Annotated in this window: 61 protein-coding genes (2 of these 61 cut by a window edge); 38 read left to right on the top strand and 23 right to left on the bottom strand. The window is 61.7% G+C overall.

What is annotated here, in order from left to right:
• From MESAU_RS26600 to MESAU_RS26625, 6 genes are all read right to left on the bottom strand, one after another.
• Window positions 1-766, bottom strand: partial view of an NRAMP family divalent metal transporter gene (locus tag MESAU_RS26600; protein ID WP_015319131.1) — the 5' portion only. Its footprint begins 455 nt before the window's first position; the window shows 766 of its 1,221 coding nt (coding positions 1-766); it begins with the start codon at window positions 764-766; the stop codon falls past the left edge of the window.
• Window positions 763-1,167, bottom strand: a complete 405-nt coding sequence (locus tag MESAU_RS26605; protein WP_015319132.1) for a hypothetical protein — start codon at window positions 1,165-1,167, stop codon at window positions 763-765. Before MESAU_RS26605 ends, MESAU_RS26600 begins: the two co-directional genes overlap by 4 nt.
• Window positions 1,168-1,613: 446 nt before the next feature.
• Window positions 1,614-1,841 carry a hypothetical protein gene (locus MESAU_RS26610; RefSeq protein WP_015319133.1) on the bottom strand — a complete coding sequence of 76 codons (228 nt, stop codon included), beginning with the start codon at window positions 1,839-1,841 and terminating at the stop codon, window positions 1,614-1,616.
• 254 nt (window positions 1,842-2,095) lie between these two features.
• A complete protein-coding gene (locus MESAU_RS26615; RefSeq protein WP_015319134.1) occupies window positions 2,096-2,314 on the bottom strand; it encodes a hypothetical protein in 219 nt (72 codons plus the stop codon).
• 253 nt (window positions 2,315-2,567) lie between these two features.
• Window positions 2,568-2,792 (bottom strand): hypothetical protein, encoded by a 225-nt coding sequence (locus tag MESAU_RS26620; RefSeq protein WP_015319135.1) that lies wholly within the window; start codon window positions 2,790-2,792, stop codon window positions 2,568-2,570.
• Entirely contained in the window at window positions 2,789-3,055 is a 267-nt protein-coding gene (locus tag MESAU_RS26625; protein WP_015319136.1) for a hypothetical protein, read from the bottom strand. Before MESAU_RS26625 ends, MESAU_RS26620 begins: the two co-directional genes overlap by 4 nt.
• Before the next feature lie 355 nt (window positions 3,056-3,410).
• Here MESAU_RS26625 and MESAU_RS26630 point away from each other — a divergent pair, with 355 nt between their 5' ends.
• From MESAU_RS26630 to MESAU_RS26640, 3 genes are all read left to right on the top strand, one after another.
• Entirely contained in the window at window positions 3,411-4,196 is a 786-nt protein-coding gene (locus MESAU_RS26630; RefSeq protein WP_015319137.1) for an SDR family NAD(P)-dependent oxidoreductase, read from the top strand.
• A 126-nt stretch (window positions 4,197-4,322) separates the two neighbouring features.
• Window positions 4,323-5,501 carry a zinc-dependent alcohol dehydrogenase gene (locus MESAU_RS26635; protein WP_015319138.1) on the top strand — a complete coding sequence of 393 codons (1,179 nt, stop codon included), beginning with the start codon at window positions 4,323-4,325 and terminating at the stop codon, window positions 5,499-5,501.
• 126 nt (window positions 5,502-5,627) lie between these two features.
• Window positions 5,628-5,867, top strand: a complete 240-nt coding sequence (locus MESAU_RS26640) for a hypothetical protein (RefSeq protein WP_015319139.1) — start codon at window positions 5,628-5,630, stop codon at window positions 5,865-5,867.
• A gap of 23 nt (window positions 5,868-5,890) precedes the next feature.
• Here MESAU_RS26640 and MESAU_RS26645 read toward each other — a convergent pair whose 3' ends face one another.
• On the bottom strand, window positions 5,891-6,238 hold the full coding sequence (locus MESAU_RS26645; protein ID WP_245262903.1) for a response regulator: 348 nt from the start codon (window positions 6,236-6,238) through the stop codon (window positions 5,891-5,893).
• 20 nt (window positions 6,239-6,258) lie between these two features.
• Complete coding sequence (locus tag MESAU_RS26650) at window positions 6,259-9,399, bottom strand: CheR family methyltransferase (RefSeq protein ID WP_015319141.1); 3,141 nt, start codon at window positions 9,397-9,399, stop codon at window positions 6,259-6,261.
• Between the two features lie 69 nt (window positions 9,400-9,468).
• Between MESAU_RS26650 and MESAU_RS31340 the strand changes: the two genes are divergently transcribed.
• Both MESAU_RS31340 and MESAU_RS26655 read left to right on the top strand, forming a co-directional pair.
• Entirely contained in the window at window positions 9,469-9,696 is a 228-nt protein-coding gene (locus MESAU_RS31340) for a hypothetical protein (protein WP_157163671.1), read from the top strand.
• A gap of 4 nt (window positions 9,697-9,700) precedes the next feature.
• Window positions 9,701-10,297, top strand: a complete 597-nt coding sequence (locus tag MESAU_RS26655) for a response regulator (RefSeq protein ID WP_015319142.1) — start codon at window positions 9,701-9,703, stop codon at window positions 10,295-10,297.
• 136 nt (window positions 10,298-10,433) lie between these two features.
• Here the strand turns inward: MESAU_RS26655 and MESAU_RS26660 are convergent, their stop codons facing one another.
• Window positions 10,434-10,706: a hypothetical protein gene (locus MESAU_RS26660; RefSeq protein WP_015319143.1), complete on the bottom strand. Its 273-nt coding sequence runs from the start codon at window positions 10,704-10,706 to the stop codon at window positions 10,434-10,436.
• Between the two features lie 215 nt (window positions 10,707-10,921).
• Here MESAU_RS26660 and MESAU_RS26665 point away from each other — a divergent pair, with 215 nt between their 5' ends.
• The 9 genes from MESAU_RS26665 (at window position 10,922) to MESAU_RS26705 (ending at window position 20,153) form a co-directional block, all read left to right on the top strand.
• Entirely contained in the window at window positions 10,922-12,028 is a 1,107-nt protein-coding gene (locus MESAU_RS26665) for an NAD-dependent epimerase/dehydratase family protein (protein WP_015319144.1), read from the top strand.
• A complete protein-coding gene (locus tag MESAU_RS26670; RefSeq protein WP_015319145.1) occupies window positions 12,025-13,104 on the top strand; it encodes an NAD-dependent epimerase/dehydratase family protein in 1,080 nt (359 codons plus the stop codon). The genes MESAU_RS26665 and MESAU_RS26670 overlap by 4 nt, the downstream gene beginning before the upstream one ends.
• Window positions 13,101-14,393 carry a TIGR04295 family B12-binding domain-containing radical SAM protein gene (locus tag MESAU_RS26675; protein WP_015319146.1) on the top strand — a complete coding sequence of 431 codons (1,293 nt, stop codon included), beginning with the start codon at window positions 13,101-13,103 and terminating at the stop codon, window positions 14,391-14,393. Before MESAU_RS26670 ends, MESAU_RS26675 begins: the two co-directional genes overlap by 4 nt.
• On the top strand, window positions 14,378-15,478 hold the full coding sequence (locus tag MESAU_RS26680) for a glycosyltransferase family 4 protein (RefSeq protein WP_015319147.1): 1,101 nt from the start codon (window positions 14,378-14,380) through the stop codon (window positions 15,476-15,478). The genes MESAU_RS26675 and MESAU_RS26680 overlap by 16 nt, the downstream gene beginning before the upstream one ends.
• Window positions 15,479-15,480: 2 nt before the next feature.
• A complete protein-coding gene (locus MESAU_RS26685; RefSeq protein ID WP_015319148.1) occupies window positions 15,481-16,611 on the top strand; it encodes a CgeB family protein in 1,131 nt (376 codons plus the stop codon).
• Window positions 16,608-17,702, top strand: a complete 1,095-nt coding sequence (locus MESAU_RS26690; RefSeq protein WP_015319149.1) for a CgeB family protein — start codon at window positions 16,608-16,610, stop codon at window positions 17,700-17,702. Before MESAU_RS26685 ends, MESAU_RS26690 begins: the two co-directional genes overlap by 4 nt.
• Window positions 17,699-18,802 (top strand): CgeB family protein, encoded by a 1,104-nt coding sequence (locus MESAU_RS26695; protein WP_015319150.1) that lies wholly within the window; start codon window positions 17,699-17,701, stop codon window positions 18,800-18,802. Before MESAU_RS26690 ends, MESAU_RS26695 begins: the two co-directional genes overlap by 4 nt.
• Window positions 18,803-18,825: 23 nt before the next feature.
• The gene (locus tag MESAU_RS26700) at window positions 18,826-19,872 is read left to right on the top strand and encodes a UDP-glucuronic acid decarboxylase family protein (RefSeq protein ID WP_015319151.1); all 1,047 of its coding nucleotides are present in this window, start codon (window positions 18,826-18,828) and stop codon (window positions 19,870-19,872) included.
• Between the two features lie 80 nt (window positions 19,873-19,952).
• Entirely contained in the window at window positions 19,953-20,153 is a 201-nt protein-coding gene (locus MESAU_RS26705) for a hypothetical protein (protein WP_015319152.1), read from the top strand.
• 6 nt (window positions 20,154-20,159) lie between these two features.
• On the opposite strand, the gene MESAU_RS26710 is transcribed toward MESAU_RS26705, so the two are convergent.
• Entirely contained in the window at window positions 20,160-21,473 is a 1,314-nt protein-coding gene (locus MESAU_RS26710; RefSeq protein ID WP_245262904.1) for a hypothetical protein, read from the bottom strand.
• A 600-nt stretch (window positions 21,474-22,073) separates the two neighbouring features.
• On the opposite strand from MESAU_RS26710, the gene MESAU_RS26715 reads away from it, so the two are divergent.
• The 10 genes from MESAU_RS26715 to MESAU_RS30515 all read left to right on the top strand — a co-directional run bounded on the left by MESAU_RS26715 (window position 22,074) and on the right by MESAU_RS30515 (window position 31,018).
• Complete coding sequence (locus tag MESAU_RS26715) at window positions 22,074-23,177, top strand: inositol-3-phosphate synthase (RefSeq protein ID WP_015319154.1); 1,104 nt, start codon at window positions 22,074-22,076, stop codon at window positions 23,175-23,177.
• Window positions 23,174-23,770: a histidine phosphatase family protein gene (locus tag MESAU_RS26720; protein ID WP_015319155.1), complete on the top strand. Its 597-nt coding sequence runs from the start codon at window positions 23,174-23,176 to the stop codon at window positions 23,768-23,770. The genes MESAU_RS26715 and MESAU_RS26720 overlap by 4 nt, the downstream gene beginning before the upstream one ends.
• A 14-nt stretch (window positions 23,771-23,784) precedes the next feature.
• Window positions 23,785-24,885, top strand: a complete 1,101-nt coding sequence (locus MESAU_RS26725) for a CgeB family protein (protein ID WP_015319156.1) — start codon at window positions 23,785-23,787, stop codon at window positions 24,883-24,885.
• Window positions 24,885-25,688 (top strand): sugar phosphate nucleotidyltransferase, encoded by an 804-nt coding sequence (locus MESAU_RS26730; protein ID WP_015319157.1) that lies wholly within the window; start codon window positions 24,885-24,887, stop codon window positions 25,686-25,688. The genes MESAU_RS26725 and MESAU_RS26730 overlap by 1 nt, the downstream gene beginning before the upstream one ends.
• Before the next feature lie 2 nt (window positions 25,689-25,690).
• A complete protein-coding gene (locus MESAU_RS26735) occupies window positions 25,691-26,452 on the top strand; it encodes a TIGR04290 family methyltransferase (RefSeq protein WP_015319158.1) in 762 nt (253 codons plus the stop codon).
• Window positions 26,445-27,377 (top strand): glycoside hydrolase 5 family protein, encoded by a 933-nt coding sequence (locus MESAU_RS26740; protein WP_015319159.1) that lies wholly within the window; start codon window positions 26,445-26,447, stop codon window positions 27,375-27,377. The genes MESAU_RS26735 and MESAU_RS26740 overlap by 8 nt, the downstream gene beginning before the upstream one ends.
• Window positions 27,378-27,506: 129 nt before the next feature.
• Entirely contained in the window at window positions 27,507-28,571 is a 1,065-nt protein-coding gene (locus tag MESAU_RS26745; protein ID WP_015319160.1) for a glycosyltransferase, read from the top strand.
• A gap of 8 nt (window positions 28,572-28,579) precedes the next feature.
• Complete coding sequence (locus MESAU_RS26750; protein WP_015319161.1) at window positions 28,580-29,560, top strand: GNAT family N-acetyltransferase; 981 nt, start codon at window positions 28,580-28,582, stop codon at window positions 29,558-29,560.
• A gap of 70 nt (window positions 29,561-29,630) precedes the next feature.
• A complete protein-coding gene (locus MESAU_RS26755) occupies window positions 29,631-30,611 on the top strand; it encodes a class I SAM-dependent methyltransferase (RefSeq protein WP_224683415.1) in 981 nt (326 codons plus the stop codon).
• 230 nt (window positions 30,612-30,841) lie between these two features.
• Window positions 30,842-31,018, top strand: coding sequence for a hypothetical protein (locus MESAU_RS30515; protein WP_015319163.1), 177 nt, complete (start codon window positions 30,842-30,844; stop codon window positions 31,016-31,018).
• Here the strand turns inward: MESAU_RS30515 and MESAU_RS26760 are convergent, their stop codons facing one another.
• On the bottom strand, window positions 31,019-31,582 hold the full coding sequence (locus tag MESAU_RS26760; RefSeq protein ID WP_015319164.1) for a sigma-70 family RNA polymerase sigma factor: 564 nt from the start codon (window positions 31,580-31,582) through the stop codon (window positions 31,019-31,021). It lies immediately after the preceding gene.
• Between the two features lie 292 nt (window positions 31,583-31,874).
• Here MESAU_RS26760 and katE point away from each other — a divergent pair, with 292 nt between their 5' ends.
• Window positions 31,875-33,986, top strand: a complete 2,112-nt coding sequence (gene katE, locus MESAU_RS26765; RefSeq protein ID WP_015319165.1) for a catalase — start codon at window positions 31,875-31,877, stop codon at window positions 33,984-33,986.
• A gap of 68 nt (window positions 33,987-34,054) precedes the next feature.
• Here katE and MESAU_RS26770 read toward each other — a convergent pair whose 3' ends face one another.
• From MESAU_RS26770 to MESAU_RS26800, 8 genes are all read right to left on the bottom strand, one after another.
• Window positions 34,055-34,549 (bottom strand): hypothetical protein, encoded by a 495-nt coding sequence (locus tag MESAU_RS26770; protein WP_015319166.1) that lies wholly within the window; start codon window positions 34,547-34,549, stop codon window positions 34,055-34,057.
• A gap of 15 nt (window positions 34,550-34,564) precedes the next feature.
• Window positions 34,565-34,738: a hypothetical protein gene (locus tag MESAU_RS31345; protein WP_157163672.1), complete on the bottom strand. Its 174-nt coding sequence runs from the start codon at window positions 34,736-34,738 to the stop codon at window positions 34,565-34,567.
• A gap of 174 nt (window positions 34,739-34,912) precedes the next feature.
• Window positions 34,913-35,242, bottom strand: coding sequence for a hypothetical protein (locus tag MESAU_RS26775; RefSeq protein ID WP_015319167.1), 330 nt, complete (start codon window positions 35,240-35,242; stop codon window positions 34,913-34,915).
• A gap of 245 nt (window positions 35,243-35,487) precedes the next feature.
• The gene (locus MESAU_RS26780; protein WP_015319168.1) at window positions 35,488-36,027 is read right to left on the bottom strand and encodes a prepilin peptidase; all 540 of its coding nucleotides are present in this window, start codon (window positions 36,025-36,027) and stop codon (window positions 35,488-35,490) included.
• Between the two features lie 2 nt (window positions 36,028-36,029).
• On the bottom strand, window positions 36,030-36,590 hold the full coding sequence (locus tag MESAU_RS26785) for a tetratricopeptide repeat protein (RefSeq protein WP_015319169.1): 561 nt from the start codon (window positions 36,588-36,590) through the stop codon (window positions 36,030-36,032).
• A 54-nt stretch (window positions 36,591-36,644) separates the two neighbouring features.
• Window positions 36,645-37,595 (bottom strand): type II secretion system F family protein, encoded by a 951-nt coding sequence (locus tag MESAU_RS26790; protein WP_015319170.1) that lies wholly within the window; start codon window positions 37,593-37,595, stop codon window positions 36,645-36,647.
• 19 nt (window positions 37,596-37,614) lie between these two features.
• Window positions 37,615-38,583, bottom strand: a complete 969-nt coding sequence (locus tag MESAU_RS26795; RefSeq protein WP_015319171.1) for a type II secretion system F family protein — start codon at window positions 38,581-38,583, stop codon at window positions 37,615-37,617.
• Entirely contained in the window at window positions 38,583-39,968 is a 1,386-nt protein-coding gene (locus tag MESAU_RS26800; protein ID WP_015319172.1) for a TadA family conjugal transfer-associated ATPase, read from the bottom strand. Before MESAU_RS26800 ends, MESAU_RS26795 begins: the two co-directional genes overlap by 1 nt.
• Window positions 39,969-40,511: 543 nt before the next feature.
• Here MESAU_RS26800 and MESAU_RS26805 point away from each other — a divergent pair.
• The 10 genes from MESAU_RS26805 (at window position 40,512) to MESAU_RS26850 (ending at window position 48,734) form a co-directional block, all read left to right on the top strand.
• Entirely contained in the window at window positions 40,512-40,727 is a 216-nt protein-coding gene (locus tag MESAU_RS26805) for a Flp family type IVb pilin (RefSeq protein ID WP_015319173.1), read from the top strand.
• A gap of 90 nt (window positions 40,728-40,817) precedes the next feature.
• Complete coding sequence (cpaB, locus tag MESAU_RS26810) at window positions 40,818-41,858, top strand: Flp pilus assembly protein CpaB (protein ID WP_015319174.1); 1,041 nt, start codon at window positions 40,818-40,820, stop codon at window positions 41,856-41,858.
• A 53-nt stretch (window positions 41,859-41,911) separates the two neighbouring features.
• Window positions 41,912-43,348 (top strand): type II and III secretion system protein family protein, encoded by a 1,437-nt coding sequence (locus MESAU_RS26815; protein ID WP_015319175.1) that lies wholly within the window; start codon window positions 41,912-41,914, stop codon window positions 43,346-43,348.
• The gene (locus MESAU_RS26820) at window positions 43,335-43,625 is read left to right on the top strand and encodes a hypothetical protein (RefSeq protein ID WP_015319176.1); all 291 of its coding nucleotides are present in this window, start codon (window positions 43,335-43,337) and stop codon (window positions 43,623-43,625) included. The genes MESAU_RS26815 and MESAU_RS26820 overlap by 14 nt, the downstream gene beginning before the upstream one ends.
• Window positions 43,626-43,696: 71 nt before the next feature.
• Window positions 43,697-45,283 (top strand): pilus assembly protein TadG-related protein, encoded by a 1,587-nt coding sequence (locus MESAU_RS26825; RefSeq protein WP_015319177.1) that lies wholly within the window; start codon window positions 43,697-43,699, stop codon window positions 45,281-45,283.
• Window positions 45,284-45,287: 4 nt separating this feature from the next.
• A complete protein-coding gene (locus MESAU_RS26830; protein ID WP_015319178.1) occupies window positions 45,288-45,812 on the top strand; it encodes a TadE/TadG family type IV pilus assembly protein in 525 nt (174 codons plus the stop codon).
• 46 nt (window positions 45,813-45,858) lie between these two features.
• Entirely contained in the window at window positions 45,859-46,455 is a 597-nt protein-coding gene (locus MESAU_RS26835) for a TadE family protein (RefSeq protein ID WP_245262905.1), read from the top strand.
• The gene (locus MESAU_RS26840) at window positions 46,452-47,615 is read left to right on the top strand and encodes a CpaE/TadZ family protein (RefSeq protein ID WP_015319180.1); all 1,164 of its coding nucleotides are present in this window, start codon (window positions 46,452-46,454) and stop codon (window positions 47,613-47,615) included. Before MESAU_RS26835 ends, MESAU_RS26840 begins: the two co-directional genes overlap by 4 nt.
• The gene (locus MESAU_RS26845) at window positions 47,602-48,174 is read left to right on the top strand and encodes a L,D-transpeptidase (RefSeq protein ID WP_015319181.1); all 573 of its coding nucleotides are present in this window, start codon (window positions 47,602-47,604) and stop codon (window positions 48,172-48,174) included. The genes MESAU_RS26840 and MESAU_RS26845 overlap by 14 nt, the downstream gene beginning before the upstream one ends.
• Window positions 48,171-48,734: a hypothetical protein gene (locus tag MESAU_RS26850; RefSeq protein WP_015319182.1), complete on the top strand. Its 564-nt coding sequence runs from the start codon at window positions 48,171-48,173 to the stop codon at window positions 48,732-48,734. The genes MESAU_RS26845 and MESAU_RS26850 overlap by 4 nt, the downstream gene beginning before the upstream one ends.
• A gap of 37 nt (window positions 48,735-48,771) precedes the next feature.
• On the opposite strand, the gene MESAU_RS26855 is transcribed toward MESAU_RS26850, so the two are convergent.
• From MESAU_RS26855 to MESAU_RS26870, 4 genes are all read right to left on the bottom strand, one after another.
• A complete protein-coding gene (locus tag MESAU_RS26855) occupies window positions 48,772-49,239 on the bottom strand; it encodes a hypothetical protein (RefSeq protein WP_245262906.1) in 468 nt (155 codons plus the stop codon).
• A gap of 153 nt (window positions 49,240-49,392) precedes the next feature.
• Window positions 49,393-50,208 (bottom strand): alpha/beta hydrolase, encoded by an 816-nt coding sequence (locus MESAU_RS26860; RefSeq protein WP_015319184.1) that lies wholly within the window; start codon window positions 50,206-50,208, stop codon window positions 49,393-49,395.
• A 9-nt stretch (window positions 50,209-50,217) separates the two neighbouring features.
• Window positions 50,218-51,705 carry an NAD-dependent succinate-semialdehyde dehydrogenase gene (locus MESAU_RS26865; protein WP_015319185.1) on the bottom strand — a complete coding sequence of 496 codons (1,488 nt, stop codon included), beginning with the start codon at window positions 51,703-51,705 and terminating at the stop codon, window positions 50,218-50,220.
• Window positions 51,706-51,722: 17 nt separating this feature from the next.
• Window positions 51,723-52,949: an iron-containing alcohol dehydrogenase gene (locus MESAU_RS26870; RefSeq protein WP_015319186.1), complete on the bottom strand. Its 1,227-nt coding sequence runs from the start codon at window positions 52,947-52,949 to the stop codon at window positions 51,723-51,725.
• Between the two features lie 154 nt (window positions 52,950-53,103).
• Here MESAU_RS26870 and MESAU_RS26875 point away from each other — a divergent pair, with 154 nt between their 5' ends.
• The 3 genes in view from MESAU_RS26875 to MESAU_RS26885 are tightly spaced (at most 11 nt apart) and all read left to right on the top strand, a layout consistent with a single transcriptional unit that may run on beyond the window.
• On the top strand, window positions 53,104-53,805 hold the full coding sequence (locus MESAU_RS26875; protein ID WP_015319187.1) for a GntR family transcriptional regulator: 702 nt from the start codon (window positions 53,104-53,106) through the stop codon (window positions 53,803-53,805).
• Between the two features lie 11 nt (window positions 53,806-53,816).
• On the top strand, window positions 53,817-55,409 hold the full coding sequence (locus MESAU_RS26880) for a sugar ABC transporter ATP-binding protein (protein ID WP_015319188.1): 1,593 nt from the start codon (window positions 53,817-53,819) through the stop codon (window positions 55,407-55,409).
• Window positions 55,397-55,500, top strand: the 5' portion of a protein-coding gene (locus MESAU_RS26885) for an ABC transporter permease (RefSeq protein WP_015319189.1). It continues 895 nt past the right edge of the window; the window shows 104 of its 999 coding nt (coding positions 1-104); it begins with the start codon at window positions 55,397-55,399; the stop codon falls past the right edge of the window. The genes MESAU_RS26880 and MESAU_RS26885 overlap by 13 nt, the downstream gene beginning before the upstream one ends.

Below are 55,500 nucleotides of genomic sequence, written 5' to 3' on the forward strand. Positions count from 1 at the left end.
GATAGTCGTCGACCTGGTTGATGCCGTGCGTGGCCAGCACGAGAGCGGCCACGATCAACACGCCGATCGAAATGGTGCCGCCGAAGGTCATCCCCAGTCCCGCTATGGCCCGGTTGGCGCCGAGGTAGCTCTTGTCCCACTGGTCCTCGATAGCCCCCGAGGAATAGAACATGAACAGGTAGGGCGATATCGAGGCGCCGAGAATGCTGACCGCCATGAACCAGTAATTGGCGGTATCGTGGGCTGGCAGCGAAGGCACCGCGCCAGCCGCGACCGCCGTCCAATCGGGTTTCAGCATCACGGCCGCGACGACGAAACACAACGTCACCAGGCCCAGCATCGACACGCCTTTCTCGATGAAACCGAACGTGCCTTTCCAGAGCAGCAGCCATGCCAGAAAAGCCACCGGCAGAGCCCACCACTGGAAGCCTATGCCCGTGGCAAGTTCGAGTGCGATGGCAACGCCGCCGATCTCGGCGGAGAGCACCATGAGACTGAGCAGCAAGGTGGCAAGCAACGGCCACACAAAGACGTTGAAACCAAATCTCTCGCGGATGCCGTCGCAGATCGTGTGATGGCTCACCGCGGCGAACCGGCCGGCCATTTCCACCAGAAAGATGATGCAGATGGTGCCGAGGACCACGGCCCAGATCAACTGGAAACCGAAGGTTGCGCCCGCCTGCGCCGCCGTCGCCATCGATCCGACTTCGAGGAAGCCGCCAACGCTGGTAACCACGCCGAGCGATATTTCCACGAGCTTCTTCATGGCTTCGGCGCGAAATATCTGGCATAGGCGGTCGCCAGCGTGCGCGAGCCCCGTCGAAGATCCTGCTTTGCGTTTTGGACCTCCGCTCGATTGTCCGCCTGCAATCCCGCGTCGGCGCGAGCCACCGCGGCTGACAGATCCTTGACCGCTGCCGCCAAAGCAGATTGCTCGGCGGGTTCAGCCGTTCCGGCCGATCGGATTTGTGCCTCGGCGTCGGCCAGAGTCTTGCCGGACGACCGCAGCGTGCCGGCTGTGTATGCGAACGGCGCCGCCCCATCCATCCAGGCATCCAGCACCACCGATACGGTCTGTGCCGCGGAGGCCGCCGTTTGTGATTGCTGCTCGATCTGATCGGAGGACGAGCATCCCGCCAAGACGCCCGTGAGCAACAGCACGCACATACAACTCAGCCTGGGATATGGGCCACTAAAGGTCAAAGCCGGCGTTTGGTGCGCCACGAGAATGATCTCCCCGAGCCGATGGAAGTCGCGGTCGGCGTGAATTGATCTAGAGCGCCCGGTGTGCCCGTCAATCAAACGCCACCGCTCGGACAGGCGCCGACCGCGAGACATAAGGACCAACGACAGAGGCCCGCCGGCCACGAGACCCAATTCAAGCGGAACAAAGCATCGATTGTGGGATTGGAACACGGGAAGGTGGCGACCCGTCCTGATCATCGACGTGATGGACTGCTGCACAGAGGATTCGGCAATGCCTCGTCTCATAGTCTGGATAGCCATCGTGGCAGCCGTCATCATTGCGGCTTGGTTGTGGCTCGGCAGCCATAGAACGAGCAACGATAGCGGCAGCCAGCCCGCGCCCCACGCGATCGACCAGAACGGCTAATTCACTCCTGCTCTGTTGGATCTGCAGGATTCTCGATCCTGTATTCGTGGACCAGGCCGAGAACCTGATTTCTCACTGTCTCGCGCGCTTCGGGCTGAATGAAAAGCATCAGCCGGTCGACGGTTTCAACGACCGGCCGCGGCAGGTCCGCTACCGCGTCGGTGAGCTCACTGCCATGTTCATACATGTTGTCCGTCAGCTTCTTGTCCAGATCGGAAAGGATACCCATCACCAAGCTCCATAGCTTTGCTCTCCATCCTGATAATGGTCAGTCCAGCGGAGATGTTCCGAGAAGCACGCAAGCGCCCGGCGCCGTTTCGATATTCGAAGCGCGATGGCAGAGCCAGTCGGGAAACCAGCGACCAACCAGGCCGGGAGCAGAAGGAACGTCAGAACAACACGGTGGATGACAGACAACGCCCTCGGCTGAAATTAAAGACGGCGCCACTGGTGACCAAGTTGCGGCTGTTGGCGAGCCGAGAATCACTGCTGCCCCGGCATCTCGGTATTTTCCTTGGGATCTTTCTTGACCCCTGCAGCCGGTGAGGTGTCCGCCGGAGCGTTGCCGCCCTGGTTCTGCTCAGGCGCTCGTTTCAGGGGCGAGGTGCGCCACCCCACATCGACGTAGAGAAAGCCGATCAGGAAACCGACGATGATGACAGCGGCTATCACCAGCGAGAGTAGTGCGTTGCGTCGTTCCATCCTGCGGCTCCCTTCGCCTGCCGAACAGCCACTGACGAAAATAGTTCCACAGCCAGGTGGCACCGAGGCCGGGCGCCGGCCGTCACCGCAGCCGCGAAGCAACGCAACGGGATCGAGCTCGGCCGGGTCGCGCCAGCGACGTGCGCCCTTGCTGTTGCGATCATATCGAAACCAGACGCGGCGTCACTTTGCAACTCATGCGCGTCTCACGATTCTCGCCGGCGTCACTACCCGGGCAAGCAACGGCAAAACCCTAACCACCAGATGGCTTCGGTGATGCCGGCTGTGTCGGCTGCGTGCCTTGCTGGTCCCCGCCGGTGCTGGACTGCGGTGTCGGATTGGTATCCGTCGTTGGATTCTTGTTCACCGGCTGGCTGTTCATCGTATCCGTCTTGGATTTGACGGGGTCGGCATTGTTGTTGCACGCCGCCAGGGCGAGCAACGCCGATGCCGACCAAATCAACCACATCGCTTTCATACTGACTTTTCCTGGATGAGTTCGGGTGAAGCAACCTGCAAGGGACCTATTCGATCGAACCGGATGGAAAGCCCTTGTTTGACGGCACTTTTAGCCAGCAAATGATCCAGCTCGCTATCGTCGATGGGGCTGCGAACCAGCTGACGAATGGCCTTGCACGCCAACTCGGTCGAGACGAAGTCATATCTCCTGCTTCTGGCGGATACATATTGTTCGACCAGCATCTTCACGCGCCTGAGCGCGATTTCATCGGCATATTGCATTTTCGTTTCTCCTGCGCGCCGAACTGCCGAGTGTGTGGGTTGTTCCCAGCTGAACTCGAAACACGACCGCCAAGCTCATGAGAAAGCCCGCGCCTCCCGGCCGGGGAACGCGCGGGCTGATCAGGCTGAGGGGAACCCGATCGCGCGGCGCCAAACAAGGGGAGCGACGACGCCGCACGACACCGAACCTGGATCGGCCTCAGTTGTTCCACGTCGTCATCTTCGCGTTGTTTGCGCTTGAACGCGCCCAGGGTTTCGACTGGCATGGCCCTTCGGCAGCCCGGCATTCGATCCGGTCCACGCGGAACAATCAGGGACCCCGCTGGTTCGGCCGGAACGAACTTCGGAGGACATGATGACCAATGCAAAGCTGGCCGTGGTGACGGGCGCATCGAGCGGCATCGGGAGGGAACTTGCCAAACTATGCGCCAAGGACGGCTATAATCTGGTCATAGCCGCCGACGAGCCCGCGGTCCAACAGGCGGCCGAGGCTCTGGCTTCGCATGATGTGACCGTTGAAGCCGTCGAGGCAGATCTGGCATCCGTCGAAGGCGTCGATCAACTCATTGCGCGGGTCGGCGATCGCGACATCGACCTTCTGTTCCTGAACGCCGGACGCGGCCTCGGCGACGGCTTTCTCGACCAGGACTGGCAGAAGGTTCGCCGGGTCATCGACACCAACATCACCGGCACGGTCTACCTTGCGCATGAGCTCGGCGCCAGGATGGCACGCCGCGGCCGTGGCCGAATTCTGTTCACCGGATCGATTGCCGGCTTCATGCCCGGCACTTTCCAGGCCGTCTACAACGGCACCAAGGCGTTCATCGATTCCTTCTCGATCGCGCTGCGCCATGAGATGCGGGACACCGGCGTCACAGTCACGGTGCTGATGCCCGGGGCGACGCAAACGCGGTTCTTCGAACGCGCCGAAATGATGGATACCAAGGTCGGCACCGACGAGAAGGACAATCCGGCAGATGTCGCCAGAACCGGTTATGAGGCGATGATGGCGGGAGAGGAACAAGTGATCAGCGGCTGGAAGAACAAGCTGCAGGTCGCCGCCGCGCATATCACTCCGGCAGGTACGCTGGCCGAACAGCACCGCAAAATGGCCGAGCCGGGTTCAGCGTCCAGAGACTGATCTCTACCTGTCTGCGGACGCAGACCCTTTGCGAGTATCGCAAGGTAATCGTCGGTGGCGCCCACTTCGGCTGAATGAAAGCTGCATTTGCCGATACCTCAAAATAGTCAACGCAGGAGCAACAGGATGAAAGCCCTCACATGGCACGGCAAAGGCGATATACGCTGCGATCAGGTGCAGGATCCGGCCATCGAGGATGACCGTGACGTCATCATCAAGGTCACCTGCTGCGCCATTTGCGGCTCGGACCTGCATCTGATGGACGGCTACATGCCGACCATGGAATCGGGCGACGTGCTTGGACACGAGACCATGGGAGAGGTCGTGGAGGTCGGCCGCGGTCATTCCAAGTTCAAGAAGGGCGACCGCATCGTGGTGCCGTTCAACATTTCATGCGGCGAATGCTGGTTTTGCCAGAAGGGGCTGTTCTCGCTTTGCGACCGGTCCAATCCCAATGCCAAGCAAGCGGCCGAGGTGATGGGACAATCGCCGGCCGGCCTGTTCGGCTATTCGCATCTGGTTGGCGGCTATTGGGGCGGCCAGGCCGAATATCTGCGCGTACCATTCGCCGATGTCGGCCCGATCAAGGTGCCGGAAGGCATGGATGACGAGCAGGTGCTGTTTCTTTCCGACATCTTTCCGACCGGCTACATGGCAGCGGAAAACGCCGGCATCGAGCCCGGCGACACGGTCGCGATCTGGGGCTGCGGTCCGGTCGGCCAGTTCGCCATCCAGAGCGCATGGATGCTCGGCGCCGGTCGCGTCATCGCGATCGACAAGGTTCCGGAACGACTGGCCATGGCTCGCGAACATGGCAAGGCCGAGACACTCGATTTCAGCAATTCAAAGATCTACGACGCCCTGATGGCGATGACCGATGGCCGAGGGCCGGATCGCTGCATCGATTGCGTGGGTACCGAAGCCGATGCCGGCGCCAGTGCAGACTCCATGCTCGACAAGGTCAAGGCGGCTGCCTTCCTCGGCACCGACAGGCCACATGTGCTGCGCGAAGCAATCTACTGTTGCCGCAAGGGCGGCACCATTTCGATCCCCGGCGTGTATATCGGCCTCGTCGATCATATCCCCTTTGGCGCCGCGATGAACAAGGGCCTGACGTTCCGTATGGGCCAGACCCACACGCAGCGGTATCTCGAACCGCTTTTGGCCAAGGTCCAGACCGGCGAGATCGACCCGTCCTTCGTGATCACGCACAGGGCCGGCCTTGAAGCCGGGCCCGATCTCTACAAGACGTTTCGCGACAAGCAGGACGGCTGCATCAAGGTGGTCATGCGGCCGCATGGGTGAGCCGTTCATCGGCACGAGAACCGTTTCGTCTTCGCTCGTGCCTTCCCCTTCATGGCGCCGTCGCGGTCGCGGAACTTTCAATCGTGCCGATGATTGAAATCGTTTCGTGCAAGGAAAGGAACCATCATGGCCAAGGAAGATTCTGCCTCGAAACCCGCCGTCCGGTCACCCAACGCCGAGGGCCTGCCGCACCCAAGGAGGGATGCCAGCGACACGGATGCCGGTGCAAAACCGCTGACGCCAAAGACCGCGGGCGCGTCGCGCCCGTCAAGCGTTCCATTGGACAATCCGGTCGCCAACCGAAATGCCGGTCGGCCGCGCCAGGCGAGCACCACGCCCCGGCCCACCGACAAGCCGCTGGATTGATCGCGACAGGCTAGCTCCTTGGATCACGGTTTCTTGGCGCGAAGCGATGCCAGGTCGGCCACGGCAGTGAGGATGGCCGCTTCGCTTGCGGGTTTTGCCACGAATTTGCAGTTTCGGAACCGGGCGGGAAGATCGCCCCGCCCATATCCCGTTACGAACGCGAAAGGAGTGCCGCGAGTCAGCAATATCTCCGCGATCGGCAGGCTCGTTTCGGCGTTCAGTTGAACGTCCAGCAACGCCATGTCGACCTTATCGGCCTCGACCAGCCGAAGTGCTGCGGCAACGGACGAAACAGGCCCGACCACGGGATAGCCCGCCGCACGCAGATCAGACGCGACGTCCTCCGCGATCAGCCACTCGTCCTCAACCACCAGAACGCGCGGTCTGTCGCTCACGGCGCGTCCTTGTGGTTTGCCGAAAAAGCGATCTGGACCTCAAGACCTTCCTTGTGGAAGGAGGTGTCGACCTGGCCCCCGAGCCTGTAGCCGATTTCCCCCTTCAACAGGTTCAGGCCAAAGCCGTTGTTCAACGGCTCCTTGACCGGAGGGCCGTCCTTTTCGCGCCAGCCAAGCGTGAAATTATCGCCGTCCATCGCCCATCTGACACCAATCCTGCCTCGAGGCTTGGACAGGGCGCCATACTTGGCCGCGTTGGTTGCCAGTTCATGGATGGCCATACTGAGGGAAAGCCCCTGTTGCGGGCCGAGTCTAACATCGTCGCCATCGAGTTCGATCCGTTCGATGCCGAACGGCTCGAGTTCCTGGTGGAGCAGTTCCTTGACCGAAGCTTCTTTCCACCTCTCGCGGGTCAGCAATCCGTAGGCCCGGGACATGGCATGCAGCCGGCCGATCAAGGCCTCCGCGAACTCTTCTTTCGTATCCGAACTGTCCCGCGTCCGGTTGGCGATGCTGGCGATCACCGCCAGCATGTTCTTGACGCGATGGTTGAGCTCCGAGATGAGCACCTGCTGATGCTCTTCCGCCCGCGCCAGGGTGGTGACGTCGACCAGTGTCACCACGACGCCCTGTATCCTGTTGCCCTTGTCCCGATAGGGATTGATGCGGACCATGTGAAACAGGCCCCTGGAATCGCGCGCAAGATGGTGGTTCAGGGTCTCGCCTGTCTCGAACACCTTGTCGATGTGCTGCTTCAACTCGGGATAATCGAGTTGGCTCGACAGATCCGTCAGCGGTCGGCCGACGTCGGAGGGGCGCAGACTGAAGAAGGACGAGGCCGCCGGCGTGAAGGTCCGCACCACAAGACTGCGGTCGAGAAAAATGGTCGCGATGTCGGTGCTTTCGAACAGATTGCGCAGATCGCTGTTGGCGTGATCGAGCTCTTCTATCTTGCTGGTCAACTCCGCGTTGATCGTGTTGAGCTCTTCGTTGAGCGACTGCATCTCTTCCTTGGACGCTTCAAGTTCCTCGTTGGTGGATTGCGCCTCTTCGTTGACGGAGACGAGTTCCTCGTTCGACGATTTCACCTCTTCGAGGGCCGTCTCGTATTCCTCTATGGTGGATTGAAGGCGCTCTCTTGTGTCGCGCAGTTCCCGCTCAAGATCGGCGGTGCTGTCGCTGTCACGGCCGCCCCCGGCCTCATCGGATCGGGCCTGGGTCGGGCCCGACGGCTCGAAGAGGACAAGGTAAAGCGGCTCACCATTGCCCCTCTCGGCCAGGGGTTCGATGGTCAGCCTGATCGGTTGGACGCGTTCGTCGTCTTCCTCGACGGCGAGATTGTCCCGCACAACAGTGCGGCGTGTCGTCGTCGCCTCCCTCAATGCGGCGCGCAGGTCCAGGCGAAGCCCGCGGCGCGCCATCGTCAGCAACTGCCGGCTGGGGATGCCTTGCGGCGCTTCGAGGTATCTTCCGGTCCTCGCCGAATAGTAGACGACGTCGCCTTCGGCGTTGACGAGGACATGCGGCGGCGCGAACCGCTCCAGCACCTGCGCCTCGACAGCCTGGCGCAGCGGATAGCCGACCGTGCCCTTCTTCAAGCCGGCGGTTTCGGCGGGAAAGACGCCGGAATGGACATCCCCGATCAGCGCCGGCAGCCTGATATGTGGCGAGGCATGCTCCCGTGCTTGGAAGAGGCGATGCTTCTTGTCGACGGTGGCGAACAGATTTTCGTGCTGCCCAACGCTTTCGGACGTGCCGAGGAAAAGATAGCCACCCGGCTTCAGCGAATAGTGGAAGACAGGAAGAACGCGACTTTGAATGGCTGGGCCGAAATAGATCAGCAGATTGCGGCACGAAACCAGATCCATGCGCGAGAAGGGCGGATCGCGGATGACGCTGTGCGGCGAGAAGATGCACAGTTCCCGGATCTCGTTGCTGATGACGTAGCTTTCGCCATCGCCGTTGAAAAACCGCTGTTTGCGCTCCGGGGAAAGACCCTGCATCAAGGCCTCGGGATAGCGTGCGGCGCGCGCCACGGCCAGGGCCGGCTCGTCTATGTCGGTGGCGAATATCTGGACGCGCGGAACGGCTGAAAGCGTTTCCATGTGTTCACGCAGCAGGATGCCGATGGAGAACACCTCCTCGCCGGTGGCGCAGCCGGGAACCCAGACCCTGACCGTATCGGTCGCGGTCTTGCCCTCGAACAGCCGCGGGATGATCTTTTGCTCCAGCAATTCGAAGGCATCGGGATCGCGGAAGAAGTTGGTGACATTGATCAGCAGATCGCGAAACAGGTTCATCACCTCGCGAGGGTCCTTCTTCAGCCAGTCGATATAGCCATTGATGGACTGTATCTGGGCGATCTGCATGCGCCGCTTGATGCGGCGCAGGAATGTCTTGGTTTTATAGCCTGAAAAGTCGTGGCCGGAGTGGCTGCGCAAAATGCCGTATATCTGTTCGCGGACCTTATCTATGTCGGCCGCATGGTCGTCCTCTTCGTTCGTCAGCCCGTCCAGCATGTCGAAGCCCCTGGCGTAAGCCTCGAGCTTCGCCCCAATCTCCTCGGCGGGCACGGCAACATCGATGAGCCCGCTGGCAATGGCGCTCTGCGGCATGTCGGGATTGCGCGGACCATAGCCGTCCGGCGCTTGCGCGACGGTGAGCCCGCCCCGCTCCTTGATCGCCTTCACGCCCAGGGTGCCATCGGAATCACCGCCCGACAGAATCACGCCGACCGAGTATTCGCCCTGGTCGTCGGCCAGTGCGCTGAAGAAGATATCGACAGGTTTGCGCTCTTGGGTAAGCCCATTGGGGCGCCGCAGGTGCAGCACGCCATTCTCGATGACCAGAGTGACGTTTTCCGGCATCACATAGACGTGGTCGGGTTCGACGGCCACGCCGTCCTCGACCACCACGACAGGCATCTCGGTGTAGCGGTCGATGACCTCGTGAAGCAGGCTGTTGCGCTTGGGACTGAGGTGCGTGATGATCACGAACGCCATGCCGGGCCGGTCGGTGATGCCCTTGAAAAGCCCTTCCATTGCGGGAATGCCACCAGCGGACGCACCGATGCCGACGATGGGGAACTTGATTGATCGGGCTGTCACGGCATGTCCCCCCTTTCGCCCGACCGACATGAAGTCTCTCAACGTCGGATCGGACAGGACACAACCATATAGCGCGCAGGGAGGATGGAACAAGTCAGCATGGATGACGTTGAACCCGATATCCATGGTGGTTCAATGACAAAACGCTCTGCTGGCCTGAAAGTCCTGGCGCCAATGGTGCCGGGGGCGCCTGAATTAATCGAAGGTCTCGATGGGCCCATCCCGGATCGCATGCTGGTGCTTGCGAAACGGTTGCAGGCGGCGCTGGATGACAGGAAAGTGGAAGTGCCTTCTTTGCATCCTAAACTCCGTTCGAAGAAAGGATGACGACGTGCGCGATCTGCGGGGGTTGCATCTTCTGATTGTCGAAGACGAATGGTCGATGGCTGGAGATCTTGCGAGGTTTTTCAGCAACATGGGTGCTATCATTCTCGGGCCCGCCGCTACCGTCGAGCAGGCGTCTGAACATACCGATCAAGCCGAAGCTGCAATCCTGGACGTCAATCTCAACGGCCGACGTGTGTTTCCGATCGCCGACAAGTTGATGCGCCGCGGTATCCCCTTCGTATTCTTCAGCGGCGACAACGACATCGCCATCCCCGAGCATCTCCGTTACGCCAGCAATTTGCGGAAATCCTCGGGCAGCAAGGCTGTGTTCAATGCCCTTTTTCCGCCGCAGGCATCCGAACAAGCGGACATCTCCGTGCCCTCCCCGCCAGACGACGTTTTCACCCTTTTGCCCAAACTGCGCCTCGCGGCGCGTCTTCTGCTGGGAGACGTCAACGCATCGGACCGGCTGGTCGAGAGGACACTCGAGCAAGCGATCCGGGACGTCGACCACCGGCAGCTTGGCCAGTCCACCGAAAACTGGCTCAACGACGTCATGCGAGAAGTGGCCAAAGCCCGCGGCGCAAAGCTGATGCATTGAATTCTCCTGGGCCGAGGCCAAGACGCTTCGCTGGATCACCTTTCTGGATCAGCGCCCGAAGCAATAGGGCAGTCGATTGTTCCAGCGACTTTCGGGATTTTCTGGGGCCCGCTGCATCGGCCGCCAGCCAGCCCTCTCAACCCTTGCGATCGCGCTCGACGAATTTATTAAAACGGCTGGATTTTCCGTCGCTGGTCTTGGCCTGATAAAGGAAGGCGAGATCGTTCTCGTCGAATATCCGGAAGAACTCGTCCCAATCGATGGGGTCGAATGCTTCCTCGGGCTCGCCAAAGTCGATCCGCAGGATGCCGCCCTCGCCCTTGGTGCGGACCACCGCCGGCCGGCCCTGCCGCTCCTCGGCCCATTTGCGAATTTCGTCGTGATTGGTGGTTGTCTGGGACTGCGACATTGAAATCTCCCTTGATCATCGGCTTCGCTTTTCGGCGTCACGGCGGCTGTCGAGCGCCCTAACAGCATACCGGCGGCAATGTTCCCGCATCGCGGGCCGATGGTGTTGCGCTTGCTTTCAGGCGAAGCCCGCGAAGGGAACTTTGTTGAAGCACAGGGAACAAACCTTTTGCCGAAAAGTTCGGGGCGCCGAGGTCACTTGTCCGAGGAGTCGTCGTGAAACGCATATTGGTTACAGGAGGCTGCGGCTTCATCGGCCGCCACGTCACACAAGAACTCATCGCTCAGGATTATTCAGTTCGCATTCTCGACGCCCTGCTGGAGCAGGTGCATGCGGGTGAAGCGGTCGCGCTTCCCGCAGGTGCCGAACTGATCAAGGGCGACATTCGCGACCGCGAAGCCGTTGCCGAGGCGCTGGAAGGCGTCGACGCCGTCATTCATCTGGCATCGGAAGTCGGCGTCGGACAATCAATGTACGAGATCGCGCGCTATGTCGGCACCAACGATCTCGGCACGGCAACATTGCTTGAAGCGCTGATCAAGCATCCGGTCGAACGGATCGTCGTCGCCTCCTCGATGAGCGTCTATGGCGAGGGCCTCTATGCCACGCCCGACGGCCGGCGCATCGACAATGCAAGGCGCAAGTCAAGCGACATCAAAAGCGGACAGTGGAATCCGCTGTCGCCGGAAGGTGAACCCCTTTCGCCGCTGCCGACGGATGAAGAAAAGCCGGTCGACCTCGCCTCGATCTACGCGCTGACGAAATACGCCCAGGAACGCGCCGTGCTGATCTTTGGCGAAGCGTACAACATCGATGCGGTCGCGTTGCGCCTGTTCAATGTCTTCGGTGCCGGCCAGGCGCTATCAAATCCCTATACCGGCGTGCTGGCCAATTTCGCTTCACGTCTCGCCAATGGCCAACGGCCGATGATCTTCGAGGATGGCGAACAGAAGCGCGATTTCGTTCATGTGCATGACGTCGCCCGCGCCTTTCGCCTTGCGCTGCAGCAACGTCAGGCAAAGGGCCACGTCATCAACATCGGCAGCGGCCGCGCCTATGCGATCAGCGAAGTCGCGCGATTGCTGGCCGAAGCCATGGGAACCCCGAACCGTTCGCCCGAGCTGCTCGGCAAGGCGCGCTCCGGCGACATTCGCAACTGCTTCGCCGATATCTCCAAGGCTCGTGAGCTGCTCGGTTTCGAACCCGCCCTGCAATTGGAGAACTCTCTCGGGGATTTCGTTTCCTGGGTGCGCAACACGGCCGCCGTCGATCGCGGCGCCGAAATGAAGCGCGAACTCGAAGAGCGCGGGTTGGTGTCATGAGCCCGGGCGCACGCAACCGACGCGAAGCGCCGGTCGCCATCGTCGGCGGCAGCGGCTTCATAGGATCAAACCTGGCCGACAGCCTGTTGTCGGATGGCGAGCCAGTGCTGGTGGTCGACAATCTCAGCCGTCCCGGCGTCGAACAGAACCTGCAATGGCTCGCACAGAAACACGGTGGCCGCCTAACGGTCGAGACCATCGATGTGCGGGACGCCAATGCCCTGGCCCCGATTCTCATGAGATCCAAGGCGATTTTCCATCTGGCCGCGCAGACGGCCGTCACCACGAGCCTGGTCCGGCCGGACGAGGATTTCGACATCAATCTTCGCGGAACGTTCAACGTGCTGGAAGCGGCGCGGCTGAGCAGCGAGCGCATCCCGGTGATTTTCGCCAGCACCAACAAGGTTTACGGCAGCCTCCCCGACGTCGCGGTTCGCGCGGACGACGACCGCTACATACCTTGCGATAGCGCGATCCAGGCCGGCGGGATCGACGAGGCTCGCGGCCTCGATTTCTGCACACCCTATGGCTGCTCCAAGGGCGCGGCGGACCAATATGTGCTCGACTACGCCAAATCCTACGGCATGCCCACGGCGGTGCTGCGGATGAGCTGCATCTACGGACCGCGCCAGTTTGGAACCGAGGACCAGGGTTGGGTAGCGCACTTCCTGCTCAGCGCCCTGACGGGACGGGAAATCACCATCTACGGCGATGGCAGGCAGGTGCGTGACATCCTGCACGTTTCCGACGCGGTCGCCGCCTACAGGGCCGTGCTGGACGGCATCGAGATCACCAAGGGCCAGGCATTCAATCTTGGCGGCGGACCAGAAAATGCGCTCAGCCTGCGTATGCTGTTGAGTGAGATCCGCAGCCTGACCGGTCGCGAGCTCTCGGTCCGCCACGATGGGGAACGGACCGGCGACCAGCCCTTCTTCGTCGCCGATACCCGCAAGATCGAAACCGCGCTTGGCTGGAAGGCGCAGGTTGCGTGGCGCGAGGGCATTCGCGATCTCGCCGACTGGCTGCAGCGCCACCGGCTTGAGCCCCGCCCCGAAGCCGTGAGGTACGTCGCATGAGAATAGCCCTGGTCAACCCGTCCTGGACATATGACGACAGCATCTATTTCGGCTGCCGCCAACCGCATCTGCCCCTGGAACTCGGCTATTCGAAAGCCCTGCTCGAGGCGGCCGGCCATGAGGTGCTGATGCTGGACGGACAATTGCAGAAGCTCGATAATTCCGGGCTCTGCAAACGCGTGGTTGATTTCGCGCCGGCAATGACGGTTGTCAGCACCGCGCCGACCTATCTGTTCTGGCGCTGCGCACCGCCGGAATTGCGGGTGCCGGCCGATTTCCTCAATCGCCTGGCCGGGCGTGGCGGACGCACGGTCGCGGTCGGGCCACATGGTTCGGCGACGCCGGCGCCGACCTTGCGCAAGCTGGGCGTCGACATTGTCGTGCGCGGCGAATGCGAGGAAGTCGTCGCGGAACTTGCACGACGCGACGATTGGAGCGCGGTACCCTCAACCGCCTATCTGCGGGACTCCAAGCTGGTGTCGAACGGCGACGTCCATTCCAGTTCGTTTGTCGATCACCCGCCGCTGGAATGGCCATCCGACTGGATTGCCGCCCATTCGCATCACCATCACCGGTTCGATGACCAACAGCTTGGATTCGGCGCCGAGGTCGAGGCGTCGCGCGGCTGTCCCTACAATTGCAGCTTCTGCGCCAAGATCGATTTCCGCGATGCCTATCGCCGCCGCAACCACGAAGCGGTGGTGACTGAAATCGATAGGCTGATCGCCCAGGGTGTCGGCTACATCTACTTCATCGACGAAATCTTCCTGCCCCAAAAAGCGTTGCTGGAGGCGTTGGTCGGCCGCGATGTGAAATTCGGCGTCCAGACCCGCATCGATCTGTGGAAACCCGAGCTGCTGGAACTGCTGGGCGCGGCAGGCTGCGTGTCCATCGAAGCCGGCCTCGAAAGCCTGACGGTGGAAGGGCGGGCCATGCTGGCGAAGCGCTGCCGGCTGGGCACCGAGGAGCTTGCCGCGCTGCTGGTCAAGGCCAGACGCCACGTTCCCTTCGTCCAGGCCAATCTGATCGGCGTCGTCGAGGACGATCCTGCCCTTGTCGATCACTGGCGCACCCACCTGATCGACAATGGCGTGTGGGCCAATGAACCCGTGCCGCTTTATCCATATCCGAGTTCGCCCAGCTATCGCGAGCTTTGGGGCGAACCCGACGACCTCGCCTGGGAGCGCGCCCATGATCATTACCTCGCATCGTTCCAGAAGTTCAGCGACATCCAGGAAAAGCGCCCGCGCCCGCTGGCGGAACTGGAGGCGGCATGTTGCGGACACTGACGCCACGCAAGCGCCGCATCCTGATGACCGTCGACGCCATGGGCGGAGTATGGCGCTATGCGCTTGATCTCGGCCGGGAACTGGTCAATGGCGGCGACAGCGTTGTGTTCGCCGGGCTGGGGCCGCAACCATCCAGGCAACAGGCCGAAGAGGCACGGTCCTTCGCGACGCTCATCTGGTTGAATACGCCACTGGACTGGATGACCCGCAGCGCCGGCGACCTCGACCGTCTGCCGCTGGAATTGCGTGCGCCGATACGCGACTACGCCATCGACCTTGTCCATCTCAACGGACCGACGCAGGCCGTGGGGTTGGACGCGCCTTGCCCAGTCATAGTCGTCTCGCATTCATGCGTGACGACATGGTTCCATTCCGTCAAGGGACAGGCGTTGGATAGCGCATGGAGCTGGCAGAAAGAGCGCAACAGGCGCGGCTTCGACAGGGCCGACGCAGTCATCGCCCCAAGCCGCAGCCATGCCGAGATGCTCGAGACCTGCTATGGCCCGATCGCACGCCTTCACGTCGTCGGAAATGCCGCACGCCCCGTCCCGACAGCAGAAACCCGCCAGCCGCTCGTCTTCGCCGCCGCCCGCTGGTGGGACGAGGGAAAGAATGTGGTGGTGGTCGACCAGGCCGCCTCGTTGACGCAATGGCCTCTCTTTACAGCCGGTTCGCTTCACGGCCCGAACGGCGAGCGCGCCACCGTCAACCATGCCGTTCCTCTCGGAGCACTGCCGCATGGCGAGGTGCGCTCCCTGATGGCCCGCGCCGGTATTTTCGTGTCTCCGTCGCTCTACGAACCGTTCGGTCTGGCGGCTCTGGAAGCGGCCATGTCGGCAACGCCCCTGGTGCTCTCGGACATCCCGACCTATCGCGAGTTATGGGACGGGGCCGCGATGTTCTTTGACGGTCGCGACCCGCATGATCTTGCAGCCTGCATCAATCGTCTTTCCAGCGATGCGGGGCATAGGCGGGAGCTCGGCCACGCCGCCCTCCGCCGAAGCCGCAGGTTCACTCTGGCGAGACAGGCAGCGGCCATGCGCGATGTCTACGAAAAGGCGGCGCTGGCCGTGGCGGAGCGCTGATCATGCGCTTCTTGTTCTACACCCACTCGCTCGTCTCCGACTGGAACCACGGCAATGCCCATTTCCTTCGCGGCGTCATGCGCGAACTGGTGGCGCGCCGGCATCAGGCCATCGCTCTGGAGCCGGCGGACGGCTGGAGCCGATCGAACCTGCTGGCCGAGAGGGGATCCTTCGCGATCGAACGTTTTCGCAAGGATTTCCCCGAATTGATGCCGGTGACCTACGATGCCGGGTTCGACCATGAAGCCTGGATCGCCGAGGCCGACGTGGTGATCGTCCACGAATGGACCGACCCGGAGCTTGTCGCTCGCATCGGCCGTGCCCGGGCCGATGGCGGCAAATTCACCTTGCTGTTTCACGACACCCATCACCGCGCCGTGTCGGCCACCGAGGCAATCTCGGCGCTCCGCCTGGAACATTATGATGGCGTTCTCGCCTTTGGCGAAGCGCTGCGCGAGAGCTATCTGCGCGCCGGCTGGGGCAAGCGCGTCTTCACCTGGCATGAAGCGGCGGACGATCGGCTGTTCAAACCGCACCCAGAAATCCACGCGACGTCCGACCTGGTCTGGATCGGAAACTGGGGCGATGACGAGCGGACGGCCGAAATCCAGGAATTCCTGATCGAACCAGTGCGCGATCTCGGTCTTCAGGCCACTGTTCACGGGGTCCGCTATCCCGAGCCGGCACTTGCCGATCTGGCAGCCGCCGGTCTGCGCTACGAAGGGTGGATCGCCAATGCCGACGTGCCGAAGGTGTTCGCCGCGCATCGTGTCACCGTGCACATCCCGCGGCGTCCTTATCGTGAAGGCTTGCCCGGAATTCCGACGATCCGCATGTTCGAGGCACTTGCCTGCGGCATCCCGCTGATTTCAGCGCCTTGGTCCGACGTCGAGCAGCTTTTCAGGCCCGGCATCGACTTCCTGTTTGCCGAGGATGGATCGCAAATGCGGCAACATCTCCAGGCGGTGTTGGCCGATCCCGATTTTGCGGCCTCCCTGGTGACCTCGGGTCTTGAGACCATCCGCTCGCGGCACACCTGTCGTCACCGCGTCGACGAGTTGTTCGACGTGCTCTGGCAATGCACGACCCTGCACACCGCCGAGCTGACCGCCGCAAAGGAAGCCGCAGCATGAAGATCGCATTCTATGGATCGAGCCTTTTGTCGTCCTACTGGAACGGCGCCGCGACCTATTACCGAGGATTGCTGAAGGCGCTTTCGCAACTGGGCTACGAAATCACCTTCTATGAGCCTGACGTCTATGACCGGCAGAAGAACCGCGACATCGAGGCGCCGGACTGGTGCTCTGTCGTCGTCTACGAGGCAACCCACCATGCCCTGATGCAGGTGGCGGCGCGTGCCGCCGAAGCCGATATCGTCGTCAAGGCGAGTGGCGTCGGCTTCGAGGACGAGGCGCTGCTTCGCGCCGTGCTCGACCACGCGCGCAGCGATGCGCTCATTGTATTCTGGGACGTCGACGCGCCGGCCACACTCGCCCAGCTGCGCGACGAGCCGGACCACCCGCTGCATCGTGCGCTGCAAGAAATCGACCTTGTGCTGACCTATGGTGGCGGCGATCCCGTAGTCTGGGCCTATCGTGCGATGGGCGCGAACGAGTGCGTGCCAATCTACAATGCGCTCGATCCCGAAACGCACCACCCGGTCGCCAGCAATGCGCGTTTTGCCTGCGATCTGGCGTTCCTCGGAAACAGGCTGCCGGATCGTGAAGCGCGGGTGGGATCGTTCTTCCTCGATCCCGCGGCCCAGCTGCCGGAACAACGTTTTCTGCTCGGCGGATCTGGGTGGGGCGACAAGCCGCTCCCCGCCAATGTCGGCTGGCTCGGCCATGTCGGCACCCGCGATCACAACGCCTTCAATGTCACGCCAAAGGCGGTGCTGAACATCAGCCGCGACAGCATGGCCGCGAACGGTTTTTCACCCGCCACGCGTGTCTTCGAGGCGGCCGGCGCCGGCGCTTGCCTGATCACCGATGCCTGGCTCGGCGTCGAGCTGTTCCTGAAGCCCGACGAGGAGATCCTTGTGGCGCGCGACGGCGGCGATGTCGCCGAAATCATGCAGGCGCTGACCCCAGTTCGGGCAAAGGCGATCGGCCAGGCCGCACTTCGACGCGTTCTCGCCGATCATACCTACGCATTGCGGGCGGCCGTGGCTGATGCGGTCTTCAAACGGCATTTGACGCACGGGACCGTGGAGGCAGCCGAATGACCAGGCAGTTGGACATCGTCTTTCTCGGCCTGTCGCTTTCCTCGTCCTGGGGAAACGGCCATGCCACCACTTTTCGAGGTCTGTTGAAAGGCCTCCACCAACTCGGCCATCGCGTAACTTTTCTGGAGCGCGATGTGCCATGGTACGCCAATCACCGCGATTTGCGCGATCCGGATTTCTGCGCCTTGCGCTACTACGAAACCGTGCAGGAACTGCAACGCGACTACGCGCGGTGTCTGCAACAGGCCGATGTCGTGGTGATCGGCTCCTTCGTACCGGAAGGGCGCGCGGTGATCGACACCGTCGCTTCACTTTGCAAAGGACAACTCTGCTTTTACGACATCGACACGCCGGTGACCCTGGCGAAGCTGTCGGCGGACGATTGCGATTATCTGAGCTGGCGCCAGATCCCCTACTTCGACATCTATTTCTCTTTTGCCGGCGGCCCGATGCTTGCCGATCTGACGCAGACCTTCGGCGCACGCCGCGCCGAGCCGCTCTACTGTTCGGTCGATCCGGAACGGCATCACCGCACCGCCGATCCGATCGGCTGGGATCTCGGTTATCTCGGCACCTACAGCGCCGACCGGCAAGCCACGCTCAACGCGCTTCTGCTCGAGCCTGCACGGCGCATGCCGGATCGGCGTTTCGTCGTGGCCGGCTCGCAATATCCGTCCGACATCGACTGGCCCGACAATGTCGAGCGCATCGAACACTTGCCGCCGGCCGATCATGCCGCATTCTATAGCCGTCAGCGCTACACCCTGAACGTCACACGCAGTTCCATGATTGCCGCGGGATGGTCGCCCAGCGTGCGCCTTTTCGAAGCCGCGGCTTGCGGCACGCCGATCATCAGCGACCGCTGGCCAGGCCTCGACAGCTTCTTTCCCGCATCGACGATCCACACGGCCAGGATGGCGGACGAGGTCGTCGCGATCCTGTCCCGGGAATCGGCTCGTACACGTCTCGCCATGGCCGACCGGGCACGCGAACTCGTCCTTGCCTCCCACACCGGTGCGGCCAGGGCTCGCGAATTCATCACGGCGCTTACGCAAAAGGGGGCGGTGGTCGTCGATCTCGATATCGGAAGTGCAGCATGACTGGCAGACAGGAGAAAATCGCGATGCGACAAACAAAAAAAGCGCAAAGGGCAAAGACGGTGCTCGTCGCCGGTGGCGCGGGCTTCCTCGGTTCGCATCTTTGCGAAGCATTGTTACGCGATGGCTGGCGTGTGATCTGCGCCGACAATTTTCTTACCGGTCGCATGGAGAACATCAACGCGATCATGGACCAGCCGGGTTTCCGGCTGATCGAGCAGGATATCTGCCGGCCATTGGACCTGGGCGAGCCGGTGGATCGCATTTTCAACATGGCCTGCGCCGCCTCGCCGCCGCGTTACCAGGCCGATCCGATCCACACCACGCGAACCTGCGTCATCGGAACGTTGAACCTGCTCGAACTCGCCGCCCGCAACGACGCGCGATTGCTGCAGGCCTCCACGAGTGAAGTGTATGGCGATCCGGAGCAACATCCGCAGAGGGAAGATTATGTCGGCCATGTGAACTGCACCGGCCCACGCGCCTGCTACGACGAAGGCAAACGCACCGCCGAAACACTTTGCTTCGACTATCTGCGAGCCGGCAAGGCCGACGTTCGTGTCGCGCGCATCTTCAACACCTACGGGCCGAGAATGGATCCGGCGGACGGCCGCATCGTCTCGAACCTGATCATGCAGGCGCTCGAGAAGCGCCCGCTGACGATTTTCGGCGACGGCATGCAGACGCGATCCTTCTGCTACGTCTCCGATCTGATGGATGGGTTGATGGGCCTTATGGATATCAATCCCAATCCGGGCAAGCCCGTCAATCTGGGCAACCCCGGCGAATTCACCATTGTGCGACTGGCGGCATTGGTGAAGGCTATGACCGGCACCAAATCGGACATGACGTTCCTGCCGCTGCCGCAGGATGATCCTCGACGCCGGCAGCCCGACATCTCGCGCGCAAAAACGCTGCTCGGCTGGACGCCAAGAGTGCCTCTCACCGAGGGGCTCGCGCGGACGATCAGCTATTTCGCCACGCTTGAAGGCGGCTCGATCGGCGATCAAATGGCAGGACGCTCCACAAGGGCGAGACCCACGTCAGGCGGGCTGCAGAACCTCCCTGCCTGATGCCGGACCGCGGTCACATCTTCGCATCGATTCCCGCGGGAACATCCAGGCAAGCTTTTGGTTTGACAGGAGGACCACATATGGAGGACCTCCTCATGCACCCCAAGCGATCTCGGACCGATATCGACAAGATGGCGGAACGAGAGACGGCTGCGTATTTGCGGCGAGCCTCAATCACCTATCTGGAGTGCTGTGTCAGCCTGATGATGACGCATCTGCAGCGGGAGGAGGTGGCCAGTATTCTCGAGCAGGAAGCAGACATGCTGCGCAGGCTGGATTGACGCAGACTAATCGGCCCTGGCCTGGCCCAGGAACCGTGTCAGCCCTGCCTCATATCGGTTTGCCGTCTCCTCCAGCCTTGCTCTTTCCCAGCCATTCTCGGATTGGGCGGCCATGGTCCACAGCCCGAGCTGAAACGCCAAATAGCAAGGTTTGAAATAATCGATGAGCCTGGTGTCGATGCGGCCATCCATGCGGTTATCCATGCCGCCGATCAACGTCGCCGCCTCGGCTTCGGACAAGTCATATTCTACGCAGGCGCCGGCAATATCCCATTCTATCGGCTGGCAGCCGATCAGATCGTGTCCCCGGCAATGGTCGACTGCATCCGTCTTAATCAGCGTACCATCGGAACCGACCAGAAACTCCCAGGGGTGAAGCCTGCCGTCGATCTCGACCCGTTCCAACACCTTTGCGGGCGTCTGCTTCGAGAACCAGGTCCGCAGTCTAGCCGCCTGGCTTTCGCCCAAAGCTTCGGAAGCATTGTGAACCGCCATCTCCGCGAGGGCGAGCAATGATGCGCCGGCTTCGCAGGTCCGCAGATTGGTCGCACGCCAGGCCAGATAGCGTGTGAACGCCGCGACAAGTCTCTGCCTGGACAGCGGCAGCTGATCCATCGTGGTTCCATCGGTCCACCGTTCGACCAGAAAACCGTGGCAGACCCCGATGACTTGCGGTCCGAATCCGGCTTGATGCAACATCCTGGCGGCTTGCATCTTGCGCAGCCCGGTTTCGCCGAGGCCGACAAATTTGACAAGCCAGCGACCTTGACCCGCGGAGGCCAGGAACTTTCGCCGTTCGGTGCCGCGTGTGCTCGGTGGCCAGCGCTTTTCGTCGGCGTAGTGAAGGGAGCGCCACGCGCCCCCGGATATTTCGGTCAAGCGCAATTTCGGACTGCCAACCGCCTCGGCTACCCAATCGCGCAGCGTTGGACTTTGCGAGCTTTCGGGGAAGGTGCGTTCGAACGTCATCGCCACATGCCTGCGGCAGCGCCCCCATGTCTCCCGAACATCCGGCGACGCTTCGGCGCCCGGATCGCCCGAATGGCTGGGGAACAGGTGAATGCGGTCCGTATCGATGCCCTGTTTTCTCAGCCACGCGACGACGGCGTGGACCGAACTTCCCGACAGGCCGGGACCTTCGTCGACGACCGCGAAACGAGCCGACGGCTCGTTCCTCCAGGCCGCGACCAAACGCGGATCGGCATTGAGGCGCCGATCGAAAGGATGCCCGATCGGGCGCACGCTAATGGGCGCCGGCGCACCGATCGCGGCCGCCACCATGGCCGCGAGCCCCAGGCCGATGCTGCGGATGCCGATCACGCATGTGTTCGCATCGAGACCTGATATCCGCGCCGCGCCGAGATAACTCTCTGGATAAAGGGCATAGTGCGCGTAGCCCTCGGCCGAGCCGGTCAAAACCTCTGCCTTGCAATCGAGCCCGGCCAGCATTTGGAGAAGTCGCGGGTCGATGCCACCGTCTACGGCGAACCCGCTTCGCCACGACCTCGCCACCTCTGCCGCAAGCCCGACCAGCAGCCTGGCGCCTTGCCGTTGCGAAGGCGAATTGGTGTCGACGCCCCGGGCCTTGAAGTCGACATCCGCGAGCCCCTGGACCAGTTCCGACACGCTGACGAACAGCCCGACCAATGCGGCATGGCGCCGGATGCCGCAAGGCATGCGATCGAGGCCTTGGGCCATTTCGATCGCCGCCTCCTGAAGCTGTCGTGCATTCTCGGTCCGCTTGTGGTCGCCGTAGACGATCATTGGTCGATTTCCGGTGCTTGCCGTGCGGGCAACGCGGCGCGCCCAGCTTCGATCCATGCTGCTTCGCGCAATTTTTGACCAAGCCAAGGAACATTCCGGCACGGTGGCGGTTCGGCGCAAGGAACTTACCTTTGAACAGCATAGGGCGGCAGTTTCGTGGGATCGAAAAAAGTTCGTGTTGGTATCGTTGGAGTGGGCAATTGCGCATCCTCCCTGGTGCAGGGCCTCTCCTACTATCGTCATGCCAAAAGCAACGAACCGATCCCGGGGCTCGTGCATGCCGATCTCGGTGGCTATCACGTCGACGACATCGAAATTGTCTGTGCGTTCGATGTCGCCAAAAGCAAGGTCGGCCGTGACGTCGCGGATGCGATCTACGCTCCCCCCAACAACACGTTCCGCTTTGCCGACGCGCCGACGACCGGCGTTCTCGTCGAACGCGGGCCGACGCTTGACGGGATCGGCAAATATCTGCGCGACGAAATCGAAGAAGCGCCCGAACCGGTTGCCAATGTCAGCGAGATCCTGCGCGACAGCGGAGCCGATGTGTTGGTCTCCTACCTGCCGGTGGGTTCGGAAGAGGCGACGCACTTCTACGCTGAATGCGCGCTCGAGGCCGGCTGTGCCTTCGTCAATTGCATACCGGTTTTCATCGCCTCGCGTCCGGAATGGCGCCGGCGCTTCGAGCAACGTGGGCTGCCGCTGGTCGGCGACGATATCAAGAGCCAGGTCGGCGCCACCATCGTGCACCGGTTGCTGGCCAATCTCTTTCGCGAGCGCGGCGTGCGCATCGATCGCACCTATCAGCTGAATTTCGGCGGCAACACCGATTTTCTCAACATGCTCGAACGCGAGCGGCTGGAATCGAAGAAGATCTCCAAGACGCAATCGGTAACCAGCCAGCTCGATGTTCCCCTGGAGCCGGGCAACATCCATGTCGGACCCAGCGACCACGTGCCTTGGCTCACCGACCGCAAATGGGCCTACATCCGCGTCGAAGGCACGACCTTCGGCGGCGTGCCGCTGAATGCCGAGCTCAAGTTGGAAGTGTGGGATTCGCCCAATTCAGCCGGCGTGGTGATCGATGCGGTACGCTGCGCCAAGCTCGCGCTCGACCGCGGCATTGCCGGGGCGCTGACGGGTCCTTGCAGCTATTTCATGAAATCGCCACCCGAACAGTTCACCGACGCCGAAGCGCGCCAGCGCACGCTCGCTTTCATCGCCGGTAAGGACGAGCCATTGCTGGATGCCGCGGAATGACGACGACGTTCTTTTTGATCCGCCATGCGGCGCACGACAATGTCGGCTCGTACCTTGCGGGCCGCATGGCCGGCGTATGTCTCGGCGAGGCCGGCAAGGCTCAAGCCGAGCAGCTTGGCGGCCGCATGGCCCGTGAGACGATTGCAGCCATTCTATGCAGCCCGCGCGAGCGCACGCAGGAGACGGCGGTTCCGATCGCTCTCGCTTGCGGTGTCGGCGAAATCGCGATCCGCGCCGAACTCGACGAGATCGACTTCGGCGACTGGTCGGGGAAGACTTTCGACGAATTGAACGGCGATGCCAGTTGGCGCGCGTGGAACGATCAGCGGCAGGAGGCCAGGACACCGAGCGGCGAGACCATGCTGGATGTCCAGGAGCGCATCGTCTCGCTGATGAACGGCGTCCGCGAGCTGCGTCAGAACCAATGTGTCGCCCTGATCAGCCACGCCGATGTGATCAAGGCCGCCGTGTGCAAGGTGCTTGGCTTGCCGGTAGGCGACTGCTTTCGGTTCGACATCGATCCCGCCTCGATCACGACGATCGTATCGGGCGACTGGGGCTCGAAGCTCCTGCGATTGAACGAAGCTGCCTGACGAGGAAATTCCCCATGCGGATGGTCATTTTCGGTCTTACCGTCACGTCTTCATGGGGAAACGGCCATGCCACGCTGTGGCGGGGGCTGATCCGCGCCCTCGCCCGGCTGGGCTGGTCGATCACCTTTTTCGAACGCGACACCCCCTATTATGCCGGGACCCGCGATCTGGATCAGCTCGATGGAGGCAACGTCGTCATCTATCCGGACTGGGAGGACATCCGCCGCGTCGCGGAACGGGCGATGAAGCAAGCGGATGTCGTGGTCGTCACCTCTTATTGTCCCGACGCCGTCGAGGCTTCGCGCCTCGCGCAGCAGGCATGCCGCGGACTGCGTGTCTTTTACGATCTCGATACTCCAGTCACGCTTGCCCGCGTCGAACAAGGTGAGCGTCCGCCCTATTTCGGACCTGAAGGCCTTGCCGACTACGATCTCGTCCTGAGCTACACCGGCGGCCCGGCGATCGAGGCGCTGAAGGCGGTGCTGGGCGCGCGCCAGGTGATGCCGCTCTATGGGCATGTCGATCCGGATCAGCACCGGCCGGCAGAGAAGCGGGCCGAATTCGCCGGTGATCTGTCCTATCTCGGAACCTACGCGGCGGATCGCCAGGCCGGCGTCGAAAAGCTTCTGGTTCGCCCGGCCGCGCGCCTGCCCGACCAGCGCTTCATCATCGGCGGCGCACAATATCCGCAGGAATTCCCATGGAGCGACAACATCTTCTTCGTCAGGCATCTGCCACCCGCCGACCATCCGGCGTTCTTCTCCTCGTCGCGGCTGACACTGAACGTCACCCGCGAAGCGATGGCGCAAAAGGGCTGGTGCCCCTCGGGACGGCTCTTCGAAGCGGCCGCGTGTGGAGCTGCCATCGTCACCGACGCATGGCCAGGCCTCGCGGAATTTTTCGAACCCGGCCGCGAAGTGCTGTTGGCGCGCGATACGGAAGATGTGGTCGCGGCACTGCAATTGCCGGAGTTCGAACTCGACGGCATTCGAAGGCGAGCCCGCGAGCGGGTCTTGGGCGAGCACACTTCCGCCAAACGCGCAGCGGAACTGGACAAAATCCTGGCCGATGCCTTGCGAAACCCAGTCGGCGAACCGATGAAGGAAGCAGTCTGATGTTGGGCATCGTGCCCGCTGCCGGACGCGGCAGCCGCATTCAACCGCTCGGCTTCTCGAAGGAGTTGCTGCCGGTCGGCAGCAGGATCGACGGACAGACCGAACGTCCCTGCGCCGTGAGCGAGTATCTGGTACGGCGCATGGTCCAGGCCGGCGTCGACAAGATTTGCTTCATCATCGGATCGGGCAAATCCGACATCCTCGAATATTATGCCGCCGGCTACGGTGAGGCGGCAGCGCTCTTCGTGGTGCAGCCTCAACCCGTCGGTCTCTGCGATGCGATTTTCCGGGCAGCGCCCCTCGTCGCGCCCGACGAGGTCGTCCTCGTCGGCCTTCCAGACACTATCTGGTTTCCCGAGGACGGCTTCTGTCACTTGCCTGACGATCAGCTTTCATTTCTGCTCTTCCCGGTGGATAGCCCGGAATTCTTCGACGCCGTCGTTACCGATGATGACGAGCGGGTGATCGAAATCCAGGTCAAGCGGCAGGACGCCGCCACGAACTGGGTTTGGGGTGCGTTCAAGATGCCCGGCCATATCCTGCATCGGCTTGCGGCACTCTGGCGCGAGCGGGATGGTCGTGACGAATATATCGGCACGTTGATCAACGCCTACCTTGCGGGCGGGGGTGTGGCCTATGGTGTCAAGGCAGGGTCCGCTTATGTCGATGTCGGTACATTCAATGGGTATCGCACAGCTCTGCGGTTGCTTGAAAACGGCGTCCCGTCAGCTCATCACCAGCCCGCAACGATCATGCCCGGCGCGCATTCGCATGTGCCTGTCGTTCCGGGTGAAGGAGCCTGACCATGTTGCATTCCCATGCCGAAATCCGCCGGCGCATCGACGCGCTCGGCCCGTGGTTCCACAATATGGACCTGGCCGGCGTCGAAACCGCGCCCGACCACTTTCTCGGCAACTACCCGCTGATCAAATGGCGCAAATTCGCCGATGCCATACCCGCTGATCTGACCGGCAAGACCGTGCTGGATATTGGCTGCAATGCCGGCTTCTACTCGATCGAGATGAAACGGCGAGGCGCCGCCCGTGTCCTCGGGATCGATTTCGACGAGGCCTATCTGGCGCAGGCCCGCTTTGCCGCCGAGATCGCGGACTGTGATATCGAATTCCAGAAGTTGTCGGTCTACGACGTCGGTGCCCTGCGCGAGACATTCGATGTCGTGCTGTTCATGGGGGTGCTTTACCATCTGCGCCACCCCTTGCTCGCACTCGACCTGATCCGTGAGCACGTCGCCGGCGACCTGTTGATCTTTCAGTCCATGCAGCGCGGCAGCAAGGACCTGCCCGCGTTGGAAGAAAACTATCATTTCTGGACGCATGATCTGTTCGACCAGCCGGAATTTCCCAAGCTGCATTTCATCGAACACCGCTATGCCGACGATCCGACCAACTGGTGGATACCGAACCGGGCCTGCACCGAAGCGATGCTGCGCAGCGCCGGTTTCGAGATCGTTCTGCATCCCGAGCAGGAGGTCTATTTCTGCCGCGCTGCCGGCGATCCGGCCGGCGGTGGCGCGATATATCCGTCGAAAGGAAAGCTCCATGATTGAAGCCGCGATGATCTGGAACGAGCCCAACAACAAATCGCATTGGGACCCCGAGCTCGACCCCGATTGGAGCCGCTTTGCCAGGATGGCAGTCCTGTCGGCGGACGCGATCGCATCCGAGAACCCGGCTCTGACAAAAATGCTTGGCGGCATCTCGCCGATAGACCCCGGCTTTATCACGCGCATGAAGGAATTCGGCGTGCTGGACCATGTTGACGCCGTCGCTGTTCACGGCTTTCCCCTCGACTGGAACCTGTGGCAAATTCAGGAATGGCCGCAGAAGATCGGTGAGATCGCGACCGTCACCGACCTCCCCATCTGGGTCAGCGAGGTCGGCGTATCGACCTTCGGGGCCGAGGAAATACAGGTCTGGGGGCTCAAGCGCACCGCCGAATTGCTGCTCGGCAACGCACCGCGAATCCAGTGGTACAGCCTCTATGACCTTCCGCGCGAATGGGAAGCAACGACGCGGCACCGCGAGGCGGAGGGATCTTCCTATTACCGCCATTTCCACATGGGGCTGCTGCGCCAGGACGGTACGCCAAAACCGGCGCTGGAAGAATTCCTACGCTACACACCCGCAATGGGCCTGGTGCAGTGGTTTCATTTCGAGGACCCGCGGCTGGACGATGCCGTCGCCTGGATGAAGCGGCTCGGCGTGACCAATATGCGCACGGGGCTTTCCTGGGCCGATAGCTTCAGGCCGAATGCGTTGGACTGGTTCGACCGACAGATGGAAGCACTCGCCGCTTTCGACGTCACGGTCACCTTCTGCTTCACGCCCGAGCATCGCGGAATGATGCCTCACCACACCAGCCCTCCGCTGGTACCCGAGGAATTCGCCGAGTTCTGTGCAACGATGATCCGCCGCTACGCGCCCGGCATGACGTCCGCCTCGCTCCCGACGCAGCGGGCCTCGGCTGCGTGAGGCTCTCATGCGACCCGGTCCGCGATCATCGGAGGCACTGACCGAAGTCAAGGCTCTCGGCCCCTTCGAGATCGGCACCAGGTCGTGCGCAACCGCCTGCGCCCATCCCGCACCATGGCTCGGCCGGCCATGACGCTCACCGTCCTCAACGTCGCCTATCCCCTCGCGCCTGTCGGACCGGATGCGGTCGGGGGTGCCGAACAGGTCCTGTCGATGCTCGATCGGGCACTGGTCGGCGCGGGTCATCGGTCTATCGTCGTCGGCTGCCGGGGCTCCAGCGCGAGCGGCACGCTTGTGGAAATTCCGGCGGAAGGCGGCGTACTCGACGAGGTGGCGAAGAGCCGCGCGCAGCAGGCTCATCGAACCGCGATCGCCGCTGCCCGCGCCAGGTGGCCGATCAATGTGGTTCATCTGCATGGCATCGATTTCGATGCCTATCTGCCCGACGATGGCCCGACCTTGGTGACCCTTCACCTGCCGCTGGACTGGTATCCGGCCGGGGCCTTGCAGCCGACGCGCGACGACCTGTGGCTTCATGCAGTCTCGGCCGCCCAGCAGAAAACCGCGCCACCCGGCGCCAAACTGGCCCCGCCAATTCCGAATGGAGTAGACATAGAGGCGCTCAGCCTGCTGCAGCCGAAGCGCGACTTCGCACTGGTCCTGAGCCGCATCTGCCCGGAAAAGGGCATCCACCTGGCGCTGGACGCGGCCAAGCAGGCAGGTGTACCGCTGGTTGTCGGCGGTAAGGTCTATCCCTATGAAACGCACACGCGTTACTTTCACGACGAGGTCCAACCTCGCCTCGATGGCCGCCGCCGCTTTCTTGGTCCGCTCGGTTTCACCGCCAAGCGGCGCTTTCTCAACGCAGCACGCTGTCTGGTCATCCCGAGCCTTGCCGCCGAGACCAGCTCCCTTGTCGCCATGGAGGCGCTGGCCTGCGGCACACCGGTGATCGCCTTTCCGAATGGTGCGCTTCCGGACGTGATCGAGCACGGCAAGACCGGTTTTCTCGTCAATACGATCGACGAGATGGCACAAGCCATCGTTGCGGCGTCAAGCCTGGACGCCGAGACATGCCGCGCCGAGGCGCGACGGCGGTTCTCGCTGGAGCGAATGATCTCGTCTTACATGGATGCCTATCAGGCGCTGGCGCGACTTGGCACCGATGCCGGGCGCCTCGCCGTCACGCCGTGAGCGAGCCTGTGTTGCGCGGTCAGATCATCGATGATCCGGCGCAATTCGATGCGCTTGCGACGGATTGGTGGGGACTGTGGGAGCAGAGTTCCTCGGCGACGCCGTTTCAATCTCCTGCGTGGCTGGTGCCATGGTGGCGCACATTCGGGCCCGGCGACCTGGCGACGGTCGCGGTCTGGCGCGGAAGCGACCTGATAGGGCTAGCGCCGCTTTATCTAGAGCACCGAACCGCCGGCTCGAAACTGCTTCCGGTCGGCATTTCGCTCAGCGACTATCTGGATATCCTGTGTGTTCCCGGCACCGAAGACCAGGTCGCGGCCATTGTTGCCGAAAAGATCCTCTCGGTCGGCTGGTCGCAGTGGATCCTGTCGGATTTGCCTGAAGGCGGCGCCGGTCTTGCGATTGCGCATCCCGATCTGAAGGCGGGGCGGCCAGCCGCTCATGGTGCTTGCCCCGTGCTCGCCATCGCCGGAGACGATACCCTTGCAGGCTGTGTACCCTCCCGGCGCCGGCGCCAGTTGCGACGGGCGCGGCAGGCCGCATCCAGACGCGGCCGGATCGCGTTGTCGTCGGCACGGGGCGATCCCCAAACCTTCCTCGATCAGTTGATCCGCCTGCACGACGCGCGCTGGGCCGGACACGGAGGTGGCGTGTTGGCCGACGCGGCTGCAGAGGAATTCCACAGGCGCTCACTTCCCTTGCTCGACGCTCGCGGCCTGGTCCGATGCTGGCTTTTGGCAATCGATGGCAGGACGGTCGGGGCCTATTACGGCTTCCACCATCGCGGTCGTGCCTATGCCTATCTCGGGGGCTTCGACCCCGCCTATGCCGAAGAGAGCCCAGGGGCGATCCTGATCGGCCACGCGATCGCGGAATCGATCCGCGAAGGTGCGCGCGAGTTCGATTTCCTGCGCGGCCAGGAAGCCTACAAATATGGCTGGGGCGCCATCGACAGGTGGACGATGCGCAGGGTCTGGACGCGGAGTTGATACCATGCCTGCAACCAAGCCAAAATCCGCTCCGCGCCGCACTACGATCAGATCGGCTGTTGAAGACTGCATGGCGGATGGTGTCTGCGCCGAAGCAGTCGTCGCCAGGCTGGCGCTTCACCTGCAGACGGGGATCAGGGCGGCGGACCTGGCAAAGATCGTGCTGGATATCGTTCCGTCGAATGCGCGAGACGCGGAAAGGCTGCAAGAGGTAGCCGGGTTGCTTCGCCGCAAGCCAGATATCTTTGCCACATTGCGAGCGACGGGAGCGGCCGTTCGGCACACACGCGACGACGGGGAGACCGGTGCCGCCGTCGTCACGCGGCTGGCCTCGAGCTTCGATGCGGCGGCAGCGATTTCGGAGACAGCAAGTGTCCAGCTCGCATCCCTAGGGGATGAGGAAAGGCTCTCGGCCACGACCGACGAAGTCGTCGCCTGGCTCAAGCAGCAGGACTTCTCCGGAACCCGCCGGGATATTCTGGACATTGGTTGTGGCATCGGCCGTTTCGAGCATGCGCTTTCCAACTCCTTCAACCGCATGATCGGCATCGATATATCCTCGCGGATGATCTCCATCGCCTCCGAACGGTGCGCCGCGCTGGGCAATGTCGAGTTGCGGCAAACCTCCGGTCTCGATTTGAGCGAATTCGACGACGGCAGTTTCGATTGCGTGCTGGCGGTCGACAGCTTTCCTTATCTGGTTCTGGCGGGCATGGCCGAGGGGCATTTCGATGAGATCGCACGCGTTCTGAAACGGCCTGGCTGGCTCGCCTTGCTGAACTATTCCTATCGCGGATCGCTTTCGTGGGACCGCGCTGATGTCGGCCGCCTGGCGGAAGCTCACCAAATGCGGGTCGTCATCAATGGCGAGAAGCCGTTTCGGTCATGGGATGGCGAGGCTTTCCTACTTGCTCGAGGCGGCGGAACATTACTGCGCGCCGCCAGTTCGGACGTCGAACCAGAGGCGCCGAAGATCGGCACCGACCCGAAGGAGGAAATCATGGCACCCGGCGCCAAGAAACATCGGCCGCGTGAAGCAGCACGGCGATGAGCGCGGGCTGGACCGCAATCTCGTCAAGTCCGATCAATATCAGGATCATGCCGCCGACCAGGCGCCGAAGAACGCCGTCACCCCATGTCCTTTGCCTGCAGCGTAAGGCCAAGGAAATAAAGCTGTGCAAGGATTGGCGGCAACCCTGCCGGCGGCGGACATCGCCTTGTAATGTCCGGCGTTTGTCACCACACTAAAGTCAGGGACTGCTGGTTATCAAGAGAATATGGATGTCTCATTCGAGCGACGATACCGCGGACCCGCAATTCGGTCTGGCCATGGATCAGGAGATCACTTCTCTCCTGGACGCCATAGAGCAGGAAAAAATTCCAGACCGGCTAACCAGGCTGGCCATGGAGTTGCAAAACGCGCTGGTTGAGAAACGTCGACGTGACGTGCAGAACTGATTATCTGCGGCTGTCACCCTCCATATCGAGTTGACCATCCGATAGATGATTTCGTCTTTCGATTAGTGTCTGCAACGAACTCTCCCCAAGCAACTCGAGAATATTGGCGCGGGCACGGTTCAGCCGACTTTTTACCGTCCCCACCGCGCAGCCGCATATCTCGGCCGTTTCTTCATAACTCACCCCCAGAACGCCAATCAGCATCAGAACCTCGCGTTGGTGTTCCGGTAACTTTTGTATGGCGGCGTGGACTTCCTTGCTTTGAACGCTCCATTCCTGGGTGGCTTCCGAAATCGGTCGGGACGATGCGCAGTCGAGCAGGCCTGGCGCTTCCCGGGCAGCGATCTTGACCCGGGTGTAGTACGTGTTGCGCATGATGGTGAAGAGCCACGACTTCATGCGTGTGCCGGGTTCGAACTTGTCGATGTTGGCGAGACCCTTGGTCAGTGTCTCCTGTACCAGATCGTCGGCATCGTCGGGGACGCGGCAGAAGGTGCGCGCGAAAGCCCGCATGGCGGGTATGAGCTCAACGATGGAAACTTCATTGGTTTCTTGGTCGGCCAAAATGTAGCCTCCGGATGACAATGGTCCAGCTCCCAGAAGAAGAGTGTATGAACGCAGCCCCTGCTAAATGCATGGAAGTTTGGTTCGTTCCTCGCGCTGAAGACAACTCTTCAGAAATTCCGCGCAGCGGGGGCATCTTACCCAATCGGCCCATGCCGTCGCCGCGATAGGGATGTCGCCTTGGGCGATGCACGCGCGCGCGCCGGTTCTTTCACGGGAACAAAGCCGCGCACCGGCAGTTTGACCTCCTGAGTACTTCCACCCCCCTCCGGCATCAAAACGAGGATATGTCATGGCCAAATCCGCCCGTCGCTCCGCTCGCCAATCGGCAAGTGGTCAGGAACCGGATAGCGCGCGCGGAAACGGCGGGGAATTGCACCAGATCGCCGGGGGTGAGACGCCCACCCTGACCACGGCGCTCGGAACACCCGTCTCCGACGATCAAAACACATTGCGGATCGGCGAACGCGGACCAGCGCTGATCGAGGACTCTCATTTTCGCGAGAAGATTTTCCACTTCGACCACGAACGCATTCCCGAAAGGGTCGTCCATGCCCGGGGCTACGGCGCGCATGGTTACTTCGAGACCTACGAGTCTCTGGCCAAATACACACGTGCCGATATTTTCCAGAGGGCCGGCGAAAAGACACCGGCTTTCGTGCGCTTCTCGACGGTTGCCGGCAACAAAGGCTCGTTCGATCTCGCCCGCGACGTCCGCGGCTTCGCGGTCAAGCTCTACACCAGGGAAGGCAATTGGGATCTGGTCGGCAACAATATCCCGGTCTTCTTCATCCAGGACGCGATCAAGTTTCCCGATCTGATCCATGCCGCCAAACAGGAGCCGGACCGGGCCTTTCCTCAAGCCCAGACCGCTCACGATAATTTCTGGGACTTCATCAGCCTGATGCCGGAATCGATGCACATGGTGATGTGGATCATGTCGGATCGCGCGATCCCGCGCTCCTTCCGCTTCATGCAGGGCTTTGGCGTCCACACGTTCCGCCTGGTCAACGCGAAAGACGAATCCACCTTCGTCAAATTCATCTGGAAGCCAAAGCTCGGCATGCAATCGGTGGTCTGGAATGAGGCGGTCAAGATCAATGGCGCCGATCCAGACTTTCACCGTCGCGATCTGTGGGACGCCATCCAGTCCGGCAATTTCCCGGAATGGGAGTTGACGGTGCAATTGTTCGATCAGGCGTTTGCCGACAGCTTCGACTTCGACATTCTGGACGCAACCAAGATCATTCCTGAAGAGGTGCTCGAACCAATCCCGGTCGGGCGGCTGGTGCTTGACCGGATGCCGGATAATTTCTTCGCGGAGACCGAGCAGGTTGCCTTCATGACGCAGAATGTGCCGCCCGGAATTGACTTCTCCAACGATCCGCTTCTGCAGGGCCGCAACTTCTCCTATCTCGATACCCAGTTGAAACGGCTGGGCAGCCCGAACTTTACCCATCTCCCGATCAATGCGCCGAAGTGCCCGTTCGCCCATTTCCAACAGGACGGACACATGGCTATGCGCAATCCTGTCGGTCGCGCCAACTATGAACCGAATTCATGGGGGCTGGGACCGCGCGAGGATCCGCAACGCGGCTTTCGTTCCTTCGCCGATGCCGAAGACGGGCAGAAGGTGCGTCTGCGCGCGGAAAGCTTCGCCGATCACTACAGCCAGGCCCGGCAATTCTTCAACAGCCAGACACCGCCGGAGCAGCGCCACATCGCCATGGCGCTGACCTTCGAATTGAGCAAGGTCCAGGCACCGGCGATCCGCGAACGCATGGTTTCGCATCTGCTGAACATCGACGAAACCCTGGCGACCACCGTCGCCGACAAGCTCGGCATTCGGAATATGCCCGACCCTGCGGAGGCAGCCGTTCCGACGCGCGACGACCTGCCGCCTTCGCCGGCGCTCAGCATCATCGAGAACGGGCCTGACAGTTTCAAGGGCCGCAAGGTCGGCGTCTTGCTCAGCAATGGAACCGACCCCGCGCTGTTCGAAGAGCTCCGTTCCGCCATCGAAACGGAGGGCGCGGTGATGGAGGTGATCGCGCCCAAGGTGGGCGGCGTCGATGCGGCCGACGGCACCCACATCGAGGCCAGACACATGATCGACGGCGGCCCGTCTGTGTTGTTCGACGCCGTGGTGCTGCTCCTCTCGGAGGAGGGTGCCGAGATGCTGCTCGACGAGGCGGCCGCGAAGGACTTCGTGTCAGATGCGTTCGCGCATTGCAAATTCATCGGCTTCACAGCGGCGGCCCAACCTCTCCTGGCCAAGGCGGGCGTGGCGCCCGATGCCGATGAGGGGCTGATCGGGCTTGATACCGCAGGTTCCGTGAAGACGTTTATAGAGGCTTGCCGCAAACTGCGGCTGTGGGCACGGGAAACCGCTGTCAAGCTTTGATGCGGAGAGCCATGCGCTGTCACACCGGCGCATGGCTGCAAGGCCCGGTATGCAGCCATGCCTAGGCCCTATGGTTGGCGGGCTTCTCTGGCGGCCTGTTCTCGCTGCTGTTTCAGGACCTCGTCGGTCCCGACCAGCTTCTTTGCTCCGCCTGGAATTGCCGTGGACACCACCGCGGGTGGGTCGCTTGCCGGAAAAGAGTCCTCCAACCCGGCCTGCAGTTGATCCTCGAGCGTCTGCGGTTCTTCGGAGCGGCCAGGCGTCCTGCGCGTATCCATCTTCTCCAGCGACTGTTTCTTCTTTGGTGACTCATTGGCTTCGCGGATCAAGGCATAAAGCTGCTCGATCGCGAATTCCTTCATCGTTTCGAAATCGGGCCGATCGTCCTTCGTCGCCTCTATCTGATCGACCATGGCCTTCTCGAACCGCCCAAGGCTTTCACCGCCGCAGGCATGGGAAAGGCGCAGCAATGCCTCGTGCAGCATCATCGGGGTGAAGTAAGCCGACGCTTCAAGCCTGAGTTGCCGCAGACGATCCGGAGTGGCAGCCTGGAATTTTGACATGGACGGTCCTTTCTCTCACGAGCGTGTCAACGACAGTTGATCGCCGATGTTCCACCACGCCTGAACATACTTCATGTCCAGCGACCTACCGGAACCAGCTTGCCGGCCTCCGGAACCGTCCATGATCTTGCGTGACTGGTCATGATGAGCCGGTTCTCCCGCACGGCGACGGCGGGCGTTTTCCAGCATGTCACGATTTCTTGTGATGAAGGAATGCAGGTCCGGCACGCGCCTGCCAACCCGATCGAGCGGACGGCGTTCCTGACGCCATCGCGGCTCAGCGGCGCCCCTGCAGCAAGAACACCGCCCGATCAGTCGCCCCAGGGAGAAGAACGACTTCGGGCGGCGCTCCGAGCCACTGGCTCATTTGTTGCAGTTCTGCATGTTCGACGTCGTGTTGCCGCTGGCGGTGTTGTTGTCGATGTCGTTGCCCGCGGCATCCTTGCAACGGTCGGTCATGCCGTTCGACTTGGTTGTCGAGTTTGTCGAATTTGTCGTGCTTGGGTCGGCGGGTGTGGTCGTCGCACCGGAGCCTGTGCCGACGCCAGTGCCGGTCGTGGTCCCATTGCCGCCACTGGTGGCGCCGGACGTCGAGCCTGAACCATTGCCGGATCCGGTGCCGTTCGACTGTGCCATTGCCGACGTGGCCAGAGCGACCGTAAGCACGGTGGCGGAGAGAAGTTTGGTGATCATTGGAGCATCTCCTTTGGTTGTGTACTGCTTCCACCAAACCTGTCTTTCCCGGATATGTTCCGAGTGAAACGCTCTTCAGCCAAATTCTCATGGATGGGATCTTGTGCCGATGCGAACGCTTTCCGCGCGCCTTGGTTTGCGTGCAGTGGGCGGCGGTGGATCTGTCAGCTGACGGGAACGGCAGGGTCCGTTCGGACGGGATCACCAGCCCCAAACGATCTTCCCATGCACATGGCGACGATGGATTAGTTGAGCTGGCCGAGGATACCAGAGCTGTTGGCCAGGACAAAACTCCAGTAGATCTGGAGCGCTATCGTGCAGATCGCGGCCGCCGAAATCGGCACGCCGAAAGGCACCACACCCCTCTGATCGAGATGCTGGACGTAGACGCGGAAGGCACTTTGAGGCAGCAGGAGCGGGTTTTTCACGACCAGGGCCGTGGCGAGCGCGAATACCAGCAGCAGCAGCGAAAATACCGTCAGGCCACTACCGCCGATCAGAAGCGGCACGACCGCCAGCAGCTTGACGTCGCCGGCGCCGATCTTGCGCAGCAACCAGAATGGGAAGAGCGCCAGAAACAGCAACAGGCCGGCCATCGCGCTCAAGCCCATATCCCACCAGGACCTGGATTGAAGCGACAAAAGCAGGAGCGATCCAAGTCCCAGGCACAGCAGCAGCAGCACGTCGCGGTTGGATATTTTCTGGGTGGTGAAGTCGAGCCAGGCAATCCGTGCGAGCAGGCCCGCGGCCAGGATCTTGAGCACTATCGCTTCAGTCAGCAGCACGTTCAGCGCTCGATGTTCTGCACGCTGGACGAGAGCAGCTTCAGATTGTTGGCGACGGTCGGATCGTTGGGCGCCAATTCATAGGCCTTGAGGAAATTGCTGCGTGCATCCTGCAGCTTGCCGCGCAGCAGATCGGAATAGCCGACATTGTTGTAATATTCGGGCGACGGCCCCATCAGCTTGAACGCGCGGCCATAGGCGCGGTCGGCAAGGTCGAAGCGGTGGATGCGGTCGCAGGAAGCGGCCAAGCCCATCCAGGCGCCGCCGTCATTGGGCGCCAGTTGCGTCGCCTTGAAGAACAAGGCGCCGGAATTGCCGTAGTTTTCGGCGCGGAACTGGTTCTTGGCCTCCGCGACGGCCTGGTCCGAGGCATAATATTCGACGTCGCTGACGGTCTTCAATCCGTCGAAGGCGTCGCCAAACGACGTCACATCGCCTTTCGAGGGTTCGTTGGTGCGCACGACCCCACCAGTGGTGTCCGCACCGTTTGTCTGGCAGCCGGCAAGCGCCGCCAACAACAGACTGGCAGCGACGACGGTTGCGAGGCGCGTTGGCCCTGTCATTTTTATCCCCCAAGAGTCCTGCGACTCTATTTTAGAATCAAAGCATATACCCATTTAGAAGAAAATGCCTTTCATCCGAATTATCACCGGCAACATGATGACCATCATGACGACCGGGAAGATGCACAACCCCAACGGGATCATCATTTTGACGGGAAGAGAATTGGCCCGTTCCTCGGCACTCAGGATTCGTTGCCCACGCATCTCCGCACTATAAACACGCAAAGCGTCGGTGAGGCTGGTGCCAAGTTCCTCAGACTGCCGGAACAGCACGGCCAGCGCCCTCGCCTCATCAAGGCCAATGCGGTCCGAGAGTTCGCGCAACGCCTCTCGCAGCGGCTTGCCAGCGCGCAGTTGCAAATTCATGATCGACAGCTGTATTCCCAGCCATTTGTGGGTGGCGGCCATTTCATGGCTGACGCGTTCGACTGCCCCCTCCAGGCTCATGCCGGCATCGGCACAAGTGATCATCATATCCATGAAGTCGGGGAATGCCCGACGATAGATTTGTTTCTGGCTGTTCTCGAAACGGTCGAGCAGAATGGAGGGAACTATCATGCAGGCGAGGCCGAACAGGGCAGAACCGGCAAGAGTGATGAAACCCGGCAGGTTCGGCGGCAGAACCCGCGACAGGATCGCATACATTGCCAGAAAACCAACGCATACCGCGACAAGGCGGGACAGCGTATAAGTCAGCGGTGCGCTTGCTTGATAAAAGCCGGCGCGAAAGAGTTTCGCCTCGAGGGCATTGGGCTCTTCCCGCTCCTTCTCGATCGACTTGAAGTAGGCATCGACCGGCCGTTGCGCCGCAAGCTTGGCAAGCTGGTCTTGTCCCAGCATCGATCGGCGATCTGTAATTCCTTCGCCCATCAGGCTCTGTGCGACGAGCTTTCGTGTCTGCAGAGCCGGCAGGAAGACAAGCGCACCGAACAGGAAGAAAGACACCGCTGCCACAAAGACGGCAATGGACACCAAGAAGCCCAGGTCCTGAATGTTCGAAAACAATTTTGTTCGTCGCTCCCTGTCAAAAATCGAAAGTAACCATCCGGTACATGATGAAGTCGCCAAGCAGCGCCCACAACCCAAAAAGCAGAAATATCGGGAAGACCAGCGGGTTGCCCCAGACGGCGCCGTAATAGGCCGGGGCAAGGATTTGAAGTGTGAAGAACATCACAATAGGAAACAAGGAAATGATCCACGCGGAGACGCGACCTTCAGCTGAAAGCGCCCTGATTTTCATTCGCAATTTCTGCCGCTCACGCAGAACCGAGGAAAGATTGGCGAGAATTTCGGTCAAATTGCCGCCCGTCTTGGCCTGGATCGACAGCGATACCGACAGCAGCTGAAGGCCCTCGAAGCCGACACGTTGCGAAAGCTTTCGCACGGCCTGCTCGATGCTGAGGCCAAAGGTGATCTCGTCGGAGACGATGCCGAACTCGGTACCGAGCGGATCGGGCATTTCGCGCGCGACCAGACCGATCGCGACCGAAGCCGGGTGTCCGGCGCGCAGCGAACGAACGATCATGTCCAGCGCATCCGGCAGCTGTTTGGCGAATTTCCGGATTCGCTTGTTGCGGGCACGCCGGAGAACGAGAAGCGGCAGGACAAGCCCTAGGACCAGAAAGACGATGAGCGATGCCAAAGCGGAAAAATTGAAGAATACCAGCAGCAATGCCACCGCCAGCCCTGCAAGCAGAAATGTTGCGGCGAAGGTCAATGGATTTCCGGTGATACCGGACTGGGTATAGAGCCTGTTCAACCAAACCATACCGAAAAGAAAATCGCCCGAGTCCGTGAGGCCGCGTTCTCGCAGCAACCCCTGTAACGTTTGTTCGGCCGGGACGTCGCCAGCGAGCCGCTTCAATCGGCGGTTAACTGCCAGGGACCGGGAGCGGCGGCCGGCAAATGAAAGATACAGGGCTTCGCCGGCGAGAATGACCGAAGCTGCCGCCAGCATGTAGATGAAGTACAGCAGAGCTTGACCGGTCGGCATCAGAGGGCAACCTGTGGGTTGAAGGCGTCCTTGGCAAAATGATGGCCAAGCGTCGCGGCCTCCGGAGCGAAGCGGGGACGAACGCCCGTTGCGCGGAAGTCTCCGACGACCTTGCCCTCGGCTGTGACCTCACGGCGGACGAAATGATAGATTTCCTGAAGCTGGACGACATTACCCTCCATGCCAGTCAGCTCCGATATGGAGGTGACACGCCGGCCGCCGTCCGAAAGACGCTGCGTCTGGACGATGATGTCGATGGCGGAGGCAATCTGCGCCCGGATCGAGTCGTGCGTCATCGGCATGCCGGCCATGCCGACCATCTGCTCGAGCCGCGAGATCGCATCGCGCGGTGTGTTGGCGTGGATGGTGGTCATCGAGCCTTCGTGGCCAGTGTTCATCGCCTGCAGCATGTCGAAGGCCTCCTCGCCGCGCACCTCGCCGACGATGATGCGGTCCGGCCGCATGCGCAACGCGTTCTTCAGCAATTCGCGCTGGCGCACCTCGCCCCTCCCCTCGACATTGGGTGGCCGCGTCTCTAGCCGGCCGACATGCGGCTGCTGCAATTGCAGTTCGGCCGCATCCTCGATGGTGATCAGTCGTTCCTTCGAGGGTATGTAGCTCGACAAGGCATTGAGCAACGTCGTCTTGCCGCTGCCGGTGCCGCCCGAAACCAGGATCGATTTGCGCGCCTGGACGGCGATCCGCAGCAGCTCGATCATCGGCGGCCGGATCGAATTGAATGCCATCAAACGCTCGAGCGAATAGGGGTTCTTGGAGAATTTGCGGATTGATACCAGCGGGCCATCCACCGAAATCGGCCGCACCGCGATGTTGACGCGAGAGCCGTCCTCCAGGCGGGCATCGACCATGGGCGAGGATTCATCGACACGCCTGCCGATAGCCGAAACGATCTTGTTGATGACCCGCAGCAGATGCGCCTCGTCACGAAATCGGATTGGCGTTTCTTCGACGATGCCACGCCGCTCTATGAAAACGCGCTTGTGGGTGTTGATCAAAATATCGGTAATGGAATCGTCCTTGAGCAGCGGTTCGATCGGCCCGAGACCCAGCATCTCGTCGGCGGTGTCGCTGGTCAATTGATCGAGTTCGCGTGCGTTCAACGGCACGTTCCGGTTTCGAACGAACTCACGCACGATCGGACGGATCTCGTTCAGGATCTCATCCTTGGAAGCACTTTCAAGTGCGGTCAGGTTGAACCGATCGATAAGATGGCGATGAATCTCGACCTTGAGCGTCAGAAAATCCTCGCCATGCGATTCAATATCAGCGACGGTTGAAAGGGGCTGAGCAACAGGCGTGACCGCCGGCGACTCGACCTTTGTCACTGCCTGTTCGCTTGCCCCCTTGATGAACCGCCCCAGCATAATCGCCTATGCTCCCCTAGCCCTACATTAGCGGAAACTAAACGTTAACCAATCAGGGCACAAGCGCCGTGGTGCCTCGCGCTTGGTCAATACTTTCAACATAGTTAAAGTGCGCCCCGAAAAAATATCGTTTTTATTTTATGCCCCCGCGCTGCCAACTATGACTGAGTGAATAAGCTTCCAGAGCGCCGTGTGGCCCTTGGGAGCTCCAACAGCGGAATCCACTCCATATCTGGCTATAACCCCTTAGATATAAAGGGATATGCTATTTTGCTAAATTAGCTACCGTTCTATTAGGACATATGCATAATTGTGAACGAATGGTTAAGGGCGCTTGAAAAATCAGACGAATCAAGCTCTTGCTGATAATTAAGGCGAATTTCAATTCGGAATTTCATGTATTGGGAAGTTAAGGAACCGTTAATCCCGTTTGACTCCGCAAATCCTCGAGACCTAGGATCGCGATGACGGGGGATGCTTGGGTATGGAGTTCATCCTTGGCTCTGTCTCGTCGGGTTCCAACCTCCAAAGGGAGAAATTGACATGAAGAAGCTCATGACGATGACCCGGCAGTTCCGCGACGATGAAAACGGCGCTGCCATGGTCGAGTATTCCATCCTTATCGGCATTATCGCCGTTGCATCGATCCTTACCGTCATCGCGATCGGCCAATGGGTGAACGCCCGGTTCTCCGCCCTCTGCACCGCCCTCGACAATGGGCCTGGCACCTGCGTCGCAGCCACGGGCGTCGGTACCTGATCAACTTCCGATTTTCAGGCCCGGATCAAATCCGGGCCTGAAAACACTCAGATCACTCGGCCGTTCTGCTGCCTTTTCGGGGTTTGGGCCATGCGCGCCAATACGCTTATCATGATCGTTCTCGCCGGCGTGTTCGGCGTTCTGGCCGTTGTGCTGGTCAATATCTGGCTTGCAGGCCAGCGAAGCGCCATGGCGCAAACGGGGGTCGTACAAGGCAGCACGGTCGTGGTTGCGGCAATGCCACTGAAGTTCGGTGACGCTCTGAGCGCAGATAAACTGCGCGAAGTCGCATGGCCGGCGGGCGCGGTTCCAGCCGGGGCATTCAAGTCAACAAAAGACCTGTTAGCTGGCGACGGTGCCAAGCAGGCATTGCAAGCGATCGGCGTCAATGAGCCGATTCTTGCCACCAAAATCACCGGCCCCGGCCAGCGCGCCACACTTTCGGCGGTGCTCGGCGAAGGCATGAAGGCCGTGTCCATTCGCGTCAACGACGTGCTCGGCGTCGCCGGCTTCGTCTTCCCGGGCGACCGGGTCGATATTCTACTCACCCGCACGGCGCGCGGCGATGATGGTACGGATAAGAGTTTCGTCGATGTGCTGCTGCAGAGCATGAAGGTGCTCGCCATCGACCAAGTGGCCGACGAAAGCAAGGACAGCCCGACGGTGGTGAAGTCCGTGACGCTCGAGGCCAGTACCAGGGACGCGCAAAAGCTGACGCTGGCGGCAGGCGCCGGCCAATTGTCGCTGGCGCTGCGCCAGGCCGCGGCCAGCAAGGGCGAGACGACCGAACGGGTTACGCTTTCCGACCTGAGCGGCGAAACGCCGGCCGACGTCGCAGCCAGGCAGGCGGAGCTCGACAAGAAAGCGGCCGCGGACGCATTGGCGGAAGCCGAGCGCAAGCGCGCCGACGACAAGATTGCCGGGCTTGCCCAGGCTGTGGAACGCGTTGGAAGCCGGCTTGACGAGTTGGGCAAGGCCAAGCCGATTCCCGTGGCGGTCCCGGCCCCGCCGGCCAAGGACGTCGTCAAGGAAGTGATCAAATATGTGCAGCCGGAGCCGCCTGCACGCGCCACGGTCGGGGTTTTCAGGGGCGTGAAGCTCGAAACCTATGACGTGCCGCGACAGCCATAGAAAAAGTGCGCGATTGAATAGGGCTGCCACCGGCAGCCATTGGGGAGACGGGGATGAAGGGGTTTTGGTTGGGGATGGCGACGGCCGCGCTGGCGGTGCTGCTGTCGAGCGTCGGGGCCGATGCGGCTGACCGTTTCATCGACGTGTCGAACCCCAGCGTCCATCGTGTTTTCCTGCCGATGTCGCAATCGGTGACAATCCAGGTGAACGCCAATCTCGGCGACATCGTCGTCGGCGACGAGAAGATCGCCGATGCGCAGCCGATGACCGATCGCACGCTCTATGTCATCGGCAAGGGCGCCGGCACCACCACGGTCAATCTCTTTTCAACGGACAAACGTTCGCTCGGCGTGATCCAGATCGAGGTCGGCGTCGATGTCAGCGACATGGCGGCGGCGATCCGTCAGGTGTCGCCGAGGTCGCGGATAGAAATCGGCTCGGTCAATGGCAGGGTTCGGCTTGGCGGTCATGTCAAGGACGGCGCGACGCTGGCGGCCATCATGGAAGTTGCCCAGCAATACGGGCCCGACGCCATCATCAATGCCGTCACCGTCGACGACAGCCAGCAGGTCAACCTGGAAGTGCGGGTCCTGGAAGCCAAGCGCAATGCCGGCCGCGATCTCGGCGTGTCGATCAGGACCAAGAACAGCAGGGGAACGACGCGCACCGGCACTGGCATTGCGGCCGTCGATGAAGACGGCGTGGTGGCAAATCCGGCAGCAGACCTGGTCACCGGCCTGCTGTCGAACAGCAATCCGTTCGCAGCGCTGATCACCCGCGTCATCGACAGCAACATCAAGGTCGATTTGATCATCGAAGCACTTGAGGCCAAGGGTGTGGTGCGCACGCTTGCCGAGCCGAACCTCACCACGCTCTCCGGCGAGCCGGCCAGCTTCAACGCCGGCGGCCAAGTGCCGATCCGCAGCGTCGACGCCAACGGCCAGGTCCAGATCGAATACAAGCAGTTCGGCGTCAATCTCCTGTTCACGCCGGTGGTGCTCGCCGACGACAAGATCCATATGAAACTTGCGCCGGAGGTCAGCGACCTGACCGGCTTCACCACCGCCGGCGACCCGATCTTCACCAATCGCAAATTGGATACCGTCGTCGAATTGCGCGACGGCCAGAGCTTCGCGGTCGGCGGCCTGCTGTCGAGCAAGACCACCAAGCTTCAGAACCAGGTGCCGTGGCTCGGCCAGGTGCCGGTCATCGGCACTCTGTTTCGCAATTCGAGCAACCAGAAGGAAGAGACCGAGCTGGTCGTCATCGTCACGCCGCACATCGTGCGGCCGGTGAAGCCCGGCGAGCAGTTGGCGACGCCGTTCGACAAGACCCGGCCGGCCAACGACCCTGAGTTCTTCTTGCTCGGCCAGCTCGAAGTGAACAAGGACATGATCCGCAAGTACGAACACGGCGACGGCGTCACCGGCCCCTATGGCCACATGCTGGACTTCAAATCGAAGGACAAGATGCTCTATGTCAAGAAATAGCGCCTTGATCCTCATTCTGTGTGCCGGGTCGCTTTCAGGCTGCGCCGCGGACTATCTGAACCACTATGACTCGGTGACCTTGGCCGCCGGCGACACGCAGAAGTTCAACTCGATGCTGCAGACGGTCGACCCGCTCAATCCTAACGCAAGGAATACCAAGATCGAGGGTGACGGCGCGCGCGCCGCTGCCGTTGCCAAGGCCTACAAATATCCGCCGCCGCCGCCGCCGCCGCCGGCCATCACGGTCAATGTCGGCGGGTCGGGCGTGACGCCGTGAACTGAACCGAAGGATGCGGAGGGCGCCGGGCATGCGAGGGGCTCTGGCGCAAGAAAGCAGAGAGTAAGGTCATGTTGGGGACCATTCGTGCGTTCTGGAACGATCAGCGCGGCATAGCGATGATCCTCGTCGCGATTATGTTGCCGGTGATTATCGGCTTTGCTCTGCTGGTCATCGATATGTCCCGCGCCAACAGCCTGCATAACGACCTGCAGAAGGGGGCCGATGCCCTCGCGCTTGCTGCGGCCGCAGAACTGGACGGCGGGACAGATGCGATAATTCGCGCAAATCGAGCCTTGGCCGACTCCGTTCTTGGTAACACACCCCTTGTCGACAACACTTATCGCTTCTCGGATCAGGGCAGCCAGAAAACGTTGACGTCGAGTGGCATCACCTGGCGGTATCTAAGCAGCCTGCCAGCCAACGACAGCGACCCGATTGTAGCGGCAAACGTAATCACCGACGAATCGAATGACGCGGCCGACGCTCGGTTTGTCGAGGTGACTGTGAAGCCTACCGGCTTCGCGGCGATATTCCCGGCATCGTTCCTAACCGCAAATAACGCCGACAATAGCTTCTCTGTCGGAGCCAAGGCTGTCGCGGGGTTTAATAGCGCCGTGTGCGACTTTACCCCTGTTTTCATGTGCAATCCATATGAGATGGTTAACGGCACCAACGATGCCGGCGGCATTACGCTGCAGCAGGCAGTAGCAGAAAGGAAATACCGTCGGCGGCTCATTCAGCTTCGAACCGTAGGTAACAATGCCGGATATTTCCCGGGCAATTTTGGTTTCCTGGAAACCGACGGCAAAGGAGCAAAGGGCCTAGCGACTGCCTTGGCATCAGCCAAGCCCGGTGCCTGTTACGGCAAGAACAGCATTACAACCGCCACCGGCCAAAAGGCGGGTAAGGTGAAGGGGGCGATCAATCTGCGCTTCGGAATGCAGGAGTCTGGCAGCAACTTCAATGGGGCAGAGTTTGGTCCCGCAGTAAACGTCAGAAAAGGCGCAAAGAAAACCAGTGGAGGCAATACCTGTCCTTCATCAAACGACCTCACGTTCGATGTGGACGGGCAGACCCAAGGGCTCGGGCTTGATTCGTGCTTCAAAACCAACACCTGTACGATGATGGGCGGCCGCATGGGAGGAGGCGATTGGGATCTAAATACTAGTTCCAATTCGTATTGGAAGATCAACCACATACCAAGCGGCATTGCCCTCCCGTCTGCGCTGCAAGGAACAGGCGACAATCTTCCGACCCGCTATGAAGTTTACAAGTACGAGAACGACCCCACGCATAACCTAATCGACGACAAATCCAAAGCTCCCGGCAACGAAATAGGCAGACCGTCTAATAAATGCGAGGAACCTATCAGCTACGTCGACCGACGCCTTCTTTACGGAGCGGTCATAGACTGCCAAAAACTCGAAACGGACCCGAATGTAGATTTGGGTGGACATACTGAAAATTTGCCAGTGGAAGCATTTGCCAGTTTCTTCATTACACAACCGGTAAGAACCGACCGCTGTACCGGTAAGGGAACAACATGCTTTGACTATGACGCTGATATTTTTGTCGAACTGGTCGACGTGACCGGTCACGCCGGCCAAGGCACACTCAACAATTTTCTCCGCGACGAACCGCAGCTTTACAGGTGATGTGATGCTGACAGCGCTGAGGTCGCTTTTATACAGGTTTGGTGGCGAGGAGAGAGGGGCTGTTCTCGTCGAAATGACGTTAATTACGCCGCTAATGATCAGTCTTTCTGCCGGCGTTTTCGAGTTCGGAAATCTTCTCCATCAGAAGCTGCTGATTGAAGCTGGTCTCAATGACGGGGCTCGCTACGCGGCGCGCTGTAATCAGACATTCAATACAGCGTTGAACTGCGGCACCTACGCGCGCAACATCGCCGCAACAGGATCGTACAATTGCGGCGGCGATTGCGCCGTTGCCAGCCGGGTCGCGGGCTGGCTGCCGGCGACGGTAATGGTCGATCTCAACCACCGCGTGATAACGGTGACTACCGACGCCAATGGCCTAGTGAACTACCATAGTACAACCCCCAATGTCCGGGTCGTTCGGCTCGATACTTCATTTACATACACCGGCGCTTCCTTGCTTAGCTATCTTGGCCTGGGACCGATCACCTTTTCCGCTGCCCACGAAGAACGCTACATCGGGTGGTGAGATGCACGCATTAGCCCGGTTCAGGAAAGAGGAAGACGGCGCTACGATGGTGGAAGCCGCCATCAGCATGACCCTGCTGCTGATACTAACCCTCGGCTTCGTGGATTTTGGCTACGCCTGGTATCAATGGAATTCCGCGACCAAAGCCGTGGAAATCGGGGCACGCATGGCTTCGATCTCAGACCCGATCGCACCCGAAATCGCGGCGGCTGGACTCACGACAACACCAGGCGATCCGATCCCTGTAGGCAACTACGACTTTACGTGCAATGGCGCCACCAGCACTTGCAGCTGTGTCGGCACGGGATGCACAGCAACATTCACCGCCGCTAATTTCAACAAGATCTTTCGCGGAGACGCGACGGGCACCGGCACCTGCCCGCCGCTCGCGGCAGGACAACGGCCGGGCATGTGCCATTTCTTTCCGATGCTCCTGCCCGCCAATGTCGTCGTGCGATATGTGGCCACGGGATTGGGTTACCAAACTCGTCCGGGCGGGCCGGTCCCAACAATAACTGTCAATTTGCAGGGCGTCACATTCCAATTCTTCTTTCTCGGCGCCTTGCTTGGTTTCAACAACCTCACAATGCCCTCCATGCTGAGCACGGTCACGGGCGAAGATCTGAAGAGCACCGCGCCATGAACGCCATCAGCACCAAGGTTACCCCCACCAAGCGCAAGCAGGTTGCGCTGTTTTCCTCCGATCCGAATTTCAAGCGCGATGTGGCGACGCGGCTCGATGCGCTGGCGATCTATGATGTGCGGGTTGCCGAGACGGGCGATTTTCTCAAGGGGCCGCCGGCCGACACGCGTCCGGGCATCGTCATCCTCGATCTCGGCAATGGCGAATTGCTCGGCAATCCAGGCATCGTCGAGGCGCGCGCGCTGTGGGCTGGTGTGCCGCTGATCGCGGTTTCGGACGAGCTGACATCGGAGCAGACGCGCGTTCTGGTGCGCATGAATGCCTCGGACTGGCTGCACAAGCCGCTCGACGGCAAGGAACTGCTCAACGCCGTCACCTTCCACGACAGCGGCAACCAGGGCGCCAAGAGCCGCATCATCACCTTCATCAGCGCCAGCGGCGGCGCCGGCGCCACGACGCTGGCGCTGTCGGCGGCCGAATTCCTGGCCTCGAAATCGACGGAGCGCGCGGCCTCGACCTGCCTGGTCGACCTCGACTTCCAGAGCGCCAATTGCGGCGCCTATCTCAACCTGTTCAACCAGTTCGACCTTGCCGGCATTATCGGCCAGCCGGAACGGCTCGATGTCGAACTGATGGACGTCATCAAGCTGTCGCGGCCTTCCGGCCTGACGCTCTACGCCTTCGAGCGGCCGCAACTGCCGTTCGAGCCGCAGGGCGCCGATTTCGTCTTCCGGCTGCTCGATCTCGTCGCCTACCGTTTCGACGACATTGTCATCGACCTGCCGAACATCGAAACGCCCTGGCACAATTCCGTGCTGTCGACGAGCGACGAGATCTTCATCGTCTTCGAGCTCAATGTCGCTTCGCTGCGGCAAGGCAAACGGCTCTACAAGAAGATCCGCGAGCTGCGCGGCAATGCCGTCTCGATCACGCTGGTCGCCAACAAGCACAAGCGCAAATGGTTCGGCAACCACTTCTCGCGCAGCGAGCTGGAGAAGATCTTCAAGGCGCCGCACATCAAGTCGGTCGGCCTCGACAACGCCCTGCTGGCCGACGCGCTGAACCGCGCCATGCTGCCGTCCGAAGTGGATGGGCGGGCGCGCTTCAACAAGGACCTGAAGAAGATGTTCCGCGAGCGGCTCGACGATGCGGCCCGCTAGCGGCCACCGCCTGCGGCTGACAGCCGCCTGCCTGCTTGGCCTGGCGCTGGCGCCCGCGGCCGGGCAGACTGCGTTGGCGGACAGCCGCCCGCCTCTGCCGGCCATGGGCCCCAGCCTGCGCAAGACCGTGGCGTTTTCCACCCAGGAGAAGACCGGGACCATCATCATCCGCAAGCAGGAAAAAGCGCTCTATCTGGTGACCGGCAAGGGCGAGGCCCTGCGCTACCGGATCAGTGTCGGACGCGATGGCTTCGGCTGGACGGGTACGGTCCAGGTGGGAGCCAAGACCGAGTGGCCTGCGTGGCGACCGCCCAGGGAAATGCGCGCCCGCCAGCCGGAATTGCCTGACATGGTGCCCTCGGGGCCGTACAATCCACTCGGCGCAAGGGCGCTCTATCTGCTTCGGGACGGCCGCGACACGCTCTATCGCATCCATGGCACCAACGACCCTTCGGGCGTGGGTTTCGACGGCACGTCGGGCTGTTTTCGCCTGACCAATACCGATGTCATCGATCTTTTCAGGCGCGTGCCTGTCGGCACCAAGGTGGTGGTCCAATGACGACGATCAGCGATCCCGACGACCTTGTGCTAGCGGTCGAACCGCTGTTGCTCGACAGGGAGAAGAGCCGGTCCAGGCTCGCCATTGCCGTCTCTGTCGGCCTGGCGCTGTTTGCCCTGCTGAACGCCACCGCGGCCGTCTATCTCTACCGCGGCATCAACGATCTGCGCGCGATCGAGGCGCGGCTGGAGGACCTCGGCCAGTTCGAGCAGCGCATGAGCACGCGGCTCGACACCGTCAACAATGGATTTCAAAGCCGGTTCGAGGCGCTGGACGACCGGCTGCGGGCAAGCTTCGGCGAGGTCAACGCCAACATCGCCCGGCAGCCACCGGAGATGTCGGGAAATCACGGTGGCGAGGAGCCGCGCGTCGTCGAACTCCCCTCGCCCGCCGAAGATACGGCAGCGGTCGCCAGCGCCGCCGACGCAGAGCCCGCCATCGGGGATATGCCGCGGGTAACGCGAAGGCGGTCGGCTCCTGCAGCGCCTCCCGCGCCGAGCTCCAACTACCAGCGGAGCGTATCGCCGGAAGGCAAGGTCACCTATCACAAGATAAACTAGGACGGGACCTGCGCGCGGCCCGTAGCACTGCGCTGGTCTAGAAATCCCGCTGCAGTGCCATGATCCGGACGCGCCGCGATTCAACGCGCATGCCGAGTTCACGGACATAGGCAAGGTGGCAATAGGCGCAGGCGGTGACCCCGATGACCGCCAGCAGGCAGTTCAGCCAGGTGAAATCCATCATCAGCGAGAACCGAAAGCCACTCGGCGCCGTGAACGCGGCAATGGTGCTGGCGGTCTGCGAACGGCCACCAATGAAGATCATCGACGCCGCGAGGATCAAGATGCCGTGGTTGGCAAGAAAGAATGCGGCCGACCTTCTGGCCCGGCTTGCCATCCAGCAGACCACCAGGGCCGCGCCCAGCAGAGCGAAATCCAGGACCATCGACCCTCCCAGATAGACGTCGACCTGCTGCCAGACCATGCCCGACGAGGGGTGCAAGGCGAGCCAGATCTTCCACATGTCGGGGCTTGCGGGGTAGGTTCCGAGCAGGAGCGTGGCCATTCGCTCCGCCGCCAGGATCAGCAGGACACAGGCAGGAAAGGCGAAAAGCAATAGTGGTTGGCGCTTCATGGTGCCTCGCAATCTGGCAGGCAGATTACGCGCCATGAGTTGCGCAAGGCTTAACGGGGGAAGGTTCGGCTGAGACAGGATCGATCAAGCGGCTCGGATCATGTCGTACAGCCAAGTGCCCGCTTTTGTATGCCTGACACCCAAATCCCGGACACTGTCCATGTGATTGCGCCCCTCGACGATGCCGCTCGAAGCCGTCAGGCGCTGCTCCGTCAGGCGATCGGCAAACAATTTGGCCTGCAGGTGAAACGGTTCCGTCTCTCGCTCACCGACCAGCAGCGTGACCTTTGTCCGCGACGAGTGGGATTTGCTCATCGGCGAATACGCCCCGACTTCCGTGTCGGTCAGGCCTATCAAGGGCTCAAGGAAGGATTGTTGGAGGGGCTTCAAATCGTAGAGCCCGCCGAGCAGGAGTGCCGCCGAGGGCGGATGTGCCGACCGCTCGTCAAATAAAAAGGTCGCCAGATGCGCCCCGGCGGAATGACCGCTGACGCTTAGCCGACCGGCATCGCCGCCATGGCTGGCGATATTATCGAGCACCCATTGCCTCGCACGCCGGACCTGGTCGACGATCGCCGCCATCCTGACGGCGGGCATCAGCGCATAGTCGATCACGACCGCGATTGCCCTGGCGCTCGTCACCGTTTCGGCGATGTAGGAATAGTCGCTCTTGGCGAACATGCGCCAATAACCGCCATGGATGAAGATGTGCACCGGGAGGTTCCTGCGCGGTCCCTTCGGAAAGAACAGGTCGAGGCGTTCGGCCTCGTGCGGGCCATAGGCGATGTCCGCCAGCATCGGCAGCGAAGCCCGCGTCGCGGTGCTGCGGGCGACGATGTCGGCCACGATGTCATCGAAATCGGCAACGTGGTCACGGGTGCGAAAAGGGTCCTTCGACATGGTGTCCGCTCAGAAGGTTACAGCGATGTATTTGGCCTCCATGAACTCGGCGATGCCGTGATGCTGGCCCCCTTCCCGCCCGAGGCCGCTCTGCTTGACTCCGCCGAAGGGCGCGGCGGGATCCGACATCAGGCCGCGGTTGAGGCCGATCATGCCGGCCTCGATCTCGGCGGCCACCCGCATGCCGCGCGCCACATCGCGGGTGTAGAGATAGGCGGCGAGGCCGTATTCGGTGTTGTTGGCGTGGAGAATGGCCTGCGCCTCGCTCTCGAAGCGGGTGATGGGCGCTACCGGGCCGAAGATCTCCTCATGCGCCATATCGGCGTCCGGCGAGACTTCGGACAGGACCGTCGGCGGATAGAAAAAACCATCCCCTTCAGGCACCGAGCCGCCGCACAGTACCTTGGCCCCCCGGCTGACCGCGTCCTTGACCAGCCGGTCGATCTTGTCGACCGCCTTCTTGGTGATCATGGGTCCACATTCGGTGTCCGCCTTGGTGCCGGCGCCGATCTTGAGCGCAGCCATGCGCTGCGCAAGACCGTCGGCGAACGCATCGTGGATACCCGACTGGACGTAGATGCGGTTGGCAGCCGTACAGGCTTCGCCGGCATTGCGCATTTTGGCGATCATGGCGCCGTCGAGGGCCGCATCGAGATCGGCATCGTCGAAGACGATGAAGGGTGCATTGCCGCCAAGCTCCATGGAACAGGAAATCACATGTTTGGCGGCCTCGGCGAGCAAGGCCCGGCCGATCCCGGTCGAACCGGTGAAGGAGAGCTTCCTGACGCGCGGATCGGCCAGCATGGCCGACGTCAGGGGGCCGGGTGTCGACGTCGTCAGCACGTTCACGACACCGTCCGGTACGCCGGCGTCGCTGTAGAGCGCGGCCAGCGCATAGGCGGTCAGCGGCGTCTCGCTGGCCGGTTTCAGAATGACCGTGCAGCCTGCCGCGAGTGCCGGTGCGATCTTGCGCGTCGCCATCGCGGCGGGGAAATTCCACGGCGTGATGAGGACGCAGATGCCGATCGGCTGGTAATCGACGACGATGCGGTTGGCGCCGGACGGGGCGGTGCCGAACTCGCCGGTGATACGAACCGCTTCCTCGGCGTTCCAGCGGAAGAATTCGGCTGCATAGGCGACCTCGCCGCGCGCGTCGCGCAGGGCCTTGCCGTTCTCCAGCGAGATCAGCATGGCAAGCGTCTCCGACCGCTCGACCATCAGCTCGAAACAGCGCCTGAGAATCTCCGAGCGCTTGCGCGGCGCTGTCTCGCGCCACCCCTTGGCGGCCTTGGCTGCCGCTTCGACCGCGGCGGCGGCATCCTCCAGGGTCGCGTCGGGGACTGCCGCGATCACCGCGCCGGAGGATGGATCGGTGACCTCGATGAGCCCGCCGTCGGACGACGGCAGCCATTGTCCGCCAATGTAGAGCCGGTGCGGAAAGCCCCGAACGTCGTACGGATCCTGATCGAGAGGGAAGGCATTGTAGGGAAGGTTCATCGTCTTGTTCCTGACGTTCACATGGCGCAGGCGGTGAGATCGCCGTCATAGGCCGCCTGGACAAGGCGGCGCATGGCGGCGAGGTCGAATGGGCGCGGGTTGTTCTTGATCAGGCGATCGATGCCGAGCGCCTGCTCGGCGGTCCAGTCGAGCTTGTCGGCCGGGAGCCCCAGACCGGCCAGCGTCGGGGTGATGCCGATCGCCGCAAACAAGCGCCTGATCTCCTCGATGGTCGAGCCTGCCATTTCGTCGACGCCACGACCGTTCGGCTCGAGGCCAAGAGCAATCCCTATCTCGGCGATCTCAGCCGCGGCCACGCGGCTGTTGTAGCTCATGACGTAAGGCATCATTGTCGCCACTCCCAGCCCATGCGGCGTATGTGTGAGCGCGCCGGCCGGGTATTGCACCGCGTGCGCTGCCGCCGTGCCGGCGGTGCCGAACGCGCAACCCGCAGCCAGCGCTCCCATCATCACGTCGGAGCGCGCCTCGGCGTCGCCGCCGTCAATGCACGCCTTCTCCAGGCTGCGGCCGAGAAGTTTGACGGCCAGCAGCGCGAAATGGTCGGTCAGCGGCGTCTTGCCGATGAACACGTGGCGCTGCGGCAGGCTGAAGTCCCCGTCCCGGCGCATCGCCGTAAAGGCCTCGATCGCATGCGTGAGCGCGTCGGCACCGGCAACCGCGGTCAGGCCCGGCGGACAAGTCATTGTCAGTTCGGGGTCGCAGACGGCAACGGCAGCGATAAGGTAGGGGCTCGATATGCCGACTTTGAGCGTCCGGTCCGGATCCGATATCACTGCAACGGGCGTCACCTCCGATCCTGTGCCAGCCGTGGTCGGCACGGCGATCAGCGGCAGCATCGGCCCCGGGACCTTGAACTCGCCGTAGTAGTCCCGCAGCTCGCCGCCATGGCTGATCAGCAAGGCGGCACATTTGGCGAAATCGAGACAGCTGCCGCCGCCGATGCCGATCACCATATCTGGCCGGAAGCCCCTCGCTTCCTCGACGCAGACCGCCACCGAATCGCGCGGCACGTCCGGAAGGACACCGTCGTGAACCAGCACGTCGATCGACGCCGACCGCAGGGATTCCATCATTTCGGCGAACACGCCGGTGCCGGCGAAACGCTCGTCGGTGCAGACCAGGGCGCGGCGGCCATGGCGGCCGGCCACGGCTGGCAGCGCATGACGTTGTCCCTTTCCGAATAGAATTTCGCGTGGGAGCCGGAGGGCTGTGAGAAGGCTCATGACAGGCTGCATCCTTGGGGAGTTTCGGAGAAACACATTGCAAAAATCCGCACCGAAAATCCTCAATTGAGCGGCGCCGATAAAATCGTATAGGATATAGTATTGCATCGGTCAAACCCTCGTGTTAGCAGTCTCCCCAGTCGAGAGGCGAGAAATGCAATCTGTCAGTTTGAGCAATAATGGTGAAGCGCCCACGGGAGCGGGCCGCATTCAGCGGGCCGGCAGCCTGGCCGAGGACGTCTACGAGGCCATCTTCGCCCAGCTGATGTCGCTGAAGATCGCGCCCGGTTCGCGCATCACCGTCGACAATCTGGTCAAGGAATTCGACGTTTCCCATACGCCGATCCGCGAGGCGCTGGGGCGTCTCGAAGGCGAAGGACTGGTTCTGAAGACGCACCTGATCGGATATCGCGCCGCGCCGCAGATCACGCGGCGTCGTTTCGACGAATTGTACGAAATGCGTCTCCTGCTCGAACCGCACGGCGCGGCGAAAGCCGCTGCCACGATGGACGAGGCCAAACTCGGCACGCTGCTGGAGGCCGCAGGCGTGATGTCGCGCCGCGAGGGCAAGGACGAGCGCCTGCGCTATTCGAACTTCGCCAGGCAGGACGCGATCTTCCACGACAAGATCATGGAATACGCCGAAAACGAGCTCATCCGCGAGACGCTGGGTTTTCAACACACCCACTTCCACATTTTCCGCCTGATGTACCATTCCCGCGTGACCGAGGAGGCGCTGGACGAGCATGAGGCGATCCTCGCCGCGTTCGGCTCTGCCGATCCGGATGCCGCCGCGAAAGCAATGCGCGCCCACATCGAGCACTCGCGCGATCGCCTGCTGCCGGCCTTCGATTGAGGCCTGAACGAATGTCCGTTACCGCCAATATTGCCGGAGAGGGAGGAAGTGCGCTGCCCGGCGGCAATGCGCCTGGGGCCGTGGAGCCGGTGCTGCGCTCTCAGGGTCTCTCGAAGCAATATGGGCCGGTGACCGTGCTCTCCGACGTCACGCTCGACATACTGCCGGGCGAAATCCACGCCATCATCGGCGAGAACGGTGCCGGAAAATCCACTTTGATGCGGCTGCTGTCCGGCTATGCCGAGCCAACCCGCGGCACCTTGTCCATGGCCGGTCGGCCGGTGACGTTCGCCAAGCCCGACCAGGCCCAGAAAGCCGGTATCGCCCTCGTCCACCAGGAGATCCTGCTCGCCGAAGCGCTTACGGTGACGGACAATCTATTTCTCGGCCGCGAGCTTTCGCGCCGCCATGTGATGGACGACCGCACCATGCGGCGCCTGGCAGCCGAAAAGCTGGCACGGATCGGCTGCTCGGTCTCGCCGACCGCGCTGGTGCGCGACATCTCGCTGGCCGACCGCCAGTTGGTCCAGATCGCCCGCGCGCTGCTCGACGACTACAAGGTCGTGATCTTCGACGAGCCGACCGCCGTGCTGACCGGCGAGGAAGTGGATCGGCTCCTCGAAATCGTCCGGCAGCTAAAGGCCCACGGCACGGCCGTCCTCTATATCAGCCATCGGCTGGATGAGGTGCAGCAGCTTGCCGACAAGGTGACCGTGCTGCGCGACGGCAGGATGGTCGGCACCTATCCGGGCACGGCCCTGACGCAGATGGACATGGCACGCCTGATGGTCGGCCGCGAGCTTGCAACGCTCTATCCGCAGAAGAGTGCACCGTCCGATGAGCCGATGCTGAGCGTGAAAAGCGCCACCGTCCCGGGCTACGCCGAAGACGTCTCTTTCACCGTTCACAGGGGCGAAATTCTTGGCTTTGCCGGCATGATCGGCGCGGGCCGCACGGAATTGTTCGAAGGGCTGGTGGGCCTGCGTCCGGCCCACGCCGTGATCGAACTCGAGGGACGGCCCGTCCGGATCCGCTCGCAACGCGAAGCGATCGACGCAGGCATCGGCTACCTGACAGAGGACCGAAAGAGCAAGGGCCTGCTCCTCGAGGAACGGCTGGCGCCCAACCTCACGCTTTCCGCACTTGAACGGTTCCATCCCGCATTGGCTCTGAGCAGACGCCGCGAGTCGGCCGCGCTGACAGAGGCCGTCCGGAGCTACGATATCCGGCTCAAGAGCCCTGGCGTGAAGGCGGGACAGCTTTCCGGCGGCAATCAGCAGAAGCTGCTGCTCGCCAAGGTGCTGCTCACCAACCCCTCTGTGGTCGTCATCGATGAACCGACCCGTGGCATCGACATCGCCAACAAGGCTCAGATCTACGCCTTCATCCACGCCATCGTCGGCAGCGGCAAAGCCTGCATCGTCATCTCGTCGGAAATGCAGGAGCTGATCGGCATCTGCGACCGCATCCTCGTCATGCGGGAAGGCCGCCTGACGGGCGAGGTCCAAGGCGCCGAGATGACCGAAAGCAATGTGGCGCTGCTGGCGACAAGCGGCCCGAAACCGAGGCCGAAGGCCGAGGGAGGAACAGAATGGCTGTCATGACCGGATCCCCATCCACACATCGCGTCGGTGATTTGAACATCACCTGGACCGACGTGGGTCCGTTCCTGGCATTGGCCGCCCTGCTGGTGGT

This window comes from Mesorhizobium australicum WSM2073 (assembly GCF_000230995.2).
In the GTDB taxonomy this organism is placed as follows: Bacteria; Pseudomonadota; Alphaproteobacteria; order Rhizobiales; family Rhizobiaceae; genus Mesorhizobium; species Mesorhizobium australicum.

Excerpts from the sequence above, each read along its gene's own strand:
- MESAU_RS26845 (WP_015319181.1), top strand. The coding sequence starts at position 47,602 with ATGCGGCCCGCTAGCGGCCACCGCCTGCGGCTGACAGCCGCCTGCCTG.
- MESAU_RS26880 (WP_015319188.1), top strand. The coding sequence starts at position 53,817 with ATGTCCGTTACCGCCAATATTGCCGGAGAGGGAGGAAGTGCGCTGCCC.
- MESAU_RS26800 (WP_015319172.1), bottom strand. The coding sequence starts at position 39,968 with ATGCTGGGGCGGTTCATCAAGGGGGCAAGCGAACAGGCAGTGACAAAG.
- MESAU_RS26705 (WP_015319152.1), top strand. The coding sequence starts at position 19,953 with ATGGAGGACCTCCTCATGCACCCCAAGCGATCTCGGACCGATATCGAC.
- MESAU_RS26855 (WP_245262906.1), bottom strand. The coding sequence starts at position 49,239 with ATGGCCACGCTCCTGCTCGGAACCTACCCCGCAAGCCCCGACATGTGG.
- MESAU_RS26610 (WP_015319133.1), bottom strand. The coding sequence starts at position 1,841 with ATGGGTATCCTTTCCGATCTGGACAAGAAGCTGACGGACAACATGTAT.
- MESAU_RS26625 (WP_015319136.1), bottom strand. The coding sequence starts at position 3,055 with ATGCAATATGCCGATGAAATCGCGCTCAGGCGCGTGAAGATGCTGGTC.
- MESAU_RS26670 (WP_015319145.1), top strand. The coding sequence starts at position 12,025 with ATGAGCCCGGGCGCACGCAACCGACGCGAAGCGCCGGTCGCCATCGTC.
- MESAU_RS26700 (WP_015319151.1), top strand. The coding sequence starts at position 18,826 with ATGCGACAAACAAAAAAAGCGCAAAGGGCAAAGACGGTGCTCGTCGCC.
- MESAU_RS26680 (WP_015319147.1), top strand. The coding sequence starts at position 14,378 with ATGTTGCGGACACTGACGCCACGCAAGCGCCGCATCCTGATGACCGTC.
- MESAU_RS26630 (WP_015319137.1), top strand. The coding sequence starts at position 3,411 with ATGACCAATGCAAAGCTGGCCGTGGTGACGGGCGCATCGAGCGGCATC.
- MESAU_RS26840 (WP_015319180.1), top strand. The coding sequence starts at position 46,452 with ATGAACGCCATCAGCACCAAGGTTACCCCCACCAAGCGCAAGCAGGTT.
- MESAU_RS30515 (WP_015319163.1), top strand. The coding sequence starts at position 30,842 with ATGTCTCATTCGAGCGACGATACCGCGGACCCGCAATTCGGTCTGGCC.
- MESAU_RS26795 (WP_015319171.1), bottom strand. The coding sequence starts at position 38,583 with ATGCCGACCGGTCAAGCTCTGCTGTACTTCATCTACATGCTGGCGGCA.
- MESAU_RS26820 (WP_015319176.1), top strand. The coding sequence starts at position 43,335 with ATGTCAAGAAATAGCGCCTTGATCCTCATTCTGTGTGCCGGGTCGCTT.
- MESAU_RS26775 (WP_015319167.1), bottom strand. The coding sequence starts at position 35,242 with ATGATCACCAAACTTCTCTCCGCCACCGTGCTTACGGTCGCTCTGGCC.
- MESAU_RS26870 (WP_015319186.1), bottom strand. The coding sequence starts at position 52,949 with ATGAGCCTTCTCACAGCCCTCCGGCTCCCACGCGAAATTCTATTCGGA.
- MESAU_RS26825 (WP_015319177.1), top strand. The coding sequence starts at position 43,697 with ATGTTGGGGACCATTCGTGCGTTCTGGAACGATCAGCGCGGCATAGCG.
- MESAU_RS26660 (WP_015319143.1), bottom strand. The coding sequence starts at position 10,706 with ATGTCGCAGTCCCAGACAACCACCAATCACGACGAAATTCGCAAATGG.
- MESAU_RS26635 (WP_015319138.1), top strand. The coding sequence starts at position 4,323 with ATGAAAGCCCTCACATGGCACGGCAAAGGCGATATACGCTGCGATCAG.
- MESAU_RS26605 (WP_015319132.1), bottom strand. The coding sequence starts at position 1,167 with ATGTGCGTGCTGTTGCTCACGGGCGTCTTGGCGGGATGCTCGTCCTCC.
- MESAU_RS26720 (WP_015319155.1), top strand. The coding sequence starts at position 23,174 with ATGACGACGACGTTCTTTTTGATCCGCCATGCGGCGCACGACAATGTC.
- MESAU_RS26675 (WP_015319146.1), top strand. The coding sequence starts at position 13,101 with ATGAGAATAGCCCTGGTCAACCCGTCCTGGACATATGACGACAGCATC.
- MESAU_RS26615 (WP_015319134.1), bottom strand. The coding sequence starts at position 2,314 with ATGGAACGACGCAACGCACTACTCTCGCTGGTGATAGCCGCTGTCATC.
- MESAU_RS26755 (WP_224683415.1), top strand. The coding sequence starts at position 29,631 with ATGGCGGATGGTGTCTGCGCCGAAGCAGTCGTCGCCAGGCTGGCGCTT.
- MESAU_RS26830 (WP_015319178.1), top strand. The coding sequence starts at position 45,288 with ATGCTGACAGCGCTGAGGTCGCTTTTATACAGGTTTGGTGGCGAGGAG.
- cpaB (WP_015319174.1), top strand. The coding sequence starts at position 40,818 with ATGCGCGCCAATACGCTTATCATGATCGTTCTCGCCGGCGTGTTCGGC.
- MESAU_RS26770 (WP_015319166.1), bottom strand. The coding sequence starts at position 34,549 with ATGTCAAAATTCCAGGCTGCCACTCCGGATCGTCTGCGGCAACTCAGG.
- MESAU_RS31340 (WP_157163671.1), top strand. The coding sequence starts at position 9,469 with ATGGATGACGTTGAACCCGATATCCATGGTGGTTCAATGACAAAACGC.
- katE (WP_015319165.1), top strand. The coding sequence starts at position 31,875 with ATGGCCAAATCCGCCCGTCGCTCCGCTCGCCAATCGGCAAGTGGTCAG.
- MESAU_RS26685 (WP_015319148.1), top strand. The coding sequence starts at position 15,481 with ATGCGCTTCTTGTTCTACACCCACTCGCTCGTCTCCGACTGGAACCAC.
- MESAU_RS26745 (WP_015319160.1), top strand. The coding sequence starts at position 27,507 with ATGACGCTCACCGTCCTCAACGTCGCCTATCCCCTCGCGCCTGTCGGA.
- MESAU_RS26850 (WP_015319182.1), top strand. The coding sequence starts at position 48,171 with ATGACGACGATCAGCGATCCCGACGACCTTGTGCTAGCGGTCGAACCG.
- MESAU_RS26740 (WP_015319159.1), top strand. The coding sequence starts at position 26,445 with ATGATTGAAGCCGCGATGATCTGGAACGAGCCCAACAACAAATCGCAT.
- MESAU_RS26815 (WP_015319175.1), top strand. The coding sequence starts at position 41,912 with ATGAAGGGGTTTTGGTTGGGGATGGCGACGGCCGCGCTGGCGGTGCTG.
- MESAU_RS26860 (WP_015319184.1), bottom strand. The coding sequence starts at position 50,208 with ATGTCGAAGGACCCTTTTCGCACCCGTGACCACGTTGCCGATTTCGAT.
- MESAU_RS26690 (WP_015319149.1), top strand. The coding sequence starts at position 16,608 with ATGAAGATCGCATTCTATGGATCGAGCCTTTTGTCGTCCTACTGGAAC.
- MESAU_RS26640 (WP_015319139.1), top strand. The coding sequence starts at position 5,628 with ATGGCCAAGGAAGATTCTGCCTCGAAACCCGCCGTCCGGTCACCCAAC.
- MESAU_RS26865 (WP_015319185.1), bottom strand. The coding sequence starts at position 51,705 with ATGAACCTTCCCTACAATGCCTTCCCTCTCGATCAGGATCCGTACGAC.
- MESAU_RS26730 (WP_015319157.1), top strand. The coding sequence starts at position 24,885 with ATGTTGGGCATCGTGCCCGCTGCCGGACGCGGCAGCCGCATTCAACCG.
- MESAU_RS26620 (WP_015319135.1), bottom strand. The coding sequence starts at position 2,792 with ATGAAAGCGATGTGGTTGATTTGGTCGGCATCGGCGTTGCTCGCCCTG.
- MESAU_RS26785 (WP_015319169.1), bottom strand. The coding sequence starts at position 36,590 with ATGACAGGGCCAACGCGCCTCGCAACCGTCGTCGCTGCCAGTCTGTTG.
- MESAU_RS26725 (WP_015319156.1), top strand. The coding sequence starts at position 23,785 with ATGCGGATGGTCATTTTCGGTCTTACCGTCACGTCTTCATGGGGAAAC.
- MESAU_RS26650 (WP_015319141.1), bottom strand. The coding sequence starts at position 9,399 with ATGTCGGTCGGGCGAAAGGGGGGACATGCCGTGACAGCCCGATCAATC.
- MESAU_RS26695 (WP_015319150.1), top strand. The coding sequence starts at position 17,699 with ATGACCAGGCAGTTGGACATCGTCTTTCTCGGCCTGTCGCTTTCCTCG.
- MESAU_RS26735 (WP_015319158.1), top strand. The coding sequence starts at position 25,691 with ATGTTGCATTCCCATGCCGAAATCCGCCGGCGCATCGACGCGCTCGGC.
- MESAU_RS31345 (WP_157163672.1), bottom strand. The coding sequence starts at position 34,738 with ATGCTGGAAAACGCCCGCCGTCGCCGTGCGGGAGAACCGGCTCATCAT.
- MESAU_RS26835 (WP_245262905.1), top strand. The coding sequence starts at position 45,859 with ATGGTGGAAGCCGCCATCAGCATGACCCTGCTGCTGATACTAACCCTC.
- MESAU_RS26875 (WP_015319187.1), top strand. The coding sequence starts at position 53,104 with ATGCAATCTGTCAGTTTGAGCAATAATGGTGAAGCGCCCACGGGAGCG.
- MESAU_RS26805 (WP_015319173.1), top strand. The coding sequence starts at position 40,512 with ATGAAGAAGCTCATGACGATGACCCGGCAGTTCCGCGACGATGAAAAC.